53 protein-coding genes, 4 tRNA genes, 1 other RNA gene and 1 pseudogene (2 of these 59 cut by a window edge) are annotated in these 57,671 nt (G+C 41.9%); 30 read left to right on the forward strand and 29 right to left on the reverse strand.

Translation table 11 applies throughout. From position 1 onward, the window contains the following. The 12 genes from DC077_RS07245 to DC077_RS07300 all read right to left on the reverse strand — a co-directional run. Window positions 1-523 carry the 5' end (the start) of a hypothetical protein gene (locus tag DC077_RS07245; RefSeq protein ID WP_109201841.1) on the reverse strand. The gene continues 524 nt to the left of window position 1, outside the view, so the window shows 523 of its 1,047 coding nt (coding positions 1-523); it begins with the start codon at window positions 521-523; the stop codon falls past the left edge of the window. Between the two features lie 178 nt (window positions 524-701). Next, on the reverse strand, window positions 702-1,133 hold the full coding sequence (locus DC077_RS07250; protein WP_109201842.1) for a hypothetical protein: 432 nt from the start codon (window positions 1,131-1,133) through the stop codon (window positions 702-704). Further along, on the reverse strand, window positions 1,126-1,452 hold the full coding sequence (locus DC077_RS07255) for a RusA family crossover junction endodeoxyribonuclease (protein WP_109201907.1): 327 nt from the start codon (window positions 1,450-1,452) through the stop codon (window positions 1,126-1,128). The genes DC077_RS07250 and DC077_RS07255 overlap by 8 nt, the downstream gene beginning before the upstream one ends. A 41-nt stretch (window positions 1,453-1,493) precedes the next feature. Beyond that, window positions 1,494-1,910, reverse strand: a complete 417-nt coding sequence (locus DC077_RS07260; protein WP_109201843.1) for a DUF1364 family protein — start codon at window positions 1,908-1,910, stop codon at window positions 1,494-1,496. Window positions 1,911-1,913: 3 nt separating this feature from the next. Next, entirely contained in the window at window positions 1,914-2,108 is a 195-nt protein-coding gene (locus DC077_RS07265) for a hypothetical protein (RefSeq protein ID WP_109201844.1), read from the reverse strand. Then, window positions 2,105-2,443 carry a hypothetical protein gene (locus DC077_RS07270; protein WP_109201845.1) on the reverse strand — a complete coding sequence of 113 codons (339 nt, stop codon included), beginning with the start codon at window positions 2,441-2,443 and terminating at the stop codon, window positions 2,105-2,107. The genes DC077_RS07265 and DC077_RS07270 overlap by 4 nt, the downstream gene beginning before the upstream one ends. A 145-nt stretch (window positions 2,444-2,588) precedes the next feature. Further along, the gene (rdgC, locus tag DC077_RS07275) at window positions 2,589-3,485 is read right to left on the reverse strand and encodes a recombination-associated protein RdgC (RefSeq protein ID WP_109201846.1); all 897 of its coding nucleotides are present in this window, start codon (window positions 3,483-3,485) and stop codon (window positions 2,589-2,591) included. Beyond that, window positions 3,482-4,078 carry a phage antirepressor KilAC domain-containing protein gene (locus DC077_RS07280; RefSeq protein ID WP_239990393.1) on the reverse strand — a complete coding sequence of 199 codons (597 nt, stop codon included), beginning with the start codon at window positions 4,076-4,078 and terminating at the stop codon, window positions 3,482-3,484. Before DC077_RS07280 ends, rdgC begins: the two co-directional genes overlap by 4 nt. Before the next feature lie 201 nt (window positions 4,079-4,279). After that, on the reverse strand, window positions 4,280-4,504 hold the full coding sequence (locus DC077_RS07285) for a hypothetical protein (protein WP_094567193.1): 225 nt from the start codon (window positions 4,502-4,504) through the stop codon (window positions 4,280-4,282). 2 nt (window positions 4,505-4,506) lie between these two features. Next, window positions 4,507-5,265 carry an ATP-binding protein gene (locus DC077_RS07290; protein WP_157953510.1) on the reverse strand — a complete coding sequence of 253 codons (759 nt, stop codon included), beginning with the start codon at window positions 5,263-5,265 and terminating at the stop codon, window positions 4,507-4,509. Window positions 5,266-5,275: 10 nt separating this feature from the next. Beyond that, window positions 5,276-6,028 (reverse strand): hypothetical protein, encoded by a 753-nt coding sequence (locus tag DC077_RS11045; protein ID WP_239990358.1) that lies wholly within the window; start codon window positions 6,026-6,028, stop codon window positions 5,276-5,278. Beyond that, window positions 6,021-6,245, reverse strand: a complete 225-nt coding sequence (locus DC077_RS07300) for a hypothetical protein (protein WP_133243430.1) — start codon at window positions 6,243-6,245, stop codon at window positions 6,021-6,023. The genes DC077_RS11045 and DC077_RS07300 overlap by 8 nt, the downstream gene beginning before the upstream one ends. 167 nt (window positions 6,246-6,412) lie before the next feature. Here DC077_RS07300 and DC077_RS07305 point away from each other — a divergent pair, with 167 nt between their 5' ends. The 14 genes from DC077_RS07305 (at window position 6,413) to DC077_RS07370 (ending at window position 16,245) form a co-directional block, all read left to right on the forward strand. Beyond that, window positions 6,413-7,078 (forward strand): LexA family protein, encoded by a 666-nt coding sequence (locus DC077_RS07305; protein ID WP_109201849.1) that lies wholly within the window; start codon window positions 6,413-6,415, stop codon window positions 7,076-7,078. An 18-nt stretch (window positions 7,079-7,096) separates the two neighbouring features. After that, the gene (locus tag DC077_RS07310; RefSeq protein ID WP_109201850.1) at window positions 7,097-7,684 is read left to right on the forward strand and encodes a type VI secretion system-associated protein TagO; all 588 of its coding nucleotides are present in this window, start codon (window positions 7,097-7,099) and stop codon (window positions 7,682-7,684) included. A gap of 46 nt (window positions 7,685-7,730) precedes the next feature. Next, window positions 7,731-8,384 carry a LexA family protein gene (locus tag DC077_RS07315; protein ID WP_109201851.1) on the forward strand — a complete coding sequence of 218 codons (654 nt, stop codon included), beginning with the start codon at window positions 7,731-7,733 and terminating at the stop codon, window positions 8,382-8,384. 492 nt (window positions 8,385-8,876) lie between these two features. Further along, window positions 8,877-10,181, forward strand: coding sequence for an AAA family ATPase (locus DC077_RS07320; protein ID WP_157953511.1), 1,305 nt, complete (start codon window positions 8,877-8,879; stop codon window positions 10,179-10,181). Between the two features lie 11 nt (window positions 10,182-10,192). Then, a complete protein-coding gene (locus DC077_RS07325; protein ID WP_109201853.1) occupies window positions 10,193-11,083 on the forward strand; it encodes an RloB family protein in 891 nt (296 codons plus the stop codon). A gap of 131 nt (window positions 11,084-11,214) precedes the next feature. Beyond that, the gene (locus tag DC077_RS07330) at window positions 11,215-11,550 is read left to right on the forward strand and encodes a hypothetical protein (RefSeq protein ID WP_109201854.1); all 336 of its coding nucleotides are present in this window, start codon (window positions 11,215-11,217) and stop codon (window positions 11,548-11,550) included. 2 nt (window positions 11,551-11,552) lie between these two features. After that, complete coding sequence (locus tag DC077_RS07335; protein WP_109201855.1) at window positions 11,553-11,912, forward strand: hypothetical protein; 360 nt, start codon at window positions 11,553-11,555, stop codon at window positions 11,910-11,912. Window position 11,913: 1 nt separating this feature from the next. Then, window positions 11,914-12,225: a Y16D family protein gene (locus tag DC077_RS07340; protein WP_109201856.1), complete on the forward strand. Its 312-nt coding sequence runs from the start codon at window positions 11,914-11,916 to the stop codon at window positions 12,223-12,225. A 297-nt stretch (window positions 12,226-12,522) separates the two neighbouring features. Then, complete coding sequence (gene ssb / locus DC077_RS07350) at window positions 12,523-12,996, forward strand: single-stranded DNA-binding protein (RefSeq protein WP_109201858.1); 474 nt, start codon at window positions 12,523-12,525, stop codon at window positions 12,994-12,996. Between the two features lie 200 nt (window positions 12,997-13,196). After that, entirely contained in the window at window positions 13,197-13,367 is a 171-nt protein-coding gene (locus tag DC077_RS10870; protein WP_157953512.1) for a hypothetical protein, read from the forward strand. 1 nt (window position 13,368) lies between these two features. Then, entirely contained in the window at window positions 13,369-13,626 is a 258-nt protein-coding gene (locus tag DC077_RS07355) for a hypothetical protein (RefSeq protein ID WP_109201859.1), read from the forward strand. 853 nt (window positions 13,627-14,479) lie between these two features. Further along, window positions 14,480-14,752 carry a hypothetical protein gene (locus DC077_RS07360; protein ID WP_109201909.1) on the forward strand — a complete coding sequence of 91 codons (273 nt, stop codon included), beginning with the start codon at window positions 14,480-14,482 and terminating at the stop codon, window positions 14,750-14,752. 189 nt (window positions 14,753-14,941) lie between these two features. Then, a complete protein-coding gene (locus DC077_RS07365; RefSeq protein ID WP_109201860.1) occupies window positions 14,942-15,598 on the forward strand; it encodes a LexA family protein in 657 nt (218 codons plus the stop codon). A gap of 323 nt (window positions 15,599-15,921) precedes the next feature. Beyond that, window positions 15,922-16,245: a hypothetical protein gene (locus DC077_RS07370; RefSeq protein WP_109201861.1), complete on the forward strand. Its 324-nt coding sequence runs from the start codon at window positions 15,922-15,924 to the stop codon at window positions 16,243-16,245. A gap of 135 nt (window positions 16,246-16,380) precedes the next feature. On the opposite strand, the gene DC077_RS07375 is transcribed toward DC077_RS07370, so the two are convergent. Then, window positions 16,381-17,268: a hypothetical protein gene (locus tag DC077_RS07375; protein WP_109201862.1), complete on the reverse strand. Its 888-nt coding sequence runs from the start codon at window positions 17,266-17,268 to the stop codon at window positions 16,381-16,383. A gap of 513 nt (window positions 17,269-17,781) precedes the next feature. Here DC077_RS07375 and DC077_RS07380 point away from each other — a divergent pair. Continuing rightward, window positions 17,782-18,726, forward strand: coding sequence for an AEC family transporter (locus DC077_RS07380; protein WP_109201863.1), 945 nt, complete (start codon window positions 17,782-17,784; stop codon window positions 18,724-18,726). A 337-nt stretch (window positions 18,727-19,063) separates the two neighbouring features. Beyond that, window positions 19,064-19,603, forward strand: a pseudogene (locus tag DC077_RS11140) (rhodanese-like domain-containing protein); the annotation flags it as partial. Between the two features lie 474 nt (window positions 19,604-20,077). Here the strand turns inward: DC077_RS11140 and DC077_RS07390 are convergent. Both DC077_RS07390 and DC077_RS07400 read right to left on the reverse strand, forming a co-directional pair. Beyond that, window positions 20,078-21,238: a linear amide C-N hydrolase gene (locus DC077_RS07390; protein ID WP_109201910.1), complete on the reverse strand. Its 1,161-nt coding sequence runs from the start codon at window positions 21,236-21,238 to the stop codon at window positions 20,078-20,080. 587 nt (window positions 21,239-21,825) lie between these two features. After that, the gene (locus DC077_RS07400) at window positions 21,826-23,784 is read right to left on the reverse strand and encodes a PhoX family protein (protein ID WP_109217910.1); all 1,959 of its coding nucleotides are present in this window, start codon (window positions 23,782-23,784) and stop codon (window positions 21,826-21,828) included. 409 nt (window positions 23,785-24,193) lie between these two features. Here DC077_RS07400 and DC077_RS07405 point away from each other — a divergent pair, with 409 nt between their 5' ends. Beyond that, window positions 24,194-24,793 (forward strand): 2OG-Fe(II) oxygenase, encoded by a 600-nt coding sequence (locus tag DC077_RS07405; protein WP_109201866.1) that lies wholly within the window; start codon window positions 24,194-24,196, stop codon window positions 24,791-24,793. A gap of 282 nt (window positions 24,794-25,075) precedes the next feature. On the opposite strand, the gene DC077_RS07410 is transcribed toward DC077_RS07405, so the two are convergent. Both DC077_RS07410 and DC077_RS07415 read right to left on the reverse strand, forming a co-directional pair. Further along, on the reverse strand, window positions 25,076-25,417 hold the full coding sequence (locus tag DC077_RS07410) for a hypothetical protein (protein ID WP_109201867.1): 342 nt from the start codon (window positions 25,415-25,417) through the stop codon (window positions 25,076-25,078). Window positions 25,418-25,606: 189 nt separating this feature from the next. Then, window positions 25,607-26,395, reverse strand: coding sequence for a HesA/MoeB/ThiF family protein (locus tag DC077_RS07415; protein ID WP_109201868.1), 789 nt, complete (start codon window positions 26,393-26,395; stop codon window positions 25,607-25,609). Window positions 26,396-26,631: 236 nt separating this feature from the next. Between DC077_RS07415 and hslV the strand changes: the two genes are divergently transcribed. Next, entirely contained in the window at window positions 26,632-27,171 is a 540-nt protein-coding gene (hslV, locus tag DC077_RS07420) for an ATP-dependent protease subunit HslV (protein WP_094567913.1), read from the forward strand. A 93-nt stretch (window positions 27,172-27,264) separates the two neighbouring features. Next, entirely contained in the window at window positions 27,265-28,602 is a 1,338-nt protein-coding gene (gene hslU / locus DC077_RS07425) for an ATP-dependent protease ATPase subunit HslU (protein ID WP_109201869.1), read from the forward strand. Between the two features lie 133 nt (window positions 28,603-28,735). Here the strand turns inward: hslU and fbpC are convergent, their stop codons facing one another. The 9 genes from fbpC to pbpC form a co-directional block, all read right to left on the reverse strand. Beyond that, window positions 28,736-29,779 carry a ferric ABC transporter ATP-binding protein gene (gene fbpC / locus DC077_RS07430; protein ID WP_109201870.1) on the reverse strand — a complete coding sequence of 348 codons (1,044 nt, stop codon included), beginning with the start codon at window positions 29,777-29,779 and terminating at the stop codon, window positions 28,736-28,738. 16 nt (window positions 29,780-29,795) lie between these two features. After that, window positions 29,796-31,862 (reverse strand): ABC transporter permease, encoded by a 2,067-nt coding sequence (locus tag DC077_RS07435; protein WP_109201871.1) that lies wholly within the window; start codon window positions 31,860-31,862, stop codon window positions 29,796-29,798. Between the two features lie 449 nt (window positions 31,863-32,311). After that, complete coding sequence (locus tag DC077_RS07440; protein ID WP_094567919.1) at window positions 32,312-33,340, reverse strand: ABC transporter substrate-binding protein; 1,029 nt, start codon at window positions 33,338-33,340, stop codon at window positions 32,312-32,314. Between the two features lie 380 nt (window positions 33,341-33,720). Beyond that, a complete protein-coding gene (locus tag DC077_RS07445; protein ID WP_109201872.1) occupies window positions 33,721-35,034 on the reverse strand; it encodes an MFS transporter in 1,314 nt (437 codons plus the stop codon). 165 nt (window positions 35,035-35,199) lie between these two features. Further along, window positions 35,200-36,543, reverse strand: coding sequence for an amidase (locus DC077_RS07450; RefSeq protein ID WP_109201873.1), 1,344 nt, complete (start codon window positions 36,541-36,543; stop codon window positions 35,200-35,202). Between the two features lie 10 nt (window positions 36,544-36,553). Further along, entirely contained in the window at window positions 36,554-37,246 is a 693-nt protein-coding gene (locus DC077_RS07455; protein WP_109201874.1) for a DUF2848 domain-containing protein, read from the reverse strand. Between the two features lie 76 nt (window positions 37,247-37,322). Further along, entirely contained in the window at window positions 37,323-37,976 is a 654-nt protein-coding gene (locus tag DC077_RS07460) for a GntR family transcriptional regulator (RefSeq protein ID WP_109201875.1), read from the reverse strand. A gap of 211 nt (window positions 37,977-38,187) precedes the next feature. Further along, window positions 38,188-38,550, reverse strand: coding sequence for a YajD family HNH nuclease (locus tag DC077_RS07465; protein ID WP_094567924.1), 363 nt, complete (start codon window positions 38,548-38,550; stop codon window positions 38,188-38,190). Window positions 38,551-38,601: 51 nt separating this feature from the next. Continuing rightward, window positions 38,602-41,064: a penicillin-binding protein 1C gene (gene pbpC, locus DC077_RS07470; RefSeq protein WP_109201876.1), complete on the reverse strand. Its 2,463-nt coding sequence runs from the start codon at window positions 41,062-41,064 to the stop codon at window positions 38,602-38,604. A 415-nt stretch (window positions 41,065-41,479) separates the two neighbouring features. On the opposite strand from pbpC, the gene DC077_RS07475 reads away from it, so the two are divergent. The 7 genes from DC077_RS07475 to DC077_RS07505 all read left to right on the forward strand — a co-directional run bounded on the left by DC077_RS07475 (window position 41,480) and on the right by DC077_RS07505 (window position 49,327). Then, window positions 41,480-46,564: an alpha-2-macroglobulin family protein gene (locus DC077_RS07475; protein ID WP_109201877.1), complete on the forward strand. Its 5,085-nt coding sequence runs from the start codon at window positions 41,480-41,482 to the stop codon at window positions 46,562-46,564. Window positions 46,565-46,821: 257 nt separating this feature from the next. Continuing rightward, window positions 46,822-48,060 carry a multifunctional CCA addition/repair protein gene (locus tag DC077_RS07480; RefSeq protein ID WP_109201878.1) on the forward strand — a complete coding sequence of 413 codons (1,239 nt, stop codon included), beginning with the start codon at window positions 46,822-46,824 and terminating at the stop codon, window positions 48,058-48,060. 59 nt (window positions 48,061-48,119) lie between these two features. Further along, window positions 48,120-48,196, forward strand: a tRNA-Pro gene (locus DC077_RS07485). 40 nt (window positions 48,197-48,236) lie between these two features. After that, window positions 48,237-48,313: transfer RNA gene (locus DC077_RS07490), tRNA-Arg, on the forward strand. Window positions 48,314-48,377: 64 nt separating this feature from the next. Then, window positions 48,378-48,453, forward strand: a tRNA-His gene (locus DC077_RS07495). A gap of 52 nt (window positions 48,454-48,505) precedes the next feature. Next, window positions 48,506-48,582 (forward strand) — tRNA-Pro (locus tag DC077_RS07500). Between the two features lie 250 nt (window positions 48,583-48,832). Further along, the gene (locus DC077_RS07505; RefSeq protein ID WP_109201879.1) at window positions 48,833-49,327 is read left to right on the forward strand and encodes an MORN repeat-containing protein; all 495 of its coding nucleotides are present in this window, start codon (window positions 48,833-48,835) and stop codon (window positions 49,325-49,327) included. 29 nt (window positions 49,328-49,356) lie between these two features. Here the strand turns inward: DC077_RS07505 and DC077_RS07510 are convergent, their stop codons facing one another. Further along, window positions 49,357-50,841, reverse strand: coding sequence for an MFS transporter (locus tag DC077_RS07510; RefSeq protein ID WP_109201880.1), 1,485 nt, complete (start codon window positions 50,839-50,841; stop codon window positions 49,357-49,359). 153 nt (window positions 50,842-50,994) lie between these two features. Here DC077_RS07510 and rnpB point away from each other — a divergent pair. The 4 genes from rnpB (at window position 50,995) to DC077_RS07530 (ending at window position 54,717) form a co-directional block, all read left to right on the forward strand. Next, window positions 50,995-51,349, forward strand: an RNA gene (gene rnpB / locus DC077_RS07515) — RNase P RNA component class A. A 64-nt stretch (window positions 51,350-51,413) separates the two neighbouring features. Beyond that, window positions 51,414-52,310: a peptide chain release factor N(5)-glutamine methyltransferase gene (gene prmC / locus DC077_RS07520; RefSeq protein WP_109201881.1), complete on the forward strand. Its 897-nt coding sequence runs from the start codon at window positions 51,414-51,416 to the stop codon at window positions 52,308-52,310. A gap of 118 nt (window positions 52,311-52,428) precedes the next feature. Next, complete coding sequence (gene hpaB / locus DC077_RS07525) at window positions 52,429-54,000, forward strand: 4-hydroxyphenylacetate 3-monooxygenase, oxygenase component (RefSeq protein ID WP_109201882.1); 1,572 nt, start codon at window positions 52,429-52,431, stop codon at window positions 53,998-54,000. Window positions 54,001-54,204: 204 nt separating this feature from the next. Continuing rightward, the gene (locus tag DC077_RS07530; protein ID WP_109201883.1) at window positions 54,205-54,717 is read left to right on the forward strand and encodes a flavin reductase; all 513 of its coding nucleotides are present in this window, start codon (window positions 54,205-54,207) and stop codon (window positions 54,715-54,717) included. A gap of 284 nt (window positions 54,718-55,001) precedes the next feature. Here the strand turns inward: DC077_RS07530 and DC077_RS07540 are convergent, their stop codons facing one another. Both DC077_RS07540 and DC077_RS07545 read right to left on the reverse strand, forming a co-directional pair. Next, window positions 55,002-55,982 carry a helix-turn-helix domain-containing protein gene (locus DC077_RS07540; protein WP_109201885.1) on the reverse strand — a complete coding sequence of 327 codons (981 nt, stop codon included), beginning with the start codon at window positions 55,980-55,982 and terminating at the stop codon, window positions 55,002-55,004. Window positions 55,983-56,064: 82 nt separating this feature from the next. Beyond that, window positions 56,065-57,671: the 3' portion of an SLC13 family permease gene (locus DC077_RS07545; RefSeq protein ID WP_109201886.1), read on the reverse strand. It continues 1 nt past the right edge of the window; only the last 1,607 of its 1,608 coding nucleotides appear in the window; only part of the start codon is in view: it crosses the right edge, with 2 bases visible at window positions 57,670-57,671; its stop codon occupies window positions 56,065-56,067.

The following is a 57,671-nucleotide window of genomic DNA, read 5'->3' on the forward strand; positions in this document are numbered from 1 at the left end:
TTTTCTTAGAGTCCGAATGAATTTCCTCAATGGCCTGCATAGTACGTCTAAAATCTTTCGGAGCATTTATTTGTAAAGTAAAATTATCAGAAAATAACATATCAAATTTGATGCTTTGAATGTAGTTCAATATATTTGTCATTAAATCCAATAAATTAGTGCGTCGATAATTATTCATGACATTTTTCTTATCTTCCCCTAAAACAAACTCAAATTTCGATAAATTTTCAATTAAATTCAATAAAATAGTTAACTTTCCAATTAGTTTAATAACTCCATGCTCGCTATAGCTAGAAATCCAAGATTTGCTTTTATCAGCTTCAGCAAATAACACTTGTAATATCCACCTAGTACTTACTACTATTTCTTTTATAAATGCATCTGGATCTTTAACTTCCATATATTTACTGATTCCGTTAAGGAAATTTGTATAATCATCTGCTTCAATTTTTTTGATAATAACATCAAATGATTTCCGTAAATTTATTAAAATTTCATATCTTTCTTTATAATTAACTTCCATTTGAATATCACTCTATATATATAAAATAAATTATAGAATGATTATATATGATATGCGTATACTGTTTAATCTACTTGAGTTAAATCAACAAAAAAGCCCGCCTATTCAGCGAGCTTTGAAGTCAATAAGACTAACTTATATAAAATCATACATTTCAAAGTACTTCAATGCAAGTTTATTACGCCCTCTTTCTCCCCATCTTTTTCTCAAGTGAAGTTATATCTTTTAGGAGATAGAACATATCAAGCTTATGTGCAAACTCATTCAGTGCTGCCGTATATTCTTTTGGTGAAAACTTATCTAATCTTTGACATATACTTCCGACGCTTTCACCTTCCTTCCGCTCAAGATAAAACTCCTGTAAGACCTTCCGATGCTTTAAACTCATCTTATTATTTGGATCATTGCGCATTGCTAAGAATACAAATGTTGCATCTTGAGCTAATTGATCTTGCTCAATACCGTCCGGTAAACGAGATCCATCTGCCTCACTACGCATCTCACCAATACGCGCAAGCGGGCTTTCGCTTGGAAAACCATTACTATCAAGCGACCAACGCGCCCAAGCTTCTAATACTGCTCTTGCTTGATTTAGATCCTTTCTACTCATTACTCTCCATTCCCTCAATGATTATTCTTCCTACTTCGCCCCAGATCTTCGTTGTTCTGATATCCCATACGTGCGCGTCATCTTCATAGATTGCATCTAATAGCGCTTTTGTTAGGTTATCTACGTCTGGCTTTTGTTGGTGCGCCTCACCTAAATGTTCAGCTCTTTTTTTCTTGCTCCAACTTGCCGGCATTGGCATTACAAAAGTGATGTGAGTTCCCATTTCTGGGACATTTATGCCACGTAACTTCACTTCATTTTTAAACGCCCAATAACGCGCTGTTGCTGGTCTCTTTTTCCATTTATCTGCGCGTGTCATTCTGGGCTTTGGCACTGGTACTATGTCGTAGATCTTCTTTGTCACGCCATCCCCTTATTGGTTTTCTTTCTTGTCGCATCATTCGCGCATACAATCGGTAGTGATTTAGTTAATAAAAACAGAGTACGCGCAACCCCATCCATCAAATGAACCCTCATGGCTGGGTCACTTTCGGTCTTTTGGTGACAACTTGAACAGGACCATGCAAAGATTGGATCTGGAGCTTTAAATCCTGTGCCCGTATTACCGGCAATTCTTACGTGGGCGCGTTGATCTCCATAGTGCTGGCAGCCTTCTAATCGAATCATGCACGGTACATTGCCATCTAGTAACCACTTGCGTAGATCCGGTAGCTTTACCTCCTGTATTTCGATAGATAGTATTTCTGTGGCGGTGTTGATGTACTTTGGATCGTCTATTACGCTTTGAATGAGCGCCTTGATTTCTTGCCTATTCACTCTTTACTCCATATCTAACTTGATCGACTGTGTATCATCGATATGAACCGTTTCAATTCTGCCCTTTGAATCAACCTCAAACCCATCTACTAGCTGACTCATCACACTTAACGCAAATGCCTGGCCCGCTTTTGTGTTCATATAGGTCGCTAAAAGCTTTGGATATCTAGAATCACTCCTTAAAACCCTCTTACTCATAAACGCTCCCCTGCTATCTCGACTATTCCATCGCCTAATTCGATCATTCGATGAACTTTGATTCTGTATTTCGATAGTTGCCTCAATCTTCCCGGCAGTCGCTCTTTGGCAGATGAATTGACTCTTCTCATCCTTACTTTTGCATCATAGATTGTTCCTCTGTGAGGCTGATTGTTGATCTCTTTCACCGCATCGTTATATGCGATCTTTCTTGCTTGCTCTTCGATATATCGATCGACATCTTCCGGCGATAAACCTTGGATACTCTGAATTAAACGATAAGGATCTGAACCGATCCTTACCTTAATTTTTACTATTTGCTGATCTTGTTGCATTCAAAAATACCTGTATCAACTCTAAACATATTCATAGATAAACAATCTTTCACGACGCTCTCTCTTCCCATATCTATGCCTGATCCGAGTAGGAATATCACTAAAGTAGCAAGCATTAACCCGGTAAAAACCCCTATCATGTCTCTCATTGCTCATCACTCCCATGACATGCATTAAATAACCCAGTAGCAAGGCTTCTCACGGTATCTGCTAATAAATAAGCATTACTTTGAGCCACTGCATTCTGGTCCTCACTAAGCTCTAACTGCTCTTGATACTGATCGAGATATCGCAGGCGCTTGAAAATGAAGTCTTCACCCAGTGAAAATGTAACGATATCTTCAAATGAGAGACCTACTCTGGTAACGCTCCATCCTTCTTCTAGGTTTAGCTCGATCTCTTTTGAGTCTAGTGGAATTCCTTTATAACGCGCAGTACCTCCCTCCTCTTTTGAGAGCTCTTTCATTTCAACTTCATCTAAAAGAGAAAATTTTTCATTGATTGAGTTGTTTCTTACCCAGTCAGTCATAATGATCGACATCTCTACTTGTGGCGCGTATCCAACCACTGGCAATGATCCTAAGCTCTTTCTAAGAACAGCCGTCACTAATGAAGCTTTCTTCTCGCTTGGAGCATCAACAACTAACCAGCCTTTTTCTAAGTCGATATACGCGCAAATAGATGACTGCTCTGGCGCTGTTTTCTTGATGAGTTCATTTGTGATGATCTCTTCGAGCTCTTTGTATAAAACTCTATCGAGAAGATCGATATTGTTATCACGCGCACGCTTCTCAATGGCAGTTTGAATCGCTTTGCGCGGAAGCTTCTTAATCTCCATCCCTAATCGAATAAATAGCGACTGATTCATCTCTTCAACAAGGTTTTCGCCTTGACTAAATGCCGGCAACCAACCGTACGTTTCCAATTCATCCTGACCGCAATCTCGTAGTGGATGCTGTACCAATAACTCTTCCAGTTGCTCTGCTGTTAGATCAACTTGCTCGTCAAACTTATAAATCATGATATTTTTATAGGGTTTCATGCCATCTCCTCCTGTTCATTAAACACGCGCCACTGCTCTGCTACCCAGTTAACGCCTTTTGTTGTAAATAAAATATTGCTAAATGCCCTGCCATTTTCGGCAATGCCGGCTTTATGCTGAAATCTGCCGGCAGATAAATGAACCTGGTAAGCTGCCCAACCACCGTTCAATCGATACATGATTTTCTGACTGACCAGGAATGATCTAAATTCAGCCTCTTTAACATTGAGAAGCTTACAAACCTGTCTAAACGTCATTAGCCCGTTGCCTTTGACATATCGATCGACAAACTCAACCTTAGGGGCAACTTCGACTAACTTCTGCTGAGCTAATTGATTAGCTTCAACTTGATCTGCCCATGCGCGCGCTGCCTCCGCAGGATTATTAAAGTTTGGAAGTGCCGGTAAGGATGATTGGCTTTCCAACTCTAGCCATCTGTCAACGATTCTGGCTGTAAACTCCGGAGATAGACGCGCAACAACTACAATTGAGTCACGCTTTCCTACTTCTCCAGAAAATATAAGAACATCTGTAAACCGTTTTCGTCCAAAATTATCGACTGATTGTTCAACCACCATTGGTGGGTCTATCATTTTTGACGGGGAACTTACTCATGCGATACGCTCTCCATCTTGGTAGAAGTGAGGCTCTAAGTGATACATATTGTCGCCACTTCTTATAAGAAGTACATTGCATGCGTCGTCTACAGCAAAGTCTTCTGAGTTTATTGAGTCCACATATTCGCTTCTCGATGTATCCCAAAATTTAATCGTTATCTTGCTCATTGCGACCTCCTAGTGAATATCTTTCGGCACTGGCGTTTTGATTGAGCGAATCTTAAAATCAACAGCCTGATCATCTGATAGCTCAATTGAAATATCTCTCATATCGATTAGGTCGGCAGTTGCGGCTGCTGCAATAATTAACTTTCTTACAAAATTAACCATTCCTAAAGGACCATCCTCTTTAATAACTTGAGACCCAATATCCATTAATTGTTTTTCTATCTTGCAACTCATCTCTAAGCTCCTTGTGCCGCTCTGTAATCACGCCATGCAAACGGTAACAAGAGCCCTTCATGCTGAATACGGCTTGCAATACGCTGCCCAACTGCTTTTGTGAAGTCCTCGATTTTCAAGTTCGAGATCATGATCGTTGGCTTCATCTCTTCGTAACGACCGTTAATAATGTCGAATAAAATATTACGTTCGTTATCGCTTCCTGCTTGGACCCCGACTTCATCGATAATCAGAAGATCGATATTTTTATAAAGCTCAATTAACTTCGCTTCTTCACCATTTCTCCCCCAACAATCACGAATTGAGCGGACTAATGCAGAAACAGAACGAAAGATCGAGTTATAACCTCGATCTGCAATTTCATTCGCGATTGAACAAGCAAGGTGCGTTTTGCCCGTTCCAACTCCACCTAATAAAAGCACGGGAGTTCCCATTTCTAGGTGATCTTCAAAATCACGCGCAAAAGATTCCAAGATATCTTTAATCTGAGCCTGGCTCTCATGATTAACTTCATAATTATCAAACGAACAACGAGTAAAGCGTTTAGCGATTCCATCTTTTCCTCCAAGCTTAGATTTCAGCTCACGTTCTTGTCGGCACTTGGGGCAATCTGGAATGGCTCGACTTTCTAATCCTCGCTTTATTGAACTGATATACTCGCCATGCTTTTCACATATTTCGGTCGTATCGATTATCCAATCATTGGTAACAACTTCATTGATTGGCATTGGCTTGTTTAAAAACTGTTGAATTTGTTTCATGATCTTCCCCCTATTTCCGCATATGTTCAGGAATAACCGGTGCGCCGTAATCTTGACTGTTAAAGTCATTAACCGCAGGCGTGCTTATTGCTCCACTCCAATTAACATTAAAACCACCCCAGCCTCGGTCAATACAAGTTCTAATAACTTGTTCCAATGTATAATTTGCTTTTTTCGCCTGTTTTTCTAAACCTTCTACTGCTGACAGTGTCAAAGGCAAACGCTTGGCTTTTCTTAAAACAAGAAAATCTTTAGCAAGTTGCTCATCAATATTTCGTTCTAGCAATAGTTTCAGATCAGCAGGCGCTCTATTATGTTTAGAGTCACTTGTAGAAGAGTCTTTTGTAGAAGAGTCTTTGTTACGACATTTTGTCGTACCCTCTTTTAAGGCTTGGGGCGGTATATTGACATCAGCTACATATTCGGTAAGATCATCGAATAGCTGCGTGGGTTTAATGAAATAAAAGGTTCCTTTAACTCCCTTTTTTTCATATGAGACGTGTGAGTCAAACACTTTAGCTTTGCGCAGCTTCTCAAATATTCTTTGGATCGTTCTTAGTGATCCTATTATCGGAACGAACTCTCTTAGCTGAGTCTGATTTACCCAGACAAATCGCTCTCCATCTATCAACACACTTTCAACAGATGCTGAGGCATACATATCTTTTATGACGCTCATAACCAGAGCGTCATTGTTATCGAGACCATGCTCAATAAGCTTATGTTGCTGAAAGCCATGTATTGTGAATTTCAATCTACTCATTTGATTTCCTTTGCAAGCTTCTTAAGCGCTCGTAATAATCAACCCAAATTTCTTCTTTGGGTATGCCCGTTACTGCTTCAATAATTTCGGCATGTGCAATTGGAGGGACCTTTAATCCTCTTGATTTCCAGTGGAGCACTGCAGGGCGAGTAATTCCTAATGCAATTGATAACTTTTCAGCACCACCGGCTTTTTCAATTATTTCTTCTATAGACACCATCATAATCCCTATGTAACACTAAGTTTTCGATATTGTTACCTATGTAATATTTCAAGTCAACTCTGTTATTGCACTTGTTACATTTGTATATTGAATTTAGTTACACTTGTAACTAGCATTAAAGGTAAGTAGTATCGAACAACCAAAATGGGAAAAGGCTTAATATGCTAAAAGAGAGACTCAAAGAAGCTAGAAAAAGAATGGGGATTTCCAGAGAAAAACTAGCGGAATTAGCAGGAGTATCGACATCAACAATTACCTTTTTAGAAAATGGAAGAAATGATGGCTCTAAATTTCTAGTTGAAATAGCTAGAGTATTAGGTGTAACTGCCGAATGGCTCATGTATGGGATAGATTCGAATACACCGACTACAGCTGAAGTGAGACCTATGCCCAATACCACTCCTACAACACAAACAAATGAAGGTTCATTTGTTCCTGTTATCTCATGGGTAACTGCTGGTAATTTTCATAGTGTAGAAACATTGCCGGCTGATGAGCTAATCAAATGGGTTCCATGCCCCGTAGCTCATAGCGAAAATACATTTGCGCTAAGAGTTGTTGGCGTCAGCATGGAAAATCCAAATGGAAAACCATCCTTTGAAGATGGCGACATTATCTATGTCGATCCTGATCGAGTACCTGAAAATAAATCTCTAGTTGTCGTAACTCTAGAAGGAAGTTCTTCTGCTACATTTAAACAATTAGTGATAGAAACAGATGGTATGTATATCCAACCATTAAATCCAAACTGGCATGAGAAAGTTATCAAAATCAACGGTAATGCCGTGATTAATGGTGTTGTTATTGGAAAATGGACGGATGTTTAGTTATTTAAAGGAACTTTTATGAAAAAACTATTTTTTAGTGTCGCTTTATTTTCATTATCGGCAGCATACGCATCAAATTGCTCTTCAATTGAAAACGATATTGCTAGACTTGCTTGTTATGATAAAAATGCAGAAAATTCCAAAAATAATGAAAACGAACAGAATGAATCAGATAAATTAAAAAAAGAATATGATGATTGGATCGTTAATATCACTGAATCTCCTTTGGATGACTCTAAAGAGGTTACGATAATAAAATTTGCTAACGACTATAAAAATAAAAGAAGTCCGGCAATTTTAATGCTCCGCTGCCAAAGAGATAAAACAGATGCTTTTGTTTCATGGGATGAATACCTGGGATCGAACAACATGAAGGTAGCTTACCGAATCGATAAAGAAGAGGCAAAAAACTCTTGGTGGAATGCATCAAGCAATGGCCAAGCCTCATTCATTCCCAAACCCATCTCTTTTATAAAATCTCTAGAAGGTAAAGAAACAATATATATAGAAGCTGAAAAATATAGAGGTGGGAGAGTTTCGGCTACTTTTGATATTTCAGGTATTAAAGAGGTTATTGAACCTCTAAGAAAGGCTTGCAACTGGTAATTAAATAAAATTATTAGCTCAAAGACAAACTATAACAAGGTGATAAGTGAAAGACATAACTGAGAACAGAAGAATTAATCTAAGAAAATGGATAGATAAAAACCATAACGGCGTTCAAGCATCATTTATGGAAGTAACTGGAATTAACCAGGGAGAACTCTCAGGTCTTTTAAACAAGAAGTCTTTTGGCGAAAAAAAAGCTAGATCTTTAGAAATACTAGCCGGCATGCCTTTTCTATATCTCGATAAAGATCCTGTTGATAACGTAGAGCCTCTAGACTTAAAAGGGATTGTCCCTTTAATATCCTGGATTGCAGCGGGGAGCTGGGCAACAGTCGAATGTAGAGATATTGAAAATACAGTAGAGAGTTGGATTCCCTGTCCTGAAAAGCATGGAAAGGATACATATGCCTTAAGAGTTTCCGGGATCAGTATGAGAAATCCTATGGGACCAATATCTTTTGATGAAGGAGATATAATTTTCATAGACCCTTCTCTAGAGCCTGAAAATAAATCTTGCGTAATTGCCTACAATCAAGAAACAAATGAAACTACGTTTAAGCAACTGATCATAGATGAGATGCAAAAAAAGTTTCTTGCCCCACTCAACCCCCAATGGCCAGAAAAATCTCTACCGCTAAACGGAAGAATCAAAATCGTAGGTGCTGTTATAGGCAAATGGGTAAAGATTAGAGCGTAATTAAAAACACAACTATTAATTACGTTATTATTGGAAATTGGAGGAATATACAACATAAGTATTTATGTACTGTTATGCTCTTTTTATCTATTTTAGCAAAAAATAAAAGTCAGACCTCCCTAAAGAATCAAAAGAACTCTTTCCTTGTAGTAAAGAACTCGTACTCCTCTATTGTTGTTTTGAATTTAAAGTATCCCAAGCTAGTAACTTAGAAAACTAGAGCAAAGATGCAATCAGATAATTTGATAACTATTGATAACTACTTTTACTTCAAGATGATGCAGGTATAGAAATAATTATGCAATAAGATATTGACATTCTAACTTCAAATGGTAAAAGTGATTTTTTCACATCTATTTTTTTTCAGGTGTTTTTATGCTATATAATTATAGTTAGGAATCAATATCACTAATAAAGAAAGCCTTATATATGCTAATAAATTTCAGACTATTAAACTTCTTATCATTCGATACCCTTAATGAGTTTTCTCTCGTGAAAGGAAAATCACGACGCCACCCTGAACATCTATATAAATATAAAGATGTTCAGCTTTTAAAATTCTCTGCAATTTATGGTGCTAATGGAGCTGGAAAATCAAATCTAATAAAGGCTTTTAAATTTTCAAAAGATTTTATTTCAAACAACAATTTCCCCGAGTCCTCTACCCAGTCTTACTGCAGAACTAAAAAAAAGAATAAAGACTTAGAAACTAGTTTTGAATATGAAATCATTATAGATAACAAGATGTATTCTTATGGTTTTTCTATTTTATTATCCAAAAAAATAATAAAAAAAGAATGGCTATATGAAATAACAAATTCTACAGAAAATGCAATATTTACTCTAGACTTTGAAAATAATGATTTATTATTAGATATTGATAAATTAATATCGAACACTAATGATAAAGAAAGATTAAAGATCTATATAAATGACTTTAAATCTTTATCCAAAAGTGACTGCTCACTTTTTTTACATTTTATAAATAAAGGAAAGTCCTCCTTTGATAAAAAACATGCTGCAAGAATACTTAACCTTGTTTATAGATGGTTTTCTAATAAGCTAGAGGTTATATCCCCCTCTGACACAACTAATAGAGGCTTAACCTACCTAGATGAAAATGATGACTCTATAGAAAATTTTTTAAAAGATTTTGGTACTGGCATAAATTCTATAAAAATTACACCTATTTCTTTAGATGAAATGTACAAATTAGAAAGTGCCGAATTTATAGATTTTATCAATGATGATATAAACAAACATATTGATGCCATCAAAAAACATAAGTCCAATGTTGATATAGATATTACTGCTATAATGAGAACCTCTAAAAACTTATTCAGCATCAAAAAAATAGCTTCTCAAGATATTGAATATAATGTAATAAAATTCACTCACTACGCTGACAATGAAACATATAAATTAAGCGAAGAATCTGATGGTACAATCAGACTTCTTGAGCTTTATGACGTCATAAAAAACAAGCAAGATAAAATATTTATTATTGATGAGTTAGATAGAAGTTTACACCCCAATTTAACTTACAACTTTGTTAAAATGTTCTTATCTCTTAAAAACAAATCCCAATTAATTGTATCTACACATGAAGATAGAATTTTAGATTTAAATATTATGCGCAGAGATGAAATCTGGTTTGTAGAAAAAAATGATATAGGTGAAAGTAAGCTATATTCACTAGAACAATTTAAAACCCGTTTTGATAAAGATGTGATGAATGCCTACCTAGATGGTCGATATGGCAGTATACCCAAGTTTAAATTTCTAAATAATTATTAAAAGGAGTTTTGATGTCTTTTAGATTAAAAAGTACGGCTCCTGATACTTCTAGAAAAATAGTAACGCCCTCAGACCCAAAGCCGAAATTATTTTTTGTATCTGAAGGTGCTGAAACTGAAAAAATCTATGTTCAAGAATTATCTATCTTATATGAAGATAGAATTATTGGTGAGTTTATATTTCTTGATAGAATAGATATAACCCAGTCAAATCAATATATTGTTGTAAATACAATCGATAATTATTTAAAAATATCATCATCTATATCCTTGCAGGATATGGATCTTATTCTTAATATAAAAAATGAAATACAAGAAGAAATAAACCCATCTGAGGAATTTATTCAGCAAAAAATAATCGCTTTACAATCTCTAACTAAAGGGAATATTAACGGGTTAAAACTAATTACAAAAGAGAACTTACTAGAAATGATTAACGCCCTAGAGTCAGTAAAAAATTTTGATTTTGGGTATGATAAGATTATTATCCTACTGGACAGAGATAAACAAAGCTTTAAAGAAAAACAGTATGATGACGTAATCGATATCTCTAATCGTCATGGCTACGAATTAGGTATCACTAATCCTTGTTTTGAGCTTTTTTTGTTATTGCATTTAACAGATATTTCTGAATTAGATAAAAAATCAATTAGAGAAAATAAGCGTATCGGGAAGAATAATAAAGTTAGATTCATAAGTAAATGCCTTGATACAGAGCTAAAAAAACATAATAGAAGATATCAATCTAAATCCAACTACGATGCCAAATTTATAGCTATTAATTATCCTAACCTATCAAATAATATATCTAAATCTAATATAGCTACCGATCCAAAGATGCTTAAAGACAAGATAGGAACTTCCATATATCAAGTTTTGAGTCCTTATATAAAGTCTGAATAGGAAGCCCTATAAAGTATTCAATCCGCCAACCGGCGGTTTTTTTATGCCCTAAATAAAATAAGTTACATAAGTATTGTTTTAATATGTTACATATGTAATTATAGTTACATAAGAAACAAAAGGAGATACATATGTCTATTTTAAAAATAATCAAACAATGCGCACAACGTCACATAGAAAATAAACGCATCAAAAGAAATGCGCGTATTTATAAAGAGATCGAAATCTCTAAAGCTTATTCAGCATTCTCTCTCGCTCAGATCAAATATCTAATCATTCATGAAGAGCTGAAGCTTGCGCGTATGTTTGTTTTAAGCCCCAATAAAAAGCAGCAACAAGTCCTTGTAGCTGGACTCCATAGAGCTAGAAACCTGATCAGTGCGCGTGCTAAAGCTGCCGCTAAATATGAAAAGATGGATTCTATTGTTAATGCCCCAGTAGTTATTCTTCAGAAAAAGGTGGCCTAGTTATGAACGGTATTGAATGCCCATATTGCAAAAAATTGGATGCGGTCTCAAATGCTTTGGAACTCAGAGAAGGAGAGCATAAAGTTGAGTGCATAGCGTGCCAAAAAGAATTCTTTGCTACTGGAAAAACTTATTTAAAATTCCATTCAAAAAAAACAAATTGCCGGGAAGGTAAGCATGAGTTTACAGAGTGGGTAAGGCATGACTTTGAGAGTGATTGGTATATCCGTATGAATATTATGCCAAATATATGCGAACCCCATTCTATCTGGAGTAGACGCTGTGTTGACTGTGATGAAGTTGAAGCCAGCGACGAGCTTCCTTTTGGCTCAGCGCTTCCTGAACACCTAAAGGAGGCATGACATGCACGAAAGTAAAGAGCAGATTGTATGTCCTGCAGTTAGATATCTATTTAGCTATAAATTTGAAGATAGAACGATCAGGCTCGAAAAAACCAGGCTCTGCATCAAATATGATGATCAATTCGCAACAGACTTCTTTCAAAGCCTATCAAGTAAACACTACTTCTGGACATTAAAGCTTTATGAAGAAGGTTTTATGACAAACAAAGGTCGATTTGTTGATCCCAAAGAAGCACTAGAAATGACCGGATGGGGTGCTCAACTAAGATTTAAAGAGCGAAAACGCTTATTACCAGAAGATCTTTACCGGTAGGCACTTCATTAAATTTAAAAAACATCATTAAAAGGAGAGCTATCTATGTCAATGGCTGATAACAGAGATCGTACTTCATATTGGATCAATAACATCGTCAAGGCTCACTTAAGAAAAAACGGCTGCATATTAAATCGCTTAAGCAAAAAAAGGAATGGGCTCTTCATCTATCAAATTATCGATCAGAGAGGCAATGTACTGGCGGAGATAGATCGAATTCGAATGGAGTTAGATTGGAAGAGAAACAAACTACAAGATTACATTGACCAAAGAACAACATTTTAAAAGAGGGATAGTATGTCTCGTGGAATTAATAAAGTCATTTTAGTCGGACGTCTTGGGCAAGACCCTGATGTTCGTTATACAGCTGCAGGTAGCGCTGTTACTACCATCTCTGTTGCAACATCCGAGAGTTGGAAGGATCGCAATACCGGGCAACAACAAGAGCGCACGGAATGGCATCGAGTTGTCTTTTTCGGTCGTCTTGCAGAGATTGCTGGGCAATACTTAAGAAAGGGATCTCAAGTCTATGTAGAGGGATCTCTTCGAACCAACAAATATACTGATAAAAAGGGTATTGAACGCTACTCAACTGATATCAATGCCAATGAACTACAAATGTTAGGCAGTGGCAACTTTAATCCATCAAACCCTAATAATCAGCATGTCGATGACCAATCAATGGTAGGTGATTATCCGAAAAAAGATCCATGGGGTGCCCCAGAGAAGAATGTGGGATTTGATGAAGAGGATGATGATATTCCGTTCTGAAAAAATGGCGATTGCATCGTCAAGAATAAGCGCAGTGGTAAATATCATTACTGCGACACCGCCGGCAACTTATTTTGCATGAGTCAGCCAGCACCCAATAATCCACAATCAATTTATGAACAAAGTGGAAATGATCGAGATATGCATGGCAACTTTGGATGCAAAGTTTGCTTACGACAAATGAGAAAAAGGATTTTGAAATGATTAATCCAGTTTATAAAAATGGATCAACTGCAAAAGTTGGCCACACCGTTATTAAAGATAATGTAACCAAAAAGATTATTCGCATTGATACAAATACGCGCCAAGTGTGGTTTAAATTTGGTGGCTTTGAATGGTTTGAAGATATGAAGAGTTATATGGAGGTTTAAGATGGAAAGCGAAGAGTTAATCAACAACCAAAAATTCTCACCCCTCTTTATCAATCAGTCACAATTGCAATTGATTTTATCTGTAAACGGAGGAAAAGCTCATAATTATACTGTTGTTGAGATGGTGGAAAATGGTGAACTGCCAGAACCGAAAAACCTCGGTAGAATGAAGATCTGGTCTGTCAGTATTATATGTGAGACATTAGGACTAACTAAAGAAGATATATTCAGTTTTCTTGATCAACATAAATGCGCATGAGCATAAACAAAATACTAGATAATATTAATAGCGGTGAGACACTTTTTCTACACCGCTATTTTTTTGAATGATATAATCTGAGATAAGACAACTGAATGAAGCCCTCTCTTACCATATTCTAATTTATTCTAAGCTATAACCTTAATTATAGTAGTAAGAATGGTAGTAAAACTCATAAAAATAAAAACTAAGTCCAGTAACATCAATGCAAAACAATAATCGTTCGATCCCTCTTAGGCGCGCCATTTAGTGTTTAAAGCGGTTTAATAGAGTTAACTTAATTCTCATTAAACCGCTTTTTTACTGCCTCTTCAGAGATCAGGGTTAATTCTTGTTTTACCTTGTTTCGTTTACTCACTGAACTTTTTACGGTATATTTTACGGTATCAACCTCTCTATTTACATTTATACCGTAAAACTATGGCACTAACACTTAAAGAAATTAAAGATGCAAAGCCTCGTGAGAAGATTTATAAGCTTAACCTTAATAATTTCTTTAAAACCCTAAACTTAATTAGAGCTCTCTAGATTATTTTATTCAGATTTAAAAACATTCGACTGTAAAAGTGTTTTCACGATGTCATTAGCAGCATTATCTAATATTGATTTAGCATCCCCACCAAAACTATACGACAGGCTATCATTCTACTATTGATCAAACAGAGAAATTTCTCTTCTAACATTCTATATTCCTCCCCATCAATCAAATACAATCAAATTCCCTTAAAGTCCAAAGTAAATATCATTTTGGTTTTATTGTTTTATTTAAATTTAAATATACAATACTAAAAACTCAAAAATAACAACAATTCAATATAAGGGGCTATACATGAAGATTTTTACAATACCCTTCATGTTTATCATTTTCTTCTTTACTGCATTTACCTCAAACCTAGCCTATGCACAAAGTGATGATGAGATTAAAAATATTATTATTCAGCAATCCATCGCATCTTATCCTAAAAGTTGCGCATGCCCTTATAATTCCGCTAAAAATGGTAGCCGTTGCGGGAAACGAAGTGCTTATAGTAAAAAAGGTGGCTATACGCCGAAATGTTATCCCGAAGATATTTCTCCGCGAGAAATAAAAGAGTGGAAGCAACGAAATAACTCTCGGAAAAGATAAAGATCTTTTATAAGAGCCTTTAAATAAGGTCATAAAAAATTATAAGTTCAGCCCAATTCTCCCCTTTTTTCACAGCAAAAATCATCTAATTCCCCCTATTTCATTATATTTATGTAATTGAGTGCGCAATTGATTGACCATTGCAGTTATATAATTTACATTTATGTGTTAACTAGAGAGGTGTTAAAAATGAAAGAAGCAGCAAGAATTAGAGCAGAAAATTTAAAAGCATGGATTGATCGCTACTACGGGGGAAAGCAAGCTGCCTTTATTGAGAAGACCGGCATGAATCAAGGGGAGCTTTCGGCACTTATTAATGGTCGCCGTGTCTTTGGTGAGCGAAAAGCGCGTTCTATCGAAGAATTGGCAGATATGCCGAATATGTACCTTGAACAGACAGAAGAGCCTGATGTTCCCATTAATCCTGTAGCACTACAAGGAATGATCCCTGTCATCTCGTGGGTTGCCGCCGGTCATTTTAGTGATGCCGGACAAATTCCTGCAGATGATCTCATTAAATGGGTTCCCTGCCCGGCACCCCATAGTAAAGGAACCTTTGCGTTGCAAGTCTCCGGTATCAGCATGATGAATCCTAATGGTAGCCCCTCCTTTGAAGATGGTGACATTATCTTTGTCGATCCTGCCCGTATGCCGGAAAATAAATCATGTGTCATTGTAACCTTAGAAGGAAGCGATAGCGCTACCTTTAAACAACTGGTGATTGAACCTGATGGGAAAAAATATATTATTCCTCTGAATCCAAACTGGGGTGATAAACCGATAGAGATTCGTGAAAATGCCTCTATTAATGGGGTTGTGATCGGAAAATGGGTTGATATCTGCTAATACTTGTTTGACAGTACTCGCTTGATAACCCTTCACTTTACCTAAAACAATCTCACTTTCTCCCTCTTTTTATGATTGATCTCTTCGATAGAAAAACAAAAAGATAGCTATTACTCTTTTAATTACAATAAGATAAGTAAAAAACAATATCATCAGCTCAGCAGTTAGCTACAAAATATTACAAAAATGTATTGCAATAGCAATTACATAAATGTAATATTTATTACATCAAAGATCCCCACATGATCTAACTGCAAAAACAGATAAGAGTGATTAAGTCGATTCTAAGAGAGCTCAACTGCGTCACTAAAAGGAGAAGAGAGATGTTATTGACCGATCTATTAAACTTATTGCTGACTCAACGCCAAAAAGAGAACCTACGCTTTAGACAGGAGCGTCGCTTTAACAAGGTTCTACTGATCGCCAATGAATTTAGTGCTGAGACACCAACAGCCATTGAAGAGAAGATCACAAAAGCAGAAATTGAACTGCAAAAGAGCCCTTTTTGGAGACGTCGAGAGCAGAGAATCTTCACTGATGCACTCTATCATGCGCAAAAACTGATTAAGCGCCGGCATCAATTGATGCAAAATAGAGAACCTCGCTCACCGGTTCCCTTTGTAATCCTAAAGAGAGAAGCGGCATAATAGGAATTGTAAACAAAAGAGGCTGACACTTTATTAAGATGTCAGCCTTTTTTATTGCATGCAATTTCATACTATTGCATACTACTTCATGCTTTTTAGGGCACTTCAAAATGATTTTCTTGAATGCCCTTTTGATTATTCACCAATATGCTTTTTAAAATTGGTACTGCTCCCCATCCCTTTTTCAATAAAAGCAGCTTCAACCTGTGAGCAAGGCGTGGTCTCTCTTATCTTCCGCATCGCATTACGCTTCTCATCGGCAGTTAAACCACTATTATGCTCAACCTTTGCAACGCGATCTACACAACGATTATAGCTCGCAATAAAGAGCGCTTGATCTTGCTTATATTGCTCAACTGCTGCGTTATTTTTCTCTTTCCAGACACGCTTCCAAATATCACAATCGGCTGTGACTGCATGGTTCTCTGCACAAAATTGAGGATAAATTGCTTGCAACTCCATCAATGAAAGGGGCATCAACATCTCGTAACTCTTCTCATCTCGAACATCTTTCCACAATTGGCAAAGTGTAGACTCCGCAGCGTTAGTTCCACAAAACTGATGCTCATGACGATAGAGATTATCTAAGTTCTCTTCAAAAAGAACTTTCTTCCCCTCAATCTTTGCGTTCTTTACCAATTTATTGAAAGCGTTACACTCAACCTTCTCATGTGCAGTCGTCGCTTCATTACAGGCCATTGCATCATAGACCGAGAGAACTTCTTGCCAATTCTTTTCACCATGTTCACGCTCAAGTCTCGCTTCGATCTCAGCAAAATGCTCCATCTCTTGATCTAATGCAGCTTGGTCTAATGCTTTCTGTGCAGCGATACAAGCTTGATCATTCTCCACAAGCGCAACCCCTTTATCGCCCCCTTTTTTGCGAGCATTATCGAGGCGCTTCTCACAGTTTTTGACCATATCTTGGGCTTTATTGAGGTGCTTCATATAGTAGGTTTCATCATGATCACCACATGCGGCAAGTCCAAATACTAACCCTACAACTATTGCGATTTTCTTCATCTCTCTTTGCCTTTTATCTTAAGTACAATGGGATAGTAGAGATCAAAGATCAAAATACTGCTCCTCTATTCAATGGAGAGCTCCTTCGATCTTCAGCAATCATTTACTCTTATAAGGATCGATCACTGCCCTTAATCTGATCTCTACAACTATTCCGCTTCTCATTTCTAATATTTCTGTTTCTAATACTTCTGTTTCTAATACTTTTCTTTATTAATTTACATTAATATTTACATATTATAGATAATCAGCGCTTAAATAGAAAGATTCCCCTGGGGAAAGTCTACATAGATCAAGCTTCTGCGCGATATCTGCCCGATACCTGCATAATAATAACGCCTTTATCTCCTAGAAATATCTCCATTGAAAAAAGAGTGCCGGCACCTCTTTCTACTTTAAAAGTGCTCTGCTACAGTGGTAGGAATTTATTTGATTTAGATCAATCTCATCGATGGGGCTGATCGAACATCATCGCGAATAACACCTCTTCCCCTTTCATTGAGCACTTTTGTTATGACACTCTTTCTACAAGCCTTTGCGACGCAATTTTATGCCCTTCTTCCCTTCTTTATTCTCATCGCAACCGGCTATATTCTCGTTCGCTTCTTTCGTTGGAATAATACCTTTACGGAAGGGTTAACTCGCTTTCTCTTCAATCTTGCTATTCCCGTCATGCTCTTTGGGGTTATGAGCCGCTTTCATACTCAGGAGGAGATGGATCCTCGCCTGATTATCGCCTATTTTGGTGCTTCCTTTATCCTCTTCTTTATTGCACAGATCTATGTGAAATGGGTCTTAAAACGGAGCGCTCGGGAAGCCGCTGTTTTTGGAATGGGGGGAATCTTCTCCAATAATGTAATGATCGGAATTCCGCTAATTATGCTCTTTATGGGTAGTGAAGCGATTGCTGTATCGGCACTTGTGATCTCCTTTAATGCGCTTTTACTCTGGAGCTTAGTCTCCGTTGCGATTGAGTGGGCAGATCATGGTTCTCTCTCGCTTAAAGGTTTTTTGCTCACTTTTCGTGGCGTTCTAAAAAACCCAATTGTAGTCGGCATCATGCTCGGGCTCTTAGTGAGCTTTCTCCGAGTACCGATCCCCACCTTTGCGACCCATACCATTGAGATGTTCTCCGATATGGTTGCCCCACTTTCACTCTTGGTTCTCGGCATGGGTTTGGCGAAGTACCGGCTTGGTGCCAATCTGAAATTGAGCCTCAATATCACCTTCTTTAAACTCATTCTCCATCCGCTTATTATCTGGGGCGTAGCGCTTCTAATGGGATTACCCCCTTTTGAGACAAAAGCGATTGTTATTTTAGGTTCTATCGCAACAGGGATGAATGTCTATCTAATGGCATTAAAATTCCAAGTAATTGAAGATGCCGTTGCCTCCAGTATTATCTTAACGACAATTCTCTCGGCGATTACAACACCGATCATTGTGGTTCTGCTCTAAAAGGCCCTATATACTCTATATCTATACTCTATATCTATACTCTATATCTAGTCAGCAACAACAGCGATAATATCACTCCATCAACTTGATAAACCGGATCAACCAAACAACCAATCAGCCGGTTAAACGATCTAGGGATTAATATCTCAAGTCATGACAGATAAGCAAATCATCAGATCACCAAATCGCCAGATTATCAATATACAAAAATATATTCCATCTGTTAAAATAGAGGGGATAGAGCGACTCTATCACTCATATCGATCAACTGAATCATCGGCTAATCATCGATAGCGATCGAATGATCTATTTTCAACTAGTTAAGAGAGTGACTATTATGAAAAAATTGATTTTATCCTCCCTTTTTCTTCTTGCTTCATGGTCTTTTGCCGCAGAAGAGATGGGATTAACACCTCAAGAGGCCTATCAATTGAAGATGGAGAGTGAAACACCTGTGCTCTTTGTGGATGTCCGTGATCCTGTTGAGATTATGTTTGTCGGTAGCACAGATGTTGTTGATCTCAATATTCCCTTCCTCATTGTCGATCGAACAGAATGGAGCGATGAGCGAGGTGCTTTTAAGATGAATAAGAATGATCAATTTGCTGAAGAGGTTGTCGCAGCTTTAGAGGCGAGAAACCTCCCGAAAGAGACTATGATCATCACAATGTGCCGTTCAGGCAGTGAGCGTGGAAAACCAAGTGCTGAAGCATTACGAGATGCTGGATTTACCAATGCGCACTATGTTGTGAATGGCTTCCAAGGGGATGTCATTAAAGAGGGTGAAATGAAAGGCTTTCGTCTTCAAAATGGTTGGCAGAACTCTGATCTTCCCTGGGGCGCTAAAATGAGTGGCGATAAGATCTATCGTACTGATGCCGGTGATGCGGTAAAAGCAGATACAAAGGTGGCTGAGAAAGCAATTGAAGCCGCCGCAACCGATACAGAGACCGCAACAAATGCAGCGCTCGATCAAGCAGAAGTGGTCGTCGAAAGTGATGCGGCAACCGTTGAAGATGAAGCAGCGGATAAAAAGAGCCATCTCAATGAGATGAAAAAAGATCTTAAAAATGCTGTTGATAATGCTTCAGATAGCGTCAAAGATGTTTTAGAGCAGCAGAAAGAGAATCTCGATAATGCCGTTGATAAGGCGAAAGAATTCTTTGATCACAAAAAAGATGATCTCAATAATCTAAAAGAGATGCCTAAAAAAGAGGATGCTCCTGCGGTGATCATAGAAGAAGTTGCCGCATAAAACGATTCGCAACCAATCTATTTAAAACGCATTCGATTGTAGAAGCACTGATCATTTGATCAGTGCTTTTTTGTTGCTAGATCTCTCCTCTCTCACTTAAAGAGGAACGATATCCACGCTCTCATTCTCTCTTAGTTCTGCCGCTTCCTTTTCCTCAAAAGCACGCGCTTCCGCACGCTCTTTCTCCATCTCTGTTTGTAACTGCGCTTCAGTAATTCCAAGGAATTTAAAGGCGGGGGTTACAACAAATTCTGAAGAGACCTCTCCCGAATAGATATGAGATTGATTCTGCCCAAGATCGAGTTTTTTTACATTCTCTTCACCCGGGGAAAAATCGATTTTTTTAAGATCAACCCAGAAGATATTAGGAGAGATTGCCGATTCAAAGAAGTAGAGCCCTTCTTTATGATCCACTACTGTGCGCCAGCGAGTTGAAGAGATATTAGGTTCCTCTTCCGTATTGAGACCATAAGGAACAGAGACATTACGAATAACGCTAAAAACGCTAGAGATCGAATCTTTCATCGTCCCGCCGGTTGGAATCGCATTGATATAGAATGAAGCACGTGCAAAACGATCTGCAGCACGATTAGTCCCCGGCAATACAACCGTTCCCCCAATACCTTCCCAATACTCATTCATCGCTAACTGCTTATCGAATGTCGGAGAGTTTGTCATCACCTGATAACTCCGATCATGGTGGATCACCTGCTTCCCATCCACATACTCAACAATCGCGCTATCGCCGGTTGCATCAGACATCGAGAGATGGAGTGTTGCTAAACGGGTCTCACCTGGTACTTCTGCTGTCACAATAATAAAGGGTTCGCTCTCTAGGAACTCAACCGCTTCCGCCACCGTTGCGAAATTATCGAGCATATATTGTGCCCAAAGAGAGATCGCCATCGTCGGCTTATCATTCAGGACGGATGGATTAGGATATTCTGATTCAGCAAGCCAAAGAAGATTCGCATTGAGTCCCGCCTCATTGACCCCATCAGTTGTGGAGATATCGTAACCTGTTGCCACTAAGCTACCATATTGAGAGACCCACTCAATTGAGCGATTTCCTGCCTCACCAGTACGGGCCATTCCTTTAGGGAGAATCCATAAATTAGTCCCCACATCACTCTTCCAATCCATCGATCTTGCCGTAATATTACGATCATTATCACCATGGAACACAACGCGCGTACATGCTTCAGCCGCCGTTGTTAAGAGAAGTGCAGCCCCAACAGCAATAGCCACTTTCTTCATATTGATAAGGGGAGATTTGTTGAAGATATTACGCATCATTTAATAATCCTTCTTTAGCATAGCTCTGATTGAAGAGAGATCTTCGATCGACAATCCACGACAATACTCGACAATACTCAAAAAACCTCATCTTCGAGAACTCTCACTATCTTCGATAAAGCGCAATACAACTCAATACAGTTCAATATAATTCAAGACAATCCAATACCACGCTTTCAAAGAAGATTTTGCCGATCAGCTTTCTCTCTACTCGTTGCCCATTTTATCATTAGGTTGTGCAATTTCTTCCACTTTTTTTAAAAATCTCACAATAAAAAGAGCCGATAAGAGGTTCTAATAACCTCAATAGATGAAACTGAGGGGCTCTTCCCCTCTCCTCTTCTCCGTCTCTCCTCTATCTCCGCCTCTTTTAGATACCGCTTAAATACCGCTTCAAGCAAAAAAGCCTCTCTTTCAGATCTAGCGATCATTTTGAAAAAGAGGCTTTTACCTAGGTCTGTTTCGACCATCTTGGTGATCTATCTCAAATAAGACGATAGAACCAAGATGGTTTAATCATTTGATTAATCCTTCAATTAATCATTCGACTAACTACCAATCACACCACCATCGATCTTTTGAATCACAACAGTCGCTGAACGAGGACGTCCCGCTGCCGCGCCATCAGGCCATGTAGAGAGTGCTAATGCTGCGCTCGGCTCTGTGGTTCCATTATCAGGTTCACCAGGATGCTGGATATTGATAAAGAGCGTCTTATTATCGGGGGTGAAAGAGATCCCGGTAATTTCACTACGATTAGGACCTACGAGGAAACGTTTAAAGTAACCATCGGCAGGATCTACCGCTAACATCTGATTATTCCCCATACCGGCATAAGCTTTCTGATTAATTGTCGATGAGGAGACATCGGTCTGTACCCACAAGATACCATTATGGTCAAATGCTAAACCATCAGGGCTTCCAAATGCATCACCGCGATTTTGTGCTTTTAGATTAGGATCATCTGTCAAATCAGATCCCGCTAATGCTAAGATATCCCACTCAAATGTGGGTGAGGTCACATCAGCATTATCTTCCTGCCAATGGATAATATGCCCAAAGAGATTATTATCACGAGGATTTGCCGCATCTTTTCCAGGATAACCTGCTTTTCCGCGGTTACTATTATTGGTCAATGTACAGTAGATACTGCCAGGGTTTTTAGGATCTGCCGCAATCCACTCAGGACGATCCATCTTCGTTGCGCCTACAATATCAGCGGCACTACGAGCATTGATCACCACATCACCCTGATTTTTAAAGCCATTTTCTGCTGTTAATCCATTTTCACCATAAACTAGGGGGATCCACTCTCCTTTTCCATTCTCATCAAAACGAGCAACGTAGAGCGTTCCATCGGTTAAAAGCTGACTATTTGCTTTCCCTTTCGCCGGATCATATTGATCACGACTCACAAACTTATAGATATACTCAAAACGCTGATCATCTCCCATGTAGACGGCAACACGCTTATCAGGCCCGACGACCATCTCCGCACCTTCATGCTTAAAACGTCCTAGTGCCGTATGTTTGATCGGTGTTGAGGTGGGATCTTCAGGGTCGATCTCAACAACCCAACCAAAGCGATTGACTTCGTTCGGATGTTTATCCACATTGAAACGCTCATCAAACTCAACCCAGCGGTATGCGGTATCACTATCGGCAACGCCATAACGCTTCTCTAAAGCATTATGCTCACCCTCTGCTTTCACAAAGATATCGGCCCAGTTCTCCTCACATGTTAAGTAAGTTCCCCATGGCGTCTTTCCATTCGCACAGTTTTGCATGGTTCCTAATACTTTTGAACCTGTAGGATCTGCGGCAGTGATCATCAGCTCATGCCCTTCTGCAGGACCGGAGATACTCATCTCTGTATGAGGCGTAATACGACGCGCATATTGAGAAGGGCGAACTACCTCCCACTCTCCTTGATCATTCTTCATCACTTCAATAACGGAGATTCCCATTGCATTTTGTGATTTAAGAACTTTATCGGCAGACCAATTCGCTTCACCATCGGTAAAGAGAAGACCATTATCGACATATTCATGATTCATCGCTAAAAGACCATGGCGAGAAGCCTCATCCCCTGATCCTAATGGGAAGTACGCCATCCCATCATGATTCATCCCTGCTTGAGCTGCTTGATCGGCAGCGCTACTTGAACCATCTTTCTTAAATTCAGGATTATTACCGGGAAGTCCAATAGGATCACCCCACTTGTAGAAGGCAACTGCTTCATATCCTTCGGGAACAATCACCGTATCTAATACCGAGTAAGGAACCGGCTTAAATGAGACGCGTCCACTCGCTGCGGCTTTCAGCACCTCATCACGGGAGTTATCGGCAAAAAGATTAGAAGGAAAAAGCGACATAATGCCGGCGGTAACCCCTAATCCACCCATTTTAAAGAGTGAGCGACGTGAAATACGCGCATCCATCACCTCTGAGAAAGCTGAGTTTGTGGTCTGATTATTTACTTCAAATTCATCACGTTTACGTGTCATGATTGATCTCCAAAAAATCAAAAGCTATTGAATGACTCCCGTTCTGCAATCGGGTCACCCATTATCGTAAGCATCTTATATGACACCGTAATGACAGCCCTTGCCGATTCGCTTTACTCTCACCAGTCAAGTAGCTAATCTAGCACCCCCATTCCACGATCAATTTAGCAAATGGAAACCTCCCTCTTATAACACCTCTTATAACACCTCTTTAACATCTATTTAACACTTCTAATCATTCTCTCCCTCTGCCCATTATTTTGACAAAACCTTAAAATATTTTACAATCAAAAAATCCCTAAATATCGATCATCAGGAGGTTTTGAACGATTCATTTAAGTTTTTAATTTTAATTTTTTTGGATTTCACTATATAAAATTTCTCTTAACTTTTATCTCTGAAATTCACTATGAAAATAGACAATCTTATCGATGCGCTCACCACACAGGGCTACTATGTGTGGGATAATTTTCTATCCGCTTCTGAAGTTGCCCATATTAAAGAGGCGATCCCAGAGGACCAATTAAAAGATGCTCGTATCGGTCATCGCCATACCTTACAGGGAAATCGAGAAATTAGAGGCGATCTGACACTCTGGCTCGAACCAACAATGGGCGAGCCGATTGCCAACTATTTTGAAAAGATGGAGGATATTCGCCAATCCCTCAATCGGGAACTCTACCTTGGCTTACGCGACTTTGAGATCCATTTCTGTCGCTATCCAAGTGGTGCTTACTATAAACGGCATAATGATAATGCTCGGAATCAAAATCGCCGAAAAATCACTACGGTGCTCTATCTCAATGAGTCTTGGCAACCGGGAGATGGCGGTGAATTGTTAATCTATAGTCGCGAAAAACTCGATTCAGATGAGGTGATTTTAACTCTACCGCCAAAAGCGGGACAGATGATTCTCTTTCTCTCAGAGGATTTTCCTCATGAGGTGCTACCAACAAAAGAGATGAGAGAGAGCATCACCGGCTGGTATCTAACAGAACCATTTCTCTAATCCTATTACTGCATCATTGCAACACTTCATCATCTGTTTCGATAATCTCTCAATTCTCTAAACTCTCTCAACGCCCTCAATTCTGACTCAAAAGCGAGAGGGGAAATCTGCAAAATGAGATAGCCTTAGACTCAGAGAGATGGAAAAGATAGGAAAAACATCAAAAATGTTACAAAAAAAGAGCAGCATATCTTGTCGGCTGCTCTTCTTATTTTTACTTCTAAACTTTTTATGAATCTCTTTTATAACTCTCTTTTATGACTCTCTTCTTAACACAAATTGTTATTTACAACGATGAAGAAGATCGATAATGCGCTTATCATCACTATCGGCACGGGCATAAGTACTATCGATCGCGCGGTAGATCTCAATCACAAAATGATTACCACTTTGTAAACGAGTACCATTACCTTTGAGGGTCGATTCTGTCACGCGGTCTGATTTGAGGCCATTTTTAACACATGCAAGATAGCTCTCATAATGTTTATCTGAGACCAATTCCGTATCATGTTTATGGTTATCTTTATAATCGGTATAGCTCACGCTCTTTGTCGGCGCCTCTGTCGTCGCACAACCTGCAAGAATAAGCGCACTTAAAGTACTTACTGTAAAAAACTTTTTCATGATTTAATCTTCTCTCTTTTCGGAATAGTCAATCAGCATTTAGCTGATTTTATAATCTTATTCTCAACTTTATCTATTCACGAATAGGTCTACATTAATATTAATTGACATTAATTGATTGACCTCTCGCTCTTCTGCCCTAATTTACCCTAATTACAGAGTGAAGTTAACACTTTGGCCTCTAATTTTTCAGGTTTGATGGAGAGAGCAATTGGGATTACGGCGATATTTGAACTTCTGCCAACTAAAATTGAGCGCATTATAGAGACAGATCTCACCAACGGCGATTGAACCAAGCCCCATAATCAACTTAAGCGCTTCTTGTGCTTGAGTGACACCAATAATATGGACCACTGGTGAGAAGACACCAAAGAGCGCGCAATTACCATCATCGGCATGTTCTCCCCCAAAGAGACACTCATAACAGGCGCTCTTCTCATCACGAAAATCAAAGACCGTTAATTGCCCCTCATAACGGACAGCAGAACCTGAGACTAATGGAACCCCATTGAGATAGCAGGCTCGGTTGAGATCTTTGCGCAGGGCAAAATTATCACTACAATCGAGTGCAACATCGGCATCCTTAATGAGGGATTCTAATGTTGCAAAGGAGACCTTCTCCTCCACTTCAACTAGTGTAACGTTAGGATTGAGCTCCCGAAGATGCTTTGCCGCTTGCCGCACCTTTGAACGATCGATATCTCCCATACGGTATCCCGTCTGCCGATGAAGATTGGTAATATCGACCCGATCATAATCAACAAGCGTAATCTTCCCCACTCCCGCGCCGGCAAAGAGTGGTAGTGCCGCCATCCCAAGCCCGCCACAACCGACTACCACCACATGGGCCTGTTTCAGCTTCTCTTGGCCGGTTAGATCAAACTGATCCAACATAATATGGCGTGAGTAGCGGAGTAACTCATCATCACTTAAGCGCGAGCCATCGAGTAAACTCTCTGCCGCTTTTCGATCTCTCATCGATTCTCCCCTTATCCTTACAATCTTAATAAACCTAACTACCTTCATTGTCTTGAAAATTGTGACAATTTGGATAGTTTTGACACCCCTTTAACATCCACCGATCGCTCTTTAACTACGCTCTAAGCGCTCTGCGGAAATGGGTAAGTTTGGCACATTTTCAATCTTCGTCTTGAAATGGGCTAAAGACACCACATTATATTAGCATGCCAACTTAAAACGATAAGGAGTTAATTGTGGAACAATTTAGAGGGACAACCATCTGTGCAGTACGTCGCGGCAATGAGGTCGTCATCGGTGGCGATGGTCAAGTATCGATGGGAAATACCATTATGAAGGGAAATGCGCGTAAAGTTCGCCGTCTCTATAATGGAAAGGTTATTGCCGGCTTTGCAGGGGGTACTGCAGATGCATTCACACTCTTTGAACGCTTTGAAGAGAAGCTTGCCCAACATGGGGGGAATCTCACTCGTGCGGCTGTTGCTTTAGCGAAAGATTGGCGTACAGAACGTTCACTGCGCAAATTAGAAGCGTTACTAATTGTTGCAGATGAGACCGCTACATTTGTAATCTCCGGTTTAGGGGATGTCATTGAACCAGAACATGATATCGCAACCATCGGCTCCGGCGGAATGTTTGCCCATAGTGCTGCATTAGCACTCTTACAAAATACTGAGCTCTCTGCAGAAGAGATTGTTCGTAAAAGTTTAGAGATTGCCGGCAGCGTCTGTATCTATAGTAATACTAATCTTACTTTAGAGAAGCTCTCATTTTAAAGAGCGATCCAACCTCGGTAGAGGTCAGACATCTATCTAAAAATATCGAAGATCGAATATCGAAAAAAAACAGTAAAAAAAGGAATTATTAATATGAGCGCTATGACACCAAGAGAGATCGTGCAGGAACTCGATCGCTACATTATTGGTCAAGATGAGGCTAAACGTTCCGTAGCCATTGCCCTACGCAATCGCTGGAGACGTCAACAGGTCTCAGATGAGATGAGAAAAGAGATCACACCTAAAAATATCTTAATGATTGGACCAACCGGTGTAGGTAAAACAGAGATCGCACGTCGTCTTGCAACTTTAGCAAATGCGCCATTTATTAAAGTGGAAGCAACGAAATTTACAGAAGTTGGATATGTGGGCCGTGAAGTGGACTCCATTATTCGTGATCTTGTGGAAGCAGCTGTTAAACAGGTGCGCGAGCGCATGATTAAAGAGGCTTATCCTAAAGCGGAAGAAGCAGCCATTGAGCGTGTTCTCGATGCGATCTTACCGCCCCCTAAGAGTGTCGGTTTTGCCGATGAGCCCAATGCCCCTAAAGCAGAGAGCGCAACTCGTCAAAAATTCCGTGAAAAGATTATTCGTGGCGAGATGGATGATAAAGAGATCGATATCGAAATCGCAAGTACAGGTGTCGGCGTCAATATCATGACTCCGCCTGGAATGGAGGAGATGGCAGATCAACTACAATCACTCTTCCAACAATCAGGAATGGAGAAGAAAAAGAGCAAAAAGATGAAGATCAAAGATGCGCTCAAAGTGGTTCAAAATGAAGAAGCCGCGCGTCTTATCAATGAAGAAGAAGCTAAGCAGAAAGCGATCGAAATTGCTGAGAATCAAGGTATTGTCTTTATCGATGAGATCGACAAAGTCTGTCGCAAAGGAGAAACTTCCGGCGCTGATGTCTCTCGTGAAGGGGTGCAGCGCGATCTTCTTCCTCTTATTGAAGGCTGTACTGTCTCCACCAAATATGGAGCGATCAAGACAGATCATATCCTCTTTATCACATCAGGAGCATTCCATTTAGCGAAACCTTCAGATCTCATTCCTGAGTTACAAGGGCGTCTCCCGATCCGTGTTGAACTCAAATCACTCAATGCCGATGATTTCTACCGCATCTTAACAGAACCCTCTTCAGCATTGATTAAGCAATACAAAGCGCTTCTTAAAACAGAAGGTGTTGATCTTGAGTTTGATGACTCCGCACTTCGGAAAATTGCCAAAATGGCATTTGAAGTCAATGAGAAGACAGAAAATATCGGTGCTCGCCGCCTCCATACAATTTTAGAGCGCCTATTAGAGGAGATCTCCTTCTCTGCTTCTGATCGTGATGGCGAGAAATTTGTTGTCACCGAAGAGTATGTGAAAAATGAGTTAGAAGATCTTGTCGAAGATGAGGATCTCAGTCGCTTTATCCTCTAATCTCACTGATCACATCTGACTGATCACATCTAATTTAAATCAGTCGTTTTAATCAGTAGCAATAACAAGAAGCAGCTTATCAATCGATGAGCTGCTTTTTTATTGTTTCCAATGGGATTTTTTCCAATGGAGATTAGAGCGCAAAAATTCCTCTCGTCGCAATATGGAGATAGTAGGTCTGATCGAGCTTGGGTGCCTCTCCGATCGAATTGACCTCTAAAAAGAGAATCTGTCCTTGCCAATTGACCATAACTTCATAGCTTGCCCCCATATAGACAACATGCTCTATATGGCAAGCTTGACTCTCTTCGCCATGGGCTTTGAGTGAGATCGCTTCTGGACGAATTCCCACATGGCAGGCTCCATCTTCTCGCGCTAAAGGTTGATCGAGTGTAATACGATACCCATTAACCTCTAACTGTTGCGTCTTCGCATCATAATGCCCTTTAAAGATATTGGCATCCCCCATAAAATTGGCGATAAATTCTGAATTAGGCGCACGATAGAGATTCTCTGGCGTATCAAATTGCATAATCTCCCCTTTCCGCATCACCAACACTCGATCAGAGACTGCAAATGCCTCACTCTGATCGTGGGTAACATAAAAGGAGGTGATACCAAACTGCTGTTGCAACTCTCTAATTTTCTCCCGCATACTTCGGCGCAAGTTGGTATCGAGATTACTCAAAGGCTCATCAAAGAGAAGTACTTTCGGCTGAAGAATAAGTGCCCTTGCAAGTGCAACCCGCTGCTGCTGACCACCGGAGATCTGATCGACATAACGATTCTCAAAGCCGGCAAGATCAACAATCTCTAAAATCTCAGAGACTCGCTTCTCCCGCTCCTTTTTCCGAATGCCCAGCATCTTCAGCCCATAGCCTACATTCTCCCCTAATGACATATGGGGAAAGAGGGCATACGATTGGAAAACCATCGAGATATCACGCTCTTGAATCGAGCGCTTTGTCACATCTTCACCATTGATATAGATCGCACCTGATGTCGGCTGCTCCAATCCGGCTAAGAGTCGCAAAATCGTTGTCTTCCCACAGCCAGAAGGACCTAAAATTGAGATCATCTCCCCCTTTTCAACCTGTAAAGAGAGATCATCGATCACCACATTTTTCCCAAAGGTCTTATTAATATTTTTAAGCTCAACAAAATATGAGGTTGTCATGTTAAATCTCTCCTAATTACTGTCCATTTTTTGCTGCTGATCGTTGGGTTCGTGACTCCCCTACCAGATAGTCAAAGATCAAAATAATCGCCATCATCACGACAATAAGAATGGATCCATAAGCGATCGCAATTCCATATTCACCATCTTCTACCCGATTTAGGATATAAGCCGTTGCGACCCGAGTATCAGGCGTCACTAAGAAGATAATAGCGCTCACCGTTGTTACCGCTCGGACAAAGCTATAGACCAAAGCAGATAAGATTGCCGGTCTTAAGAGCGGAATTAAGATGAGAGAAAGAGTCTTAAATGAGCCCGCTCGTAGACTTAAAGAAGCCTCATCTAATGATTTATCAATCTGCCCTAACCCTGCAATCCCAGCCCGAATACCGACAGGAACATTGCGCATAATCATCGAGATAATAACGATCGCGGCAGTTCCTGTAATATAGATCGGCGCATCATTAAAGGCTAAGAGATAGGCAACCCCGGCAACCGTTCCCGGCACAGCAAAACAGAGCATTGTGGTAAATTCTAATGTCTTCTTCCCACGGAAATTTTGACGCACCACAATATAGGCGATTAAGATTCCAAAGAAGGCGGTCACCGGTGCTGCAATCGCTGCAAAGGAGATCGTATCGATAAGAGAAGGCCAAGCACCATCCGTAAACCCTTGCCCAAAGAGTGTCTTAAAGTTATCGAGGGTTAAGGTGTAATCTACACCCCAGTTAATCGTGAAACTGCCGTAGAAGATACTGCCATAGAGAAGCCCATTAAAGAGTGTCCAGAAAAAGAAGATGGCAATAATGATCCACTTTAAAGAGATCGGCAGAGGTTGCAGATCACCACGGGAAAACTTCCCTGAAACAGTGACATAAGAGCGCTTACCGATCCAGAGATATTGCGCCGAAAAAGCAGCTAGAGAGAAGAGAAGCAGAACGATCCCCAAAGTTGCCGCAGAGGTATAATTGAGCTGTGCGCCGGTAATATAGAAGTAGATCTGAGTCGCTAACACATCAAAACTTCCCCCTAAAACCAGCGGGTTACTAAAGTCAGCTAGGGATTGAACAAAGACAATCAAGAAAGAGTTCGCCAATGTCGGCCGTAAAAGCGGTAAAAAGATGGTGAAGAAAGTTTTATAAGGGGTTGCTCTTAAGGTGTAAGCTGCCTCCTCCATCGAAGGATGTACTGTTTTAATCGCACCATCGATAATCATAAAGGACATCGGTGTAAATGCTAAGACTTGCGCAAGCCAAATGCCGGTAAAGCCATAGAGCCAGTTAGTTGTGGTTAAGCCTAAATGGTTTGCCGCAAACTCCGTTAAGTAACCTGAGCGCCCCATCATTAGAGTAATCCCTAAACCCACCACAAAAGGAGGCGTGACAATGGGCAATAGTGCAAAGATCCGCCCGATAATTACACTTCTTTTCGCGATTCTTGCCGTATAGACTGCGAGAATTAAGCCAAAAATAGTGGCCGTCAATCCCACAGCGGTAGCGAGCAGAAGAGAGTTTTTAATAACCCGTAAAATGTAGTGATTATTGAGAACATGAAAGAAATTGAAGGGTGCAAAGCCCTCTTTTGTCATTACCACCGGGATAAAGATCTTAATAATAGGATAGATAATAAAGATAGCGATCAGGGCTACAATCAGTATCAATGCCGCAATAATAAAGCGATCTCCCCCTAAATAATCGAGCCGAGCGAGATTGAGCGTCAAGATCATACCAAAAGCCAGTGCAAGCAGAATCACACTATAGCCAAGCCCCAGCCCCATCAGACTCGATGAGATAAACATCACCAAGGTAGAGAGACTTAAAATCGCAATATCAATCCGATTTCTTCGCGGTGACTTTAACTGCTCTATCGTCGGACGTAACGGTCGTAGTAAGAGAAGAAGTGGTAGACCAAACCAGAGCCAGCCGACCGATAAGCTTGACCAGCCAAAAGCTTCTAAGATCTCCTCTTCTGTTGAATCCCACAATCCATAATCTAACGAGTAGGTCGGGAGTAGCAAGAAAGCGATGACACCCAATAATATCCAGAAAAAGATCGGATCGATCCTCCGTTGAGTTTCCATCATCTTCCCCTCCCTAAATAACAATCACAATCATCTTTAGAATTAATACCCAGTCGCTCCAGATTAATGCTAAGACCCTTCATAAAATATCCTCTTACATCGCATCCTCTTACATCGATCATCAACCCATCTTGCTGCTGTTAACCCCGGCAACCTATTGTGATATTGAACGATCTGATGCTTAACGATAAAAAACAACCTCAATTTATAGAACAGTGTCACAAAAAGCGGTAAAAAATCAGTAACCGTTATAAAGCCCCCAAGTCTTACTGACTCAAATGCTTCAAATAGAGTCGAGAGAGCGGGAGAATAAAAAGGGGCTTACCCAAAGGGTAAGCCTTGATTGACCCTGATAGTGATCGATCTTCCTTTTGTCCCGTTTTATAGCGGAGTTTACCGGATCATCCTCAGCTGATCACTTACCTCTGATTCGCAACTTCATTGATCATTCGTTACTTTTGCATCTTCACATCATTGACCCACTTCTCGATAAGATAGGTGCGCATCTCGCTATCCCCATATTTATCAAAATCATACTCAATGAGATTCACATCCTCTAATTTTAAGGAGTTAGGGGAAGCTTCTGCCGTCACGTTGGTGGGAACTTGATAGGATTGTGCTTTTTTCCAAGCAATCTCCTGTGCCTCTTTGGAGAGTGCCCAATCAACAAAGAGCTTCGCATTCTCTAAATTACGCGCCCCCTTTAAGATACTTACGCCACCGATCTCATAACCTGATCCCTCACAAGGAACAACTAGCTCAATCGGCGCACCATTCTCCTTCTCTAAAGCATAATCATGGAGGAAACCGATCCCGACCGTTGCTTCTCCACGCGCAACATTTCGCGCAGGGGCAAAGCCTGATTTTGTATATTGGGAGATATTTTGATCAAGATCCTTAAGGTAGGTAAATGCAGTCTCTTCATCCCAAAGTTGATTAAAGGTTGCAAGAGCTGTATATGCGGTACCAGAGCTTTGAGGATCGGCAATCTGAATCTCCCCTTTAAGACCATCATTTGTTAGATCAGACCAGCATTTAGGAATCTCTATCCCTAACTTCTCTGCACGATCGGTATTGACACCAAAGCCTAAAATACCGATATAGACTGCCGATGAGTAGTTCCCTTTCATCTTTGCAGGATCTTTAAATTCAGGAATAATCTCCTCTAAAACTTCAGATTGATAAGGCTCTAATAATCCCATCTCTCCCGCTTGTGAATGAGGATCTAACGTCCCTCCATACCAGACATCCGCCTGTGGATTTCTTCTCTCAGCTTCAATTTTTGCAAAGGTACTACCACTACCATTACGAATGACAGAAGTCTTGACATCATACTTATCACTAAATGCTTTAACTTCCTCCTCACAAAAAGCATTTGTCCCACTACAATAGACAACTAATCGTCCTTTCGCTTCAGCCGTTGAAAGGGTAAAGCTCAGCGCAGCACTGAGTGCACATAAAGTTAAAACTCGCTTTTTCATAATTGATAATCCTTATCCTTATAAATAGAAGATAGAAGCACAACAATAAACGGTATCGATAACCACTAAGATAATCTAATCGATCAAATAACTGATCAGATAACTAATCAGATAACCGATAATCATAGGTGTTACTCTACTATATGTTATCTCCTGCCCATTTTTAATAGAGATTCGCCTCTTTTTGCAACAAAGTTAGTCGCAAGATCAATTAAGACCATAATCGCTTAAAGTCTAGATAAAAAAATCCCCCAAAAGATTATCAGTAACTGATCACTCACTCTTGGGGGAATCCATTGTTAGCTGCAATCATTACTGATAATACAACTTAGCTATGACAACTCATTTTCCATCGTCTTCGATCTATTCTTCAATAGAAATTATGCCTTCTTACGGGGAATTTTAATAAAGAAGAGGACTAATAGCACAGCTAATAATTCTAACGCGCCCACAAAGTAGAGTCCCGATGCAAGGCTATCTGTCTTTGTCTTTAAAAACCCAATCATATAAGGCGCTACGAAACCGGCTAGATTACCAACAGAGTTAATCACAGCGATCGCCGCAGCCACAGCTCCTCCAACAAAGTAGAGTGAAGGAAGTGACCAGAAAACCGGGAATGCCGCCAAGATACCGATAGAACCAATCACTAAGCCCACCATTGCTGCAACGGCATTTCCCATAAAAAAGCCTGTTAAAATAAGCCCGATGCCGGCAAAAAGCGTTGCGATACAGGTATGATATTTTCGCTCATTGCTCTTATCAGAACTTGCTCCCCACCAGACCATTGCCACGGTTCCAAAGAGGAAAGGAATTGCAGAGATCAAGCCAATAACAAAGTTATTGCTAACACCAAGAGCTTGAACAATACTCGGCGACCAGAAGGCTATCGTCGCATTACCCGCAACAATACAGAAGTAGATTGCACAGCAGAGCCAGAGAATAGGCTCTTTAAAGATCGCCTTAATACTTCCCTCTTTCTCTACACTTTGATGATCTTTAGCAATATCTGCCACGATCGTATCTTGCTCCTCTTTTGTTAACCACTTAGCATCATGAGGACGATTAGGTAGATAAAGAAGGACAAATATTCCAGCGATCACAGATGGAATCCCTTCGATAATAAAGAGCCACTGCCAATTGCTCAATCCGCCAACATCACCCATAACGCTCATAATAAAACCGGCTAATGGATTACCGACAACACCGGCAATTGCAAAAGAGGTCATAAAGAGTCCATTAATTTTTGCTCTTCTAGCCATAGGAAACCAGTAGGTAATATAGAGAACAACTCCTGGGAAAAATCCTGCTTCAAAAACCCCTAACAGAAAGCGTAATACATAGAACATCATCGGGGTTGTTACAAACATCATCGCTGCTGAGGTAATTCCCCATAAAATGGTGATTCTCGCTAATGTCTTCTTCGCACCAATTTTCTCTAGATAGATATTGCTCGGCAACTCAAAGAGAAAGTAACCGATAAAAAATATTCCCGCACCTAAACCATATACCGCTTCACTAAATTGTAGATCATCGAGCATACTGATCTTTGCAAATCCCACATTGACACGATTGAGCCATGCCAGCAGAAAGAGCAGAATTAAGAAAGGAATTAGACGTAATGTAATTTTACGATACGCGCGATCTTTTATTATTGTTTGATCATTAAGCGCATCTTGATTTGTCAATGAGTGCATAACACCACTCCTCCTATGATGTAATCATCACATAATTGTGATCGATAAAGTAAAAATAATGTAAATTATGAAAATAATGAAAATAATGAAAATAATGGAAGCAATGAAAAAATCATGAAAGATCATGAAAGATCATGAAGAATCATAAAAGGGGGAAACTTACTATCACCCTTCAGACGATTCTGAGAGATATTTTTCAATACTTTTTGCCACCGTAAGAATATGGTGATCTTGATCTTTTAAGCCTGAAATACTTAAGCCGATTCCATCACCTAAAGGTAGTGACAGAGCACAGCCATCAAGAAAATTACTTACCGTTGTATTGCGGAGCACAATGCCATTGAGACGAAAGAATGCTTCTTCATCTGCTAACGCTTCTACTTTTGGAGGCTTGACCGCTACTGTCGGCATTAACCAAGCATCAAAAAAGGCCAATTTTTTCGCGGCAACGGCCTGTAGCTCCTCTCTTTTTCTTAAAATATGAAGATAGTGAGATGCCGTAATACTCCGCCCACGCTCAATTCTTTGAGCGACTAAAGGATCATATTGATCCCGTAGCTGATCAAAAAAGAATTCATGCTCGCTCCATATTTCCGCCGCGGTTAATCCCCCCTGACTATTGATATGGGGAATCTGTGATAACTCATAAAAATCACGATAGATAATCGTAGCTCCCGCCGCCTCTAAACGTGCGAGCGTCTCTAAAAATCGAGCTTCAACCTCAGCATCAAGATCTTCCATAACATAATCTTTTGTCACAAAAAAGCGCATTTGTGAAAGAGGGATATGAGGAATGTCATAATCGGTTTGTGATAAAACCTGATCCATCACAATCACATCCTCAACGGAACGAGTTATTGCACCCACGGAATCATAACTATAAGAGAGAGGGACAACCCCAGCGGTAGAGACTCGGCTTGCTGTCGGCTTAAACCCAACCACATCACAAAAAGCTGCGGGAATTCGTAAAGAACCGCCGGTATCTGATCCGAGCGTGGCGAAAACAGCTTTAGAAGCAACACTGACCGCGCCACCTGAGGTTGAACCGCCGGCAATATAATCTGAATGATCTGGACGGACAGGTGTTCCATAATGGGGATTTACCCCTAAACCAGAAAAAGCAAACTCACTCATATTGGTTTTACCAACAATAATAGCGCCTGCGCGCTTTATAAGATCGACCACATGGGCATCTTTCTCTGCCGCGCCATTTTGGGTAAAGATAACAGAGCCTGCTGAAGTGACCTCTCCGGCAACATCCATCGAATCTTTAATAGAGATCGGTAAGCCTAAAAGGGGTGCATCATCTCCCAAAGCGAGTCGCTGATCTGCAACTTTAGCCGCTGCCATCGCCTTTTGCGAATAGCAGTGGGTAAAAGCAAGTTGACCAATTGCTCCGAGCTCTTCAATTCGCGCAAAAGAAGCATTAACCAGATCAATACTCGTTACCTTTCCTGCCTGCAGTCGCTCTCTTGTTTCACTCAACGTTCCGCTTAATAACTGAGTCATAACATCCCTCCTACGCTTCCACTTCTAAAACTGCGACATCATATTGATGTTGTAAGGTACGATTTAAGAGAGGATCAAAGAGTTCAAGCTCAAAACGCTCACCAAAGCCTAGCTGCCCAATCACAGCTTGGGTTCCACAAAGTAGAGCTTCTCCCTCATCTAAATCGGGATATCCTTTCCATTTTTCCATCAGCTCTAATGGATGGAGTAGTGTTGAAACAGATCCCTCTTGATAGAGCTCGCGCTGACCATTTAAGGTGCGATAAGAGCGCATAATCAATTGATCCCAATGATCTTGCACATCTTGATAACGCCATACATTTCGACTAATAGGTTTCATACACATCTGTTTTGAAACGGTAATATCGTAAGCTTCTACTTTTCGATCAGTATGATCTGAGCCAATAGCTAGATAGAGCTCTCCATTTACCTTAAAAAAGAGCACCTCCACCTCACCTGAAGAATCTGCACGCGGTAGCGCAATTTCGGTGGCGGTTGTTAACAACAGAGGTTCTAACTCATAAAAGCAAGGAGTCTTCTTCGGCGGGGCAATTCCCATCTCTGCAAGCTCATCGATATGTTCTTGAATCGCTTTCTGATCTCTTCCAGCCCAACCGCCGACCATAAAGCGGCTCGGGGTGAAATCAAGCAATTCGCTTCCTTCTGGTAAAAGCACTTCAAGTGCTAATTGTTTCTGTTTCATCTCTATCTCCTCTCATTACATTTTTTATAAAAAATCATTCTGCTTCTGCGGCAGCGATAACTCACCGAAGTTATTGTCAGATTGTTGCCACAATATTTTTTCTAAAGTTCTCCACATGGCGAATCATTGCTTGCTCAGCCAAAGCACTATCCCGTTGTGAAATTGCTTCTACAATCTCTACATGCTCCTCATAAGCACGTGTCATCTGCTCTTTTGCTGAAAGGGAGAGAAACCAGAAACGAGCCTGTCGCTCATGTAACCCACTTAAGATATCGGAAAGAACACGATTACGAGAGGCTGCCGTAATGGCATTATGGAAGCGCAAATCGATCCTCATTAAAGCGGTCAAATCTCGATTCTCAATCGCTTTGGGGGTTTCAGATAGAATCTCCCGCATCGCTTCAATCTCTGAGGCTTGAGCCCTCTCGGTAGCTAATCGAACCGCCATACACTCATTAACGAGACGTACCTCTATCATCTCAATCACTTCATTGAGAGAGAGCTGGCTGACCATCACCCCTTTTCGAGGATAGATATCCACTAATCCTTCAACGGCTAAACGGTGTAATGCCTGATTAATAGGGGATCTACCTAATGAAAGCTCATCTTGTAAATAAGATTCATTTAAAAACTCTCCCGGCGCAAACTCACAGGTTAAAATTCGCTGTTTAATCTCCTGGTAGGCTTGCTCTCGAAGAGGAATTCTTCGTTTATTCTTGTTCACATCCATCTCCCTAACCTTAGTTGATACTCAACTAAAAAACTTGTGATATATCACAGATCAATTCAAAATTAAGCTATAAAAATAAATATTGCAACTACTATTGCACTGTTTACCACAAAAAAAGCCCTCTTCCATTATGCTTTAAAAGCTCAAAAATAGCTCTAAAGCTGATTAAAATGGGCTTCTCTCAATAATCTTTAGATCACTTAAAAGTGAATTATCCCTTTTTCATCATCTTCGCTAAATCAGCAAAGGGATTATGGGTGGCGATATCGCTCTTTCCATCTCTATTTTCAGTACCATATTGTGCCGCCTCTTCTAATCGTTGATGCTCATTATCATGGCAATAGAGACAGAGTAACTCCCAGTTACTGCCATCAGCGGGATTATTATCATGATTGTGATCTTTATGGTGAACCGTTAGCTCTCTCAGATTGCGGTGATCAAATTCACGTTGACAGCGTCCACAGATCCAAGGGTAGAGCTTTAGCGCTTGCTCTCGATAACCCTGCTCTCGTAAACGTCTATTTTGATGTGTCTCTGCAATAATCTGATCTAAACGGGATTTAGGTTGATTCATTCTCTTCCTCCAAAATTAAAAGAGATTAAGATTAATAAGGGTTAATAGGAATTAATAGGGAGCACGTAGCTCGAAATGAATATTGTGAAAATGACCTTGATCATCCTGCACCGTTAAACGATAAAGTCCCGGCATCATATTGGGAAGATCAAGAAGAGGGGCCGCCAATAGTTGTCCATTGAGATACCAATAGCGGGGGACATTTCCTGTTGCCGTTAATGGAAGCTGTTGATCATTTTGAAAGATGATACTCTCATCCACCAAAGTGGTGATCATCAATTTCTGTAAGGGATTCTCCCCTCTCTTACGCTCATCTCTCCCCAATTGCTTCTCTACTGATACTTCCCCCGATGCTTCTACCAATAATTTCCCTGAGGTAGGTCGTAAGAGAGAGTCACGCGTTTGCAATGATTGCAATAGAGCCGGCCAACCCGCGTGAGGAAGCTCCCCCGGCGCATCATAGAGAGTTCCGGGAATTTTTCCACCAATGGTGTCGATGGAGAATCGTTGAAGGCAATCACGATCCGCCACCACGGCTGATGAGCGCCCAGAAGGCCAGCAGATCTGTGCCGATTCAATACCTGCGGGCTTTGCAATCTCCCTTCTCTCTTGTGGTAGAAGTTGAAAGAGATCGAAAAGGAGCGGAACCGCACTATCACTAGCCATCATACCGATATTAGGGAGTCCATCGGGGCGCCCAATCCAGACACCAACACTCCAATCGGCAGTGACACCAAAGGCCCAAGCATCCCGATGGCCATAGCTCGTTCCACTCTTCCACGCGATTCTTCGACTATTGAAGCGTTTCTGTGGCGCCACCCCTCTCAATGCTTTTACCACAAGCCAACTCGCCTCAGGGGAAAGAAAGGCGCTCCCCTCGCCCTTTTCTCTCGGCACTTCAAATAATTCCGCTTTTTCAAACGATTCAGAGCGCGCTCTATCAAAAGCGTGATCTTGCTCAGATTGGATAAAGTGGGGCTCCCGAACCGATCTAACCCACTGAAGAGGATAGACCTCTCCTGCTGTTGCTAAACTACTATAGAGACGAATCTGTTCCTCTAAAGAGATGCCTACGCCACCTAGAATCAGGCTCAAAGTGGGAGTCTCACTATAGAGAGTAATACCGGCATCTCGTACCTTTTTGACAAAATAGTGGGGCGTTAATTGTTGAAAGATCTGCACAATGGGGATATTGAGCGAGAGCTGCAACGCGCGATAGGCGGGAATCGCCCCCCGATAACGTTTATCAAAGTTTTGGGGCTCATAACCATCAAAGGAACGGGGAAGATCTGTTAAGAGGCTCGCTTCATGGATAATGCCGTAATCGAGCGCTAATCCATAAGCGAAAGGCTTAAGTGTAGATCCTGGGGAACGAATAGCCTGCACCATATCGACATACCCCGCCCGTTCTGGATCAAAAAGGGAGAGGGATCCCACATAAGTCACCACTTCATGTGTTCGATTATCCACAATCAAGACTGCCGCCGAGAGTCGATCGGAAAATTGCTTTTCTCTCAAAGAGAGATAATCCTCCACCGCCTTTTGCAGACGATAATCGATCGTTGTCTCAATCTGGACGGCATCGGGATATTGCCGGCGTAGCCGTTCTGCTAAAAGAGGTGCAGAGAAAGGGGAGAAACTGGGCTGATAACGCACTGGATCGGCGATCGTTGCAAAGTAACGCACCTCATCGATCTGCCCAAAATCGTAGAGTCGCTTTAACACCTTATTACGCGCCTCTTGAGCGACTTGAAGTGAGCGGTCGGGCCGATAGATCGAAGGCCATTGTGGCAAGGCGACTAAAAGTGCGCTCTCAGGCAGGGTCAAGGCGATGGCCGGTTTTGAAAAGTAACGCTCAGCGGCGGCGGCAACGCCCTCAATATTTCCTCCCATCGGCGCTAAATTGAGATAGAAGGTGAGGATCTCCGCTTTACTATAGGTTAGCTCTAGCTGTAGAGCCCGAAAGATCTGCGTCATCTTCCCCATAACTGTTCGTGGATGGGGATAGAGCAGACGCGCCACTTGCATCGTTAAGGTCGAGCTACCGGAGACAACCTCCCCCGCCGAGATCCACTGTCCTAAAGCACGTAGCGTTGCAAAGGGATTGACCCCAAAATGGTGATAAAAGTAGCGATCCTCATAAGTTAATAGTGCCGAAAGATAGCTAGGCGCCACCTCTTCCGGCGTTATCCAGTGTCGCAAACGCCCTTCATGATCGGTAAATTGTCGTAAAAGTTGTCCATCAGCAGCGACCACCGTGGTAGCAACAGAGATAACGGGCGGTTGCAACGGAAAGAGAAAATTGAGAAGAAGAAAGAGCAGCGCAGATAGAGAGAGCACTATAAGCGGAGAGAGCCACACTAGGCGCCAAAAAGAGCGCCATCGTCCCCACTTTTTAGGAGCGATCCTTGATCTTATCTGAGGCTCCATCGGTAGATCGAGCTCTGACTCCACTTGTGAATCGACCGCTCGACCCTCCGCTGATCCCCCATTGTCACAATATTCCTGCTTCACATAAGCATCCTTCTTCTCAACGCTTCATCGCCACTCCCCAAACTCTTAGTTAACCGCAATGATTCCCACTATTTGGAGGCGGAAAGAGCGATCAACGCCCTCTAATAACCCGCTCACTCTTCGATACCACTGTCAGATCTCTCTCAAGTGGCCCTCTCAAATGGCGGCGCTATCCAATAGCTCTCTCAAATAACGATTTTCTATCTCGATCGTCTCTAATCACAGTTAAGCCATTCTATCGAACTTTAAGCCGATCATTGTAAAAAAAAGCATAACGAAAAGTTTTAAAGAAACATTCAAAGAGGCAAAAAACCCTCACATTAAACCGATCGATTGAATAAAAAAGCCACAAAAACTACACTTTTTTGGCATAATTGAGGTCACTGCCCCGAGAATCACAATAGAGAGGATCAAGATGATGAAGAGAAAAAAAGTACTGGAGAAGCACTCTCCCTTAAGCAAATTCCGAAAAGAGCGCCTCTTCCTGCTTCTGCTCCTCTACACCCTTCTTCTGATATTGATGCCCGCTTCAGCGCAAGTCGAGTCGATCAATGCGGCAACGATAGAAGGAGAAGAGACCCTCTCTATCTTCTTCGACACCCCTCAAAGTTTCCCCCCAACATCGCTACAAAAGCAATTTAACGTCAAACGTTTCGATGGCGAACAAGAGCGCTATATTATCGATCAACAAGGGCAGTGGCACTTGAGCAAAGATGGGTTTCGTCTCTCCTACTTCCCGGTCGATAGTGGTAGTTATGAGGTCACAACTGAACTCTTTCCCCATCAGAAAGAGCACTCCCAACGCTCTGCTGAGATCTATATTGGCGAGCCGAGCCAAAAGGTGAAAATTTTAGGGCGCGGGCCGGTCTTACCGATAGAAAATGGGGCTCTACCGATAGAGATGATCGGAACCGATCAGGTCGATCTAGAGTTTTATGCTATCGATAATCTCCCCTCACTGCTAGAGCAATTCTATATCGGCAATGATCTTAGTAGCTGGAGCTTTTCCCAATTGAGCCGCGAGATCACCCCTGAAGCGATCTTTCGCTACCATACAACTCAACCGGCGACTAAAGGCGCTAAAACGCATCATCACCGAATTCCTCTGCCTAAAGAGATCGCTTCCGGCGCCTATCTTGTCACCGTCAATCCTGCCGGTGAAATCTATAAAAATATCGATGCCCGAATTATCTTTATCACCGATATTGGGCTCCAAGCACGTCTCTATCCCCAAAAAACTCTGATTATTGCCAATCAATTCTCCACAGGTGAACCTCTCGAGGAGGGCTCACTTGAGGTTTGGCGCAATCAGAAGGGAAAACTGATCAAAGAGCGCAATCTCTGCCAATTTAAGGCGGGCCTCTGTGAAATCTCTCAAAGATTAAAGAGCCAAGATGTGATTGTTGTCCGAAAGGGAGAGGATCTCTCTGTGCTTCCTTTAAAGGAGATCGCCCTCGATCTGAATGAATATGCCGTCACCGGAGAAGCGAGCCGAGATGAAATCGCCTATCTCTATAGCAATCGAACCCTCTATCGCCCCGGCGAGGTTGCAACGATCAATCTCTTAATACGAGATTATGATGCTCGTCCCTTGCCGGCTCAGCCGATCACCCTCTCTCTCATCGCTCCCGATGGAAAGAGATATCGAGATTACCGACTTGATCCACAAGCTGATGGTTTCTATCAAAAAGAGATTCCCCTTCCTGCTAGCGGTCAATTGGGATTATGGCAGATCGAAGCACGCACAGATTTAGCAAGTGAAGCCCCTTTAGGCGCCTTAAAAATTTATCTTGAAGAGTTTCTTCCAGAGAGAATGGCGCTAACGCTTCTCTCCCCCAAAAAGCCCTATCTCTATCATGAAGATCTGCCACTAACCATTGATAGCCACTACCTCTTCGGTGCGCCGGCAGCGGAGAATCGTTACCGTTTAGAGAATCAACTCTCTATCGATCGGACCCCCTTTATCGGAAAAGAGGATTGGTATGCCGGAATAATTGAGTTCCCTTTCGATCGCTATCCTGCAGAATATCTACAAGAGGGATTACTCGATCATAATGGGCATGCAGAAGTCACCTTACAACTCCCTCAAAGCCCTGATACGGTGGAAACACCCTTCTCCGGCATCTTAAAACTAAAAAGCCATGTGGCGATTCTCGATGGCTCTCTTCTCGGTATTACCCGTGAGATTGAGCAACAATTTTGGCCCCATAAAGAGATTCCTGTTATTCGTCCTCTCTTTAGAGCTCGGGATCTCGGCTATGGCGATAGCGCCCGTTTTGAGCTCTTTAGTGCCGGCAGTGATGGAGAGATTGTCCCTAGCCATCTCCTAATCACCTTAAAATATCAAGATCCCTCCTGTATCTGGATCTACAGTGCCGCTCGCGGTTGGGATTGCCAATATAGTAGTCGCTATCAGGTTATTGAGCAGAAGAGCGTCGATGCAGATCAGATCATTCACTATGAGGTCACGCCCAATAGCTGGGGGGAGTATCTCCTCGAGGTGAAAGATCTCCAATCTGGCTTAATCTCCCAATACACCTTTAGTGGCCGTTGGGAAGAATCTAATAGTGGACAGTTACCCGCTGTCAAACCGCAACATCTCAACCTAACAACCGAGAATCCCTTCTTCACTCCAGGCCAAGCTCTTGAGGTGACGATCGATGCGCCCTTAGCGGGGAACTTAACCCTTCTTATCGAAGGGGAGGCGCTGCTCTATCATGAAAATTTAAGGGTTGAAGCGGGAAAAACATCGATCAATCTCCCAACCGATCTTCCCTGGGATCGACACAATCTCTATCTCTCAGCACTTCTCCTCTCTCGAAATAGTGAGGGGGAATTGGTTCGCTCATTTGGCGTCATTCCGCTTAAGGTCAATGAAGCCCATCGAGAGATTCGTCCCGAGATCGATCTTCCGGCAGTTGTTAAGCCTAATCAGCCACTGACTATTCGGGTCACGCTGCCAGAAGAGTCTACAAAAATGGCCGATAAGAGCCCTTTCTATGGCACGATCTCTATCACCGATAGTGGGATTCTCAATATGATCCCGCAAAAGCCCCTCTCACTCTTCGATGCCTTTTTTGGTCAGCGCCGTTATAGTGCAACCATTATCGACTACTATAGCCGTCTCTTTAAACGGGGAGAGGGTTCACTCCTCAACCCTCAATTTGGGGGCGATGGATTAGTGGTGGAAGAGGAGAATCAGCTTGCCCTCAACTTAACGGAGATGCCGACCGTTTCCCTCTCCTCCCCCCTTCTCTCTTTCAATGATGGAGAAGCAAGTTGGGAAGTTGAACTTCCTGATTTTAATGGCGAGGCGATTGTTGCCGTGAAGCTCTTTAATGATTCTCAAGTGGGTGAGGCAGAAAAAGCGCTGATTATCCGTGCGCCCATTATTGCCGATCTCCTTCCACCTCCCTTTATTCGTGTGGGAGATGAGAGCGCTTTAGCCTTAACGTTGATCAATATGGCACCAGAAGAGACATTGACAGAGACCTTAAAAAGAGAAGGGGTGCCTGTCACGATCACGCTAAGTAGCGATACCATTCAAGTTCTCGATACAGCGGAATCTTCCGTACAGAAATCTCCCGAGCAAACCCCCACTGTCTCAAAAGAGCTTGATCAAGCAAGAGAAGAGGAGCCATCTAACAAGATGCAAAGTAGCAAGGAGCTCCTTTGGCAACAGCATCTGATACTACCTTACAATGAGAAGCGGTTTGAACTGATTCCTATCACGCTCCCCTCATTAGCGACCGCAGAAGGAGCCGCAATAGAAGCTCCGGTAACCGTAACATTAACGCTTGAGAGCCCCCTCTATCAGGCAACGCGCCACTATCAAATTGGTATTGTTCCCAAAACGGTGCAGACGGCACAATATCACCGGCAATATCTCTCATCAAACCAGAAGATCGAATTAAGCCACTGGCAGAAGCAGTATGAAGCGGGAGCAAAGAGCTTCTTAACGCTCTCCAAAAATCCAACGATTAATCCGGCACTCTATGCGCTGGAGCTCTTCAATTATCCTTACGCCTGTAGCGAACAACTGACTAGCCAAACCTTCCCTTGGCTCTTTAAGTCGCCGGCACTCAACTTGGTGAAGAGAAGCTTCTACCAAGCCCATCAAACCAATGAGACAAGAGAGGAGAACGCAACTCAAGAGAACTCAACGGCTCACTTCTCAGCGTGGGAAGAGTCGTTCGTGGAAGATCACCTTGCACAACTCTTAGCAAGACAGCAGCCCGATGGAGGCTTTCCCCTCTGGAATAGTGGGCCGAGCTTTCTGCCGGCAACCAACTATGTCACCGATCTTTTAGTCACGGCAAAGCGGGATCATTACACAATTGTGACCCAAGAGGCATTAGATACCGCTTATCGCTACCTCCAAAGAGCCCTCAATCAGACGCTGGCAGAATTTAATCTCTATGGTTTAGAGATCTCCGATTATGCCAATGGGTTAACAAGAGATTCACTCGCATCGATCAGTTACGCAAGCTGGCTTCTTGCCGACGGTGGGAAGATCTATCTTGCTGATCTACTCTTTCTCCCCCAATTAGCGCCTCGTCTAACGCCGCTTGCAACCACCTACTTAGGAGGGGCATTGATGATTTTAGGGGATACCAAAGGAGGATTAGCTCTCTTCTCCACCTTGCCGAGCAAGATCGATCAAGCTGAGCAATATTATGGTTACTACCAATCCTCTATCTCAGAGTTAGCCTTGATGATCGACCTTCTCAATCGACTCACTGATCGTGGTTATCCCATCTCTCTGGAGTTGAAAAAGGGGCTTTTTGATCGACTTAATCAACGCTTAGCTCATCAAAATAACTTCTCCACACAAGATCGTTACGCCTTAATTCGTTTAGGAAGTGATGCGGTCAAAGAGAAGACCCCTTTAAAAGTTATGATCAATGGTGAGCAGAAGATTCTTCAGAGCAATCAACCGATCCCTGCAGATGAGATTGAATCATTTGAGGCACTTGAGCCCCTCTTTATTCAATATATGATCGAAGGGGAGCCGAAAGAGCTTACAACCGCAACTCAATTTAAGATGCAATATCGAAACTCCCTCGATGCCGCACAAGGAAGAAGTTACCAAGTAGGGGAACAGATTGAAGTGAGCATCGAGATAACACCAGAGATCGATCTTCCCAATGCCCTCTTAACTGCGATGATTCCGGGAGGATTTAATCTTGTCAATCCTCATCTGATTGCCGACATCGATGCAAAAGCGCCGGGAGATTTCGATGGAGAGAGATCAAGTTATTCGATCGAATCAAAAAATCTCTCCTGGGAGGATCAAGAGCAAATTCATGAGGAGTATCGCCTCGATCGTTATGTCGCTTCACTGCCCCTTAGAGCCGGAGAGAAGGTGATCTTCCGCTACCTCTTAGAGGCGAGTGTGCCAGGAGAGTATCAGATGCCTACCACAATCATTGAGGATATGTATCTTCCTGATCGTCGCAATGTGATGACGCAGCCGGGGAGAATAATCATTACCCCTTAAAGATCTCTCTTAAGCATCTCTCTCATTATCCCCTCATTAATTCCCTCATTGAAGAGGCACCTTTAAATGCCGTGGTTGAGGGGAAAGTTGAGTATAATATTGGGGTATCACCTATTTGAGTATCACTCTTAACGGTAATATCTAAGGTGAGATCTCAGTCAAGATTCTGAATAAACGATCTAAGTATAAGTAATCAGTAATAAGTAATCAGTAATAAGTAATCAGTACCATACTGTAAGGAATAGATAGAAAAAGATATGAGTTCATTTCAGACCTACCTGGTGGGCGGCGCCGTTCGAGATAAACTTTTAGGCCATCCTTACCATGAGCATGATTGGGTTGTTGTGGGTGCAACGCCTGAAATAATGACCGATGCCGGCTATCTTCTCGTTGGCAAAGACTTTCCAGTCTTCCTCCATCCTGAAACAAAAGAGGAGTATGCCCTTGCCCGCTCGGAGAGAAAAGTCGCCAAAGGTTATCAAGGCTTTGCTATCTCGGCAGATCCCTCAATTACCTTGGAAGAGGATCTTCTTCGCCGAGATTTAACGATCAACGCGATGGCGGAAGATCAGGCGGGCAATCTAATCGATCCTTATGGCGGATTTAGGGATCTCGAGGCGCGTATCTTACGCCATGTCAGTCCCGCTTTTGTGGAAGATCCTGTCCGCGTTTTACGCCTTGCTCGCTTCTATGCGCGTTATGCTCAATATGGATTTACCATTGCCGAAGAGACCAAAGCGCTGATTAAAACGATGATCGACTCAGGTGAGCTTGAAGCACTGACTGCGGAGCGAGTCTTCCAGGAGCTACTCAAAGCTCTCGGGGAGGCAACACCACACCACTTCTTTAATGCGCTTAGAGAAGTCAGAGCTCTTGAAATTCTCTTTCCTGAATTGGAAGCGCTCTTTGGTGTTCCACAAACGGCTAAATATCATCCTGAGATCGACTCCGGAGTCCATACATTGATGGCACTTGAGGTTTCGACTCAAATTACCGATGATCTCCCTACCCGTTTTGCCATTTTGTGCCATGACTTTGGTAAAGCGATCACCCCGCCGGATGAGTGGCCCAGCCATAAACTGCATGAAATTCGTGGTGTTCCCATTGTGGAACAATTTTGCGATCGGCTTAAAGTTCCTAAAGAGTTTCGCGAGATCGCCCTTAAAGTGACGGAATATCACCTCTTAATGCATCAGGCCTTTGTCCTCAAACCGAAGACCATCTTAAAACTGCTCAAACGTCTCGATGCTATTCGCAAGCCCCAAAATTTAATCCGCTTTGTTGATGCTTGTATGGCAGATGCTCGCGGTCGATTACATTTCACAGAGCGGGAGTATCCACAACGAGAATACCTCCTCACCTTACGAGATGCGCTACAAGAGATCGATCTCAAACCGCTTATTGCCGAAGCCGATCGTAAGGAGATTCCCCAAATCATTGAGCGAGCACAGATCAAAAAATTGCAGGAAACGATTAAAAATTACTCAAATATTTGACGCTATAAAAATAATAGCCTATGATACATTTCTTTCTTGGAAAGCAAGAATAAAAATTTCGGGGCATAGCGCAGTCTGGTAGCGCATCTGGTTTGGGACCAGAGGGTCGGGGGTTCGAATCCCTCTGCCCCGACCAATTTTTAATCTGATTCAAATGCGGCCCTAAAGTGCTTTAAGCGCTCGTAGCTCATCTGGATAGAGCATCGGCCTTCTAAGCCGAGGGTAGCAGGTTCGAGTCCTGCCGAGCGCGCCATTAAGCAGAAAGCAGCAGAAAGGCGTGCATTAGAGCCAAGAAAGAAAACGGTAAATCATCTATGGTGGGCGTAGCTCAGTTGGTAGAGCCCCGGATTGTGATTCCGGTTGTCGCGGGTTCAAGTCCCGTCGTTCACCCCAATTTACCTTTGCTTTAAAAGATTCCCCCAAAGAATCTTAAAAAATTTAAGTTCGGGGCATAGCGCAGTCTGGTAGCGCATCTGGTTTGGGACCAGAGGGTCGGGGGTTCGAATCCCTCTGCCCCGACCATCTTAAATTGATGATCTTTTACTCCCAATAATAGATCGATACTCTAAAGAGTATAAGAGAGAAGACAGCGTCCGATAGGACGTTTTTTTTCGTCTCAATAAAAGTAAAAGTGATCTGTGATCTGTAACCAATTATCAATCGATCGCACGCTTAATCTCAGTCTTCGTTTCAATCTCAGACTCAGACTCAACTTCTATTCTAATCCTCACATCAATATCTTATATCGATCTCAATATTAAAGGGAGCATCTATGCAAACAGCATCAAAAGAGTCACGTAAGAAGCAGATACTTTATCGAACCCTCAAAAGTGGAGCTCCGATACTTCTCTCTCTTCTTATTATGGCATGTAGCCATACGCCAAAGTCACTCCCCCTTCACCAGCCCTATCTCGATGCACAACGGCAGATTCAATCTCTCACCACAGATCAATACCAGATTCTTCCTGATCAGAGCATCTATATTGGTGAGTTAAAATCGGGAACTGCAACAGGATATGGAAAGATTATTATGCCCGATGGTTCTCACTATCAAGGTGCCGTAAAAAATGGTCGTCCTCATGGTTTTGGGCGAAGCGAGATGCGTAGTGGCGAGATCTATGAAGGCGAGCATAAAAATGGGCGTTTTGAAGGTCGTGGGCGCTTGATCTTAAGTGATGGCTCCACCTTTATCGGTACCTTTAAAGATCATAAGGTCGATCGAGGTGAGATCTTCTTTCCCGATGGAAGTCATGGCATCTCACGATAATCTACTCCATATCTACAATCGATCATCATTTACGCTTTCCGCTGATGAACCTTCTCATGCTGTGGATCTTCTTGATGGGGATTGAGTCTCTCTTGCTCCTCATCAATTCTCCCTGCCATTAAGTCACCATCATCATGCTGAAGCCGGGCAAAGATATAGGTGGCAAAGAGCGTTAAAAGCCCCATACTAATAAAAGTGAGTTGGAAAGCCTTTGCCATATTGTCTGAGATAAACCACGCCTGCCCCACATAGAAGTTGAGAAAGAGTGCCGCAAAAGCAACACCTAATGTTAGTGCCAATTGCTGATTAACAACCATTAAGCTATTGCCACTACTCACCTGCTCTTTTCGTAAATCCCCAATTGTTAAGGTATTCATCGCTGTAAATTGTGTCGAGTTACAAACTCCTAGCACAAAGAGTATCCCCACCAGAAGCGGCATAGGGATAAAACGCCCCACAAGGCCGATCATAATAATCAGAAGACTAATGAAGAGCGTATTCCAAATCAGTACTCGGCGATATCCTGTGAGTTTTAAAATTCGAGTAACAATCGGCTTAACAAAGAGTCCACCAACAGCGATAGGAACCAAGAGCCAGCCGGCATCACTCGGCGTATAACCTAAAGCAACCTGAAAGAAGAGCGGCAATAGAAATGGCATCGCACTGATCCCAAGACGCGCGATCAGATTTCCCAAAAGGCCGATACGATATGTTCGAACATCTAGCAACGTCGTTGCAAAAAGAGGCGCCTCTTTCCGCTTAGCATAGAACCAATAATTGATCAGTAGAATAAATCCGATAATCAGTAAGGGGAATGTGATCCATTTCTGCTCCCCATTAATGGAATATTCCAGACCAAAGGTGATCGCAAAGATACCGAGCGCAAAGATCAGATACCCTCGAAGATCAAAGCGAAATGGCTCACCCCGAAAGTCCGGCATAAAGAAGAGCGCTAAGAGAAGTACGATGGCGCCAATGGGAATATTGATCAGAAAGATCCAATGCCAACTCATATATTGCACTAAATACCCCCCCAAAACAGGCCCTAAAATCGGCCCGATCAGGGCGGGAGTAATCGCATAATTGATCACCCGCAGATACTCTTTACGATCATAAGCCTTCATCAGAGCAAGGCGTGCTACAGGGGTTAACATCGCCCCACCAACCCCTTGTAATACTCGCGATAAGGTTAATTGCAGTAACGTCAAGGAGAGCGCTGCAAAGAGCGATCCTAAAGTAAAGAAGATAACAGCGAGAAGAAAGGTGCGTTTAGTGCCGATCTTATCAGAAACAACGCCACTAATAGGCGCACAGATTGCTAAGACTAAGGTATAGACAACTAAAATCGATTGGATCTTCAATTGCGGCTCATTCAGATCAAGCGCAATAGAGGGGAGTGCAGTATTGAGTATTGTGGTATCGAGCATCTGCATAAAGATAGCGATCGCTAAAATTACCGGTAATAAAATTCGATAACGCTGATTCTTCAACTCGGTCTCTCTGCTAACGCCCATAGATTCCCCTTTTTCTTCAATATTTATAGTGAGTGTAACCCCCTTCCCTAAAAAAATATAGCCCCATCACCGCTTTCCGATCTCTTTAGTGATTACTTTAATGATTATTTTAATGATTGCTTTAATTGAAAAACTTAGGCAAAATGGTGCGCTTGAGTTAGCTAGATGATCGCTGGTTATTGCAAAATAACGAGAGGAAAGTCCGGGCTCCTCGGATCAAGATGCTAGATAACGTCTAGAGGGCGCGAGTCCATGGAAAGTGCTGAAGAAATTAGACCGCCTAAAGATCTTTCGATCTCGGTAAGGGTGAGAAGGTGCGGTAAGAGCGCACCGTACGAGAGGTGACTCTTCGTAGCTGAGGTAAACCCCATCTGGAGCAAGACCAAATAGGAGTACATTAGACGAGATCCGCGTTGTACTCGGGTAGGTCGCTTGAGCCTAGGAGCAATTCTAGGCCTAGAGGAATGATCATCCACGACAGAACCCGGCTTATCGGCTAACTCATCCCCATTCTATTGAAATATGCTTTATTGAAAGCTTGAAAATCACCCATCGATACAACGAGAGATATCATGACAATTGCGGATGCAATTCTTGAAGGGAAAAGACTGTTAGCACATCTCCCCTCCCCTCAATTTGAAGCAGAACTCCTCCTCTCCTATCTACTCGATCGCAATCGTAGTTATCTGATCGCCTTTCCAGAAAAAGCATTATCCTCCTCAATGATAGAAGCGTATCGCCAGCTCCTTATGCGCCGAGCGGCGGGAGAACCTTTTGCCTACATTAGCGGAGAGAAAGAGTTTTATGGCCTACAATTTACCGTTAATCAAGAGACTTTAATTCCGCGTGATGATACTGAAGTGATTGTAGAAGCTGCTCTTGAGCGGATTCCTATAACTGTAGAGAGCGCCTTCTCTCTACTTGATCTTGGCACCGGCAGTGGCGCTATTGCGCTAGCCATCAAAAAATATCGTCCTGATATTGAGGTGACCGCTGTTGATTACTATCCACAAACTTTAAAAGTTGCAGCACAAAATGCCCAGAGAAATAATCTCGATATTGAGTTTATCGAGAGCAATTGGTTTAGCGCACTTCCTAAAGCCTCTTATCATCTCATTCTCTCTAATCCGCCCTATATCGATCCCATCGACCCACATCTTGAGGGCGATGGTGTCAAATATGAGCCCAAACAAGCTCTGATTGCCGCAGATAAGGGATTAAGCGATCTCTTTCATCTGATTGAAAATGCTCCTCTCTACTTTAAAGAATCGGGATGGCTTCTGCTTGAACATGGCTTTGATCAAGGTGTAATCCTTCGAGAAAAAATGGCGCAAGTAGGCTATCAATCGATTGAAACTCGGCAAGATTATGGCGGAAATGATCGTGTCACGCTCGGCTTCTACTCGTCCACTAGTCGCCCCCCAGTCCGACTAAAGAATACTTTTAGCGTAAAAAAGCATCAAAAATAGCTTTTTTTGGTGAAAAGTACCGATTTATCTCTCAATAATACCTTTTTAACCCCCTCCTTTTTGCTATCGTGATTTGTAGGTTGTCATTACCAATAATAAAAAACCAAAGGAGGGAATAATGACAAAACTACCTGAAGATTATCGTGCAGAAAAGAATCGTCCATTTACCGGCGCAGAATATATCGAGAGCTTAAAGGATGAGAGAGAGATCTATATTTACGGCAAACGGGTGAAAGATATTACAACCCACCCTGCTTTTAGAAACTCTGTCGCCTCTATTGCGAAGCTCTATGATGCGCTTCATGATCCGGCAACAAAAGAGAAATTAACCTGGGAGACCGATACCGGCAACGGTGGCTATACCCATAAATTCTTCCGTTACGCTAAGAGTCGAGAAGAGTTAAGAGAGCAGATTAGTGCAATCTCTGAGTGGTCAAAATTGACTTACGGCTGGATGGGACGCTCTCCCGATTATAAGGCCGCACTCGGGAATACTTTTGGTGTCAATGCCGAATATTATGGTGAGTTTGCTGATAATGCTCGTCGCTGGTATAAGCGCCTGCAAGAGAGTTGTCTCTATATGAATCATGCGATCGTCAATCCACCGATCGATCGAGCAAAACCGGTCAGTGAGTTGAAAGATGTCTTTATCACGGTCCAAGAAGAGCGAGAAGATGGAATCATCGTCAGTGGCGCTAAAGTCGTTGCAACAAACTCTGCCTTAACTCACTACAATTTTATCGGTCCCGGTCCTGCTAACTTAATTGGGGAAGAGCCCTCTTCGGCAATGATGTTTATCGCACCGATGAATGCTAAGGGCGTTAAGTTAATCTGTCGTCCCTCTTATGAGTTGATGGCGAGCCTTACCGGCAATGCCTTCGATTATCCTCTCTCAAGCCGCTTTGATGAGAATGATGCGATCCTCATCTTTGATAAGGTCTTTATCCCTTGGGAAGATGTCTTAATCTATAAAGATCCTAAAAAATGCCAAGCATGGTTTGGGCAAGCAGGATTTGTTCAGCTCTTTCCAATGCAAGCTTGTGCGCGCTTTGTGGTAAAGCTTGAGTTTATCACCGCCCTTTTAGTCAAAGCGTTAGAATGCACCGGCTCTCTTGAATTCCGAGGTGTTCAAGCACAAGTGGGAGAGGTTGCAGGTCTACGCAATGCCTTTAGCTCCTTCTTAGAGGCGATGTGGGCAAATTCTAAAGAATGGAATGGTACTTTCCTACCCGACCAAGAGGCCGTTCATGCCTATCGCGCTAATGCGCCTGAAGCTTATGCTCGAATTAAAAATATTATTGAAAAGACAGTGGCAAGTGGTTTGATCTATCTTCCTTCAGGATCTCGTGATCTCCAAGACCCAACACTTGATCATTACTTAAGTATCTATTGTCGAGGTTCCAATGATATTAGCCACACCGATCGTATTAAGATCTTAAAACTTCTCTGGGATGCTATTGGCACTGAATTTGGCGGACGCCATGAGCTCTATGAGATCAACTATGCCGGAAATCAGGATGATATTCGAACTCAATGTTTAGGTCAGCTTCGCGCCTCTGGTGAGCTCGATAGAATGATCAGCTTAGTGGATCAATGTCTCTCCGATTATGATGTGGATGGTTGGAAAGTTCCCCACCTACACAATTCGGATGATATTAATGTGATTGATCAACTCTTAGCAGATCGCTAATAACGACTCAATAATCAATCTCTTATCGATACCCTTTCTGTTGTAGCTCCTTGATGCTCAAGCGTTGAAGCTACAATAGAGAGGAGAATAAAAATGATAAGACTTGAGATCGAAGTTTAGATCGAAGTTGAGATAAATGTAGAGCTCAGAATCGATTGATTCGTTGATTCTGAGTGAATTGAGTCATCATCAAAGGAGGAGAAGATGAATAAACCTCAACTAACCCCCATTCAGCAGCAATTTCGCGATGCCATGAGTTCGCTCTCGGCGGCAGTTAATATTATTACGACTAATGGTCGTGCGGGAAAATGTGGCTTAACCGCTACAGCAGTCTGTTCAATTACCGACTCACCCCCAACAGTTATGATTGCTGTCAATCGGCATAGTAAAACAAATGCAACGCTCAAAGAAAATGGTGTTGTTGCGATCAATATATTAGCTAAAGAGCATGAGGAGACAGCAAAAGATTTTGCCGGATTCACCCAACTCGATATCGAAGAACGCTTTCGTCGTCATGCCTGGTGTGAAGGTGTCCATCGCCTCCCCATTCTAGAAGATTCTTTAGCGAACCTTCAGGGCAAAATTATCCAAACGATGGAGATGGGAACCCACACCCTCTTCTTTATTGAGCTCTTTGAGATACGAAACCGCAATGGCGGCGCGGCTCTTGCCTATTTCTCTCGTGCGTTTCATGCCATTGGTGAAGAGATGCGATAACTAAAATCAGCGCTCAACATCTTCAAAAGCGAATGCTCAGCATAAGAAGCGCGCAAAGATACAAAGATACAACGATAAGATCGATAGTGATTCATGCTGAAGCAGATCAGGGATAGATCATAATAGGTCTGAAATAGAGCAAGCCTAACAACCACAATATCGATATTGATATTGATATTGATATTGATATTGATATTGATTTTAATAACAATTTTAATAAAAAATGAGAGAGTAACGGCCATTACTCTCTCATCTCTTTTTTCAGCCTCTCACGTCTCTCCTCTTCAATCACACGCTTCTAGATCATGATTCGGCACGATCTCTTCATCTCGATTATTATCATCAATTTTTTGCCGATATGCCGTTGGCGTAATGGCCGCATGACGTTTAAAAAAGCGGGTAAAATAAGAGGAATCCTTAAATCCCAATTGATGTGCGATCTCAATAATTGAGAGTGATTGGTACTTTAAGTAAAATTCCGCCTCTTTCACAAGACGCTGTGCAACATACTCTTTTGCCGGCAATCCCCCCAGCTCCCGGCAGATATTATTGAGGGTCGAAACCGTGATATTGAGATGCTTTGCATAAAGGGGTAATGCCCAATGCTCGCGAAAATGCTCATCAATAAGATGAAGATAACGCCGAAACTTCTCCGCATGTCGATGCTGACAGAGAAAGAGTGCCGATCCATGATGTGCTAAACGAAAAGAGACAATGTAAGCGAGCCGAATCCAACAGAGTAACAGCGCTCTAAGCCCCAAACTCTCCTCTTTGGCGATCTCTTCTTGAATTGATATTAAAGCATTCTCTAAAATAGCAATTTCTGAATGATTCTCCCGCTTTAACGCAAGATCGAGAATAAATGCCTCATCACGATAAGAGCGAGTGGCATCTGGCAATTTATTGAGAATATCCACCAATATCTCTTTAGAAATAAAGAGAAGATGTCCTTTGACCTTGCCGCGAACGGTTATTTTTTGAGCTCGACCTGGTGCCGCGTAATAGATAAAGGGACGATCACGAATCACGTTTTTCTGCGAAGCATGCTCTAAGATAGCCTCCCCTTCAGTGATATAGAGCAGTTGATAGAAGCTATTGCGTGTTGAATTTCGCGTTCTATCATAGAGAATATTCTGCTCCATCTTTGAGGCCGAAGCCTCATTGCTTGAGATCTCTTCTAAAGATTCATAGATAAAACCTAAATTCTCCCCAATGGTACTCTTAACAATTGGAAGATTATCGGGCAACAACTGACTCAATATCATTATTCGCTCCTCTGTCTACTAGATCGACCGCTGAGAGCAGATCCCCCATTAGAGAGATGATCTGCTCTATTTAAATGCCTCTTTAGATCAATTCTGCCGCTAAATCTGCCTCAAAAATTAAGGGGAATAGCAGATAGATAAAGAGAATGATCAAAAAGAGGGTCACGATAGTTAAAAAGGTTCCTTTCGATAACATATCTCTAAAGGTGATCTTTCCGGTTGCAAAGATAATGGCATTACTCGGCGTACTAATGGGCATCATATAGGCAAACCCGGCACCAAGTGCTGAGGCCGCCATCAATGGTAGAGGATGCGCATCTGTTGCAACCGCTAAAGTAATTGCAATAGGAAGAAGGATCGTTCCTGTTGCGGTATTAGGCGTAACCTGCGTCATTAAGATACTAATGATTGTCATTGAGCAGAGGACTAGGAAATAAGAGGTTCCCCGCAATGCTAAGAGCTGATCACCGGCCCAAGTGGAGAGATCAGTCTTGGCAAATCCGGTTGCAATAGCCATTCCACCGCCCACTAATAAGAGCACATCCCACGGCATCTTCTTCAAAGAAGTCCCATCAAGAAGGCGCCCATTATCACCACGTCTTGTAGGAACAAGATAGAGAAGAATCGCGCCGGCAATGGCAATCATAGTATCGCTAATACCAGGAATAACCCCCACCCAAAGAAATGAACGAGAGATCCAGAAGAATGCCGTTAAGATAAAGATTAGAGAGACCATCTTCTCTTCATAACTCATCGGCCCTAAATCTTTACGGGTCTGCTCAATAAAAGCGACACTGCCTGAAAGTTTCTTCACCTTCAAAGGGTAGGCAATTCGCGTAAGATAGAAAGAGGCACAGATCATCAAGAGCGAGATCAAAGGTACGGCAAAGAGCATCCAACGCGCAAAGGAGATATCGATGCCTAACAGCTCTTTTGAGAGCCCTGCTAGGATCAGATTAGTAGGCGTTCCAATCAATGTCGCACTACCACCAATCGTGGCACCAAAACCGATCGCAAAGATAATCGATTTTTGTACCTTAATCTCCTCTTCAGCACTATGCCCTGCTTCTTCGCGCATCAGCTCAATCACTTTACTTGCAATAGCCGTTCCAATCGGAATCATTAAAAGTGCCGTTGCCGTATTAGAGACCCACATCGATAAGAAACCGGTCGCTAACATAAAGCCGATAATAAGCCCGGATAGACTCGTTCCCACAAGACTGATCACCGTAATTGCGATTCGCTCATGAAGCCGCCAACGTTCAAGTGCTAAAGCGATAGCAAAGCCCCCTAAAAAGAGGAAGTTTAGAGGATCGGCGTAGCTTGTTGCAGCCTCTTTCCCTGTTACATTGGTAAAGATCGGCAATAAGATAATCGGCAGTAGTGAAGTAATCCCTAGCGGAAGCACCTCTAAAATCCACCAGATAGCAACCCACGTAATGGTCGCCAATACGCCTCGACCAGCCTCACTTAATCCCTCTAGTGGGAAGACCCAGTAGATTAAGATAAAGAGTAATGGTCCCAATATTAATCCCAAAAATTGGGTGAAACTATAGGTCTTACGAAGCTCCGGATTTAAACCGGTTTCATTATTAATACCCCCTGTAAACAGCATTCTTAGCCGTTTCATGGTCAGCATCTCTTTTGATCTATGATGGGAGTCCCATAGATAGTTATTAATTTTTTTCA

It is taken from the genome of Ignatzschineria cameli, assembly GCF_003121895.1.
Lineage (GTDB): Bacteria > Pseudomonadota > Gammaproteobacteria > Cardiobacteriales > Wohlfahrtiimonadaceae > Ignatzschineria > Ignatzschineria cameli.

Excerpts from the sequence above, each read along its gene's own strand:
- rdgC (WP_109201846.1), bottom strand. The coding sequence starts at position 3,485 with ATGAAACCCTATAAAAATATCATGATTTATAAGTTTGACGAGCAAGTT.
- DC077_RS07325 (WP_109201853.1), top strand. The coding sequence starts at position 10,193 with ATGTCTTTTAGATTAAAAAGTACGGCTCCTGATACTTCTAGAAAAATA.
- DC077_RS07265 (WP_109201844.1), bottom strand. The coding sequence starts at position 2,108 with ATGAGTAAGAGGGTTTTAAGGAGTGATTCTAGATATCCAAAGCTTTTA.
- DC077_RS07360 (WP_109201909.1), top strand. The coding sequence starts at position 14,480 with ATGTTTATCATTTTCTTCTTTACTGCATTTACCTCAAACCTAGCCTAT.
- DC077_RS07390 (WP_109201910.1), bottom strand. The coding sequence starts at position 21,238 with ATGAAGAAAGTGGCTATTGCTGTTGGGGCTGCACTTCTCTTAACAACG.
- DC077_RS07405 (WP_109201866.1), top strand. The coding sequence starts at position 24,194 with ATGAAAATAGACAATCTTATCGATGCGCTCACCACACAGGGCTACTAT.
- DC077_RS07480 (WP_109201878.1), top strand. The coding sequence starts at position 46,822 with ATGAGTTCATTTCAGACCTACCTGGTGGGCGGCGCCGTTCGAGATAAA.
- DC077_RS07415 (WP_109201868.1), bottom strand. The coding sequence starts at position 26,395 with ATGAGAGATCGAAAAGCGGCAGAGAGTTTACTCGATGGCTCGCGCTTA.
- prmC (WP_109201881.1), top strand. The coding sequence starts at position 51,414 with ATGACAATTGCGGATGCAATTCTTGAAGGGAAAAGACTGTTAGCACAT.
- DC077_RS07440 (WP_094567919.1), bottom strand. The coding sequence starts at position 33,340 with ATGAAAAAGCGAGTTTTAACTTTATGTGCACTCAGTGCTGCGCTGAGC.
- DC077_RS07270 (WP_109201845.1), bottom strand. The coding sequence starts at position 2,443 with ATGCAACAAGATCAGCAAATAGTAAAAATTAAGGTAAGGATCGGTTCA.
- DC077_RS07310 (WP_109201850.1), top strand. The coding sequence starts at position 7,097 with ATGAAAAAACTATTTTTTAGTGTCGCTTTATTTTCATTATCGGCAGCA.
- DC077_RS10870 (WP_157953512.1), top strand. The coding sequence starts at position 13,197 with ATGATTAATCCAGTTTATAAAAATGGATCAACTGCAAAAGTTGGCCAC.
- DC077_RS07250 (WP_109201842.1), bottom strand. The coding sequence starts at position 1,133 with ATGAGTAGAAAGGATCTAAATCAAGCAAGAGCAGTATTAGAAGCTTGG.
- DC077_RS07375 (WP_109201862.1), bottom strand. The coding sequence starts at position 17,268 with ATGAAGAAAATCGCAATAGTTGTAGGGTTAGTATTTGGACTTGCCGCA.
- ssb (WP_109201858.1), top strand. The coding sequence starts at position 12,523 with ATGTCTCGTGGAATTAATAAAGTCATTTTAGTCGGACGTCTTGGGCAA.
- DC077_RS07450 (WP_109201873.1), bottom strand. The coding sequence starts at position 36,543 with ATGACTCAGTTATTAAGCGGAACGTTGAGTGAAACAAGAGAGCGACTG.
- DC077_RS07255 (WP_109201907.1), bottom strand. The coding sequence starts at position 1,452 with ATGACACGCGCAGATAAATGGAAAAAGAGACCAGCAACAGCGCGTTAT.
- DC077_RS07400 (WP_109217910.1), bottom strand. The coding sequence starts at position 23,784 with ATGACACGTAAACGTGATGAATTTGAAGTAAATAATCAGACCACAAAC.
- DC077_RS07305 (WP_109201849.1), top strand. The coding sequence starts at position 6,413 with ATGCTAAAAGAGAGACTCAAAGAAGCTAGAAAAAGAATGGGGATTTCC.
- hslU (WP_109201869.1), top strand. The coding sequence starts at position 27,265 with ATGAGCGCTATGACACCAAGAGAGATCGTGCAGGAACTCGATCGCTAC.
- DC077_RS07290 (WP_157953510.1), bottom strand. The coding sequence starts at position 5,265 with ATGAAACAAATTCAACAGTTTTTAAACAAGCCAATGCCAATCAATGAA.
- DC077_RS07505 (WP_109201879.1), top strand. The coding sequence starts at position 48,833 with ATGCAAACAGCATCAAAAGAGTCACGTAAGAAGCAGATACTTTATCGA.
- DC077_RS07410 (WP_109201867.1), bottom strand. The coding sequence starts at position 25,417 with ATGAAAAAGTTTTTTACAGTAAGTACTTTAAGTGCGCTTATTCTTGCA.
- DC077_RS07475 (WP_109201877.1), top strand. The coding sequence starts at position 41,480 with ATGATGAAGAGAAAAAAAGTACTGGAGAAGCACTCTCCCTTAAGCAAA.
- DC077_RS07435 (WP_109201871.1), bottom strand. The coding sequence starts at position 31,862 with ATGATGGAAACTCAACGGAGGATCGATCCGATCTTTTTCTGGATATTA.
- DC077_RS07455 (WP_109201874.1), bottom strand. The coding sequence starts at position 37,246 with ATGAAACAGAAACAATTAGCACTTGAAGTGCTTTTACCAGAAGGAAGC.
- DC077_RS11045 (WP_239990358.1), bottom strand. The coding sequence starts at position 6,028 with ATGAGTAGATTGAAATTCACAATACATGGCTTTCAGCAACATAAGCTT.
- DC077_RS07335 (WP_109201855.1), top strand. The coding sequence starts at position 11,553 with ATGAACGGTATTGAATGCCCATATTGCAAAAAATTGGATGCGGTCTCA.
- DC077_RS07510 (WP_109201880.1), bottom strand. The coding sequence starts at position 50,841 with ATGGGCGTTAGCAGAGAGACCGAGTTGAAGAATCAGCGTTATCGAATT.
- DC077_RS07365 (WP_109201860.1), top strand. The coding sequence starts at position 14,942 with ATGAAAGAAGCAGCAAGAATTAGAGCAGAAAATTTAAAAGCATGGATT.
- DC077_RS07355 (WP_109201859.1), top strand. The coding sequence starts at position 13,369 with ATGGAAAGCGAAGAGTTAATCAACAACCAAAAATTCTCACCCCTCTTT.
- DC077_RS07460 (WP_109201875.1), bottom strand. The coding sequence starts at position 37,976 with ATGGATGTGAACAAGAATAAACGAAGAATTCCTCTTCGAGAGCAAGCC.
- DC077_RS07380 (WP_109201863.1), top strand. The coding sequence starts at position 17,782 with ATGACACTCTTTCTACAAGCCTTTGCGACGCAATTTTATGCCCTTCTT.
- DC077_RS07370 (WP_109201861.1), top strand. The coding sequence starts at position 15,922 with ATGTTATTGACCGATCTATTAAACTTATTGCTGACTCAACGCCAAAAA.
- hpaB (WP_109201882.1), top strand. The coding sequence starts at position 52,429 with ATGACAAAACTACCTGAAGATTATCGTGCAGAAAAGAATCGTCCATTT.
- DC077_RS07280 (WP_239990393.1), bottom strand. The coding sequence starts at position 4,078 with ATGATAGACCCACCAATGGTGGTTGAACAATCAGTCGATAATTTTGGA.
- DC077_RS07285 (WP_094567193.1), bottom strand. The coding sequence starts at position 4,504 with ATGAGTTGCAAGATAGAAAAACAATTAATGGATATTGGGTCTCAAGTT.
- fbpC (WP_109201870.1), bottom strand. The coding sequence starts at position 29,779 with ATGACAACCTCATATTTTGTTGAGCTTAAAAATATTAATAAGACCTTT.
- DC077_RS07445 (WP_109201872.1), bottom strand. The coding sequence starts at position 35,034 with ATGCACTCATTGACAAATCAAGATGCGCTTAATGATCAAACAATAATA.
- DC077_RS07540 (WP_109201885.1), bottom strand. The coding sequence starts at position 55,982 with ATGATATTGAGTCAGTTGTTGCCCGATAATCTTCCAATTGTTAAGAGT.
- DC077_RS07465 (WP_094567924.1), bottom strand. The coding sequence starts at position 38,550 with ATGAATCAACCTAAATCCCGTTTAGATCAGATTATTGCAGAGACACAT.
- DC077_RS07340 (WP_109201856.1), top strand. The coding sequence starts at position 11,914 with ATGCACGAAAGTAAAGAGCAGATTGTATGTCCTGCAGTTAGATATCTA.
- DC077_RS07330 (WP_109201854.1), top strand. The coding sequence starts at position 11,215 with ATGTCTATTTTAAAAATAATCAAACAATGCGCACAACGTCACATAGAA.
- DC077_RS07530 (WP_109201883.1), top strand. The coding sequence starts at position 54,205 with ATGAATAAACCTCAACTAACCCCCATTCAGCAGCAATTTCGCGATGCC.